General features: G+C 57.0%; 40 protein-coding genes and 1 pseudogene. 15 read left to right on the top strand and 26 right to left on the bottom strand.

What is annotated here, in order from left to right; translation table 11 throughout:
• The coding region (locus YU9_RS0126965; RefSeq protein ID WP_027575595.1) for an IS3 family transposase at positions 1–198 on the top strand (198 nt) is incomplete at its 5' end.
• Positions 199–225: 27 nt separating this feature from the next.
• On the opposite strand, the gene YU9_RS0126960 is transcribed toward YU9_RS0126965, so the two are convergent.
• The 5 genes from YU9_RS0126960 to YU9_RS0126930 form a co-directional block, all read right to left on the bottom strand.
• Positions 226–690 (bottom strand): prolyl oligopeptidase family protein, encoded by a 465-nt coding sequence (locus tag YU9_RS0126960; RefSeq protein WP_027575594.1) that lies wholly within the window; start codon positions 688–690, stop codon positions 226–228.
• Positions 691–1,756: 1,066 nt separating this feature from the next.
• Positions 1,757–1,963, bottom strand: coding sequence for a cold-shock protein (locus tag YU9_RS0126950; protein ID WP_027575593.1), 207 nt, complete (start codon positions 1,961–1,963; stop codon positions 1,757–1,759).
• A gap of 725 nt (positions 1,964–2,688) precedes the next feature.
• On the bottom strand, positions 2,689–4,803 hold the full coding sequence (locus YU9_RS0126945) for a prolyl oligopeptidase family protein (RefSeq protein WP_027575592.1): 2,115 nt from the start codon (positions 4,801–4,803) through the stop codon (positions 2,689–2,691).
• A gap of 1,163 nt (positions 4,804–5,966) precedes the next feature.
• The gene (locus tag YU9_RS42600) at positions 5,967–7,829 is read right to left on the bottom strand and encodes a trehalose-6-phosphate synthase (RefSeq protein WP_198028305.1); all 1,863 of its coding nucleotides are present in this window, start codon (positions 7,827–7,829) and stop codon (positions 5,967–5,969) included.
• A 1,263-nt stretch (positions 7,830–9,092) separates the two neighbouring features.
• The gene (locus tag YU9_RS0126930; protein ID WP_027575591.1) at positions 9,093–9,302 is read right to left on the bottom strand and encodes a helix-turn-helix domain-containing protein; all 210 of its coding nucleotides are present in this window, start codon (positions 9,300–9,302) and stop codon (positions 9,093–9,095) included.
• 596 nt (positions 9,303–9,898) lie between these two features.
• On the opposite strand from YU9_RS0126930, the gene aepX reads away from it, so the two are divergent.
• A complete protein-coding gene (gene aepX, locus YU9_RS0126925) occupies positions 9,899–10,756 on the top strand; it encodes a phosphoenolpyruvate mutase (RefSeq protein ID WP_027575590.1) in 858 nt (285 codons plus the stop codon).
• 312 nt (positions 10,757–11,068) lie between these two features.
• On the top strand, positions 11,069–11,839 hold the full coding sequence (locus YU9_RS0126920; protein ID WP_027575589.1) for a phosphocholine cytidylyltransferase family protein: 771 nt from the start codon (positions 11,069–11,071) through the stop codon (positions 11,837–11,839).
• A 271-nt stretch (positions 11,840–12,110) separates the two neighbouring features.
• Here YU9_RS0126920 and phnF read toward each other — a convergent pair whose 3' ends face one another.
• Positions 12,111–12,911: a phosphonate metabolism transcriptional regulator PhnF gene (gene phnF / locus YU9_RS42595; RefSeq protein WP_051380531.1), complete on the bottom strand. Its 801-nt coding sequence runs from the start codon at positions 12,909–12,911 to the stop codon at positions 12,111–12,113.
• Positions 12,912–12,930: 19 nt separating this feature from the next.
• On the bottom strand, positions 12,931–14,430 hold the full coding sequence (locus YU9_RS0126910; protein WP_027575588.1) for an alkaline phosphatase family protein: 1,500 nt from the start codon (positions 14,428–14,430) through the stop codon (positions 12,931–12,933).
• A gap of 238 nt (positions 14,431–14,668) precedes the next feature.
• Here YU9_RS0126910 and YU9_RS0126905 point away from each other — a divergent pair, with 238 nt between their 5' ends.
• Genes YU9_RS0126905 through YU9_RS42580 form a run of 6 tightly spaced genes read left to right on the top strand, consistent with a single transcriptional unit; the run spans position 14,669 to position 20,757 of the window.
• Complete coding sequence (locus tag YU9_RS0126905) at positions 14,669–16,225, top strand: ABC transporter substrate-binding protein (protein ID WP_027575587.1); 1,557 nt, start codon at positions 14,669–14,671, stop codon at positions 16,223–16,225.
• A 54-nt stretch (positions 16,226–16,279) separates the two neighbouring features.
• Positions 16,280–17,296: an ABC transporter ATP-binding protein gene (locus YU9_RS0126900; RefSeq protein ID WP_051380529.1), complete on the top strand. Its 1,017-nt coding sequence runs from the start codon at positions 16,280–16,282 to the stop codon at positions 17,294–17,296.
• A gap of 1 nt (position 17,297) precedes the next feature.
• A complete protein-coding gene (locus tag YU9_RS42590; protein WP_084299071.1) occupies positions 17,298–18,197 on the top strand; it encodes an ABC transporter ATP-binding protein in 900 nt (299 codons plus the stop codon).
• Between the two features lie 7 nt (positions 18,198–18,204).
• Entirely contained in the window at positions 18,205–19,140 is a 936-nt protein-coding gene (locus tag YU9_RS0126890) for an ABC transporter permease (RefSeq protein ID WP_036018197.1), read from the top strand.
• Positions 19,141–20,046 carry an ABC transporter permease gene (locus YU9_RS42585; protein WP_084299070.1) on the top strand — a complete coding sequence of 302 codons (906 nt, stop codon included), beginning with the start codon at positions 19,141–19,143 and terminating at the stop codon, positions 20,044–20,046.
• A gap of 9 nt (positions 20,047–20,055) precedes the next feature.
• Positions 20,056–20,757, top strand: a complete 702-nt coding sequence (locus YU9_RS42580; RefSeq protein ID WP_084299069.1) for a peptidase C39 family protein — start codon at positions 20,056–20,058, stop codon at positions 20,755–20,757.
• Positions 20,758–21,203: 446 nt separating this feature from the next.
• On the opposite strand, the gene asnB is transcribed toward YU9_RS42580, so the two are convergent.
• The 5 genes from asnB to YU9_RS48155 form a co-directional block, all read right to left on the bottom strand.
• Positions 21,204–23,096 carry an asparagine synthase (glutamine-hydrolyzing) gene (gene asnB, locus YU9_RS0126875; protein WP_027575584.1) on the bottom strand — a complete coding sequence of 631 codons (1,893 nt, stop codon included), beginning with the start codon at positions 23,094–23,096 and terminating at the stop codon, positions 21,204–21,206.
• Positions 23,097–23,307: 211 nt separating this feature from the next.
• Positions 23,308–24,111, bottom strand: a complete 804-nt coding sequence (locus tag YU9_RS0126870; RefSeq protein WP_036018195.1) for a formyltransferase family protein — start codon at positions 24,109–24,111, stop codon at positions 23,308–23,310.
• Positions 24,112–24,143: 32 nt separating this feature from the next.
• Complete coding sequence (locus YU9_RS0126865) at positions 24,144–24,755, bottom strand: CDP-alcohol phosphatidyltransferase family protein (protein WP_027575582.1); 612 nt, start codon at positions 24,753–24,755, stop codon at positions 24,144–24,146.
• Positions 24,756–25,451: 696 nt separating this feature from the next.
• On the bottom strand, positions 25,452–26,606 hold the full coding sequence (locus YU9_RS0126860; RefSeq protein WP_027575581.1) for an MFS transporter: 1,155 nt from the start codon (positions 26,604–26,606) through the stop codon (positions 25,452–25,454).
• 468 nt (positions 26,607–27,074) lie between these two features.
• The gene (locus tag YU9_RS48155; RefSeq protein ID WP_156952140.1) at positions 27,075–28,622 is read right to left on the bottom strand and encodes a hypothetical protein; all 1,548 of its coding nucleotides are present in this window, start codon (positions 28,620–28,622) and stop codon (positions 27,075–27,077) included.
• A 1,334-nt stretch (positions 28,623–29,956) separates the two neighbouring features.
• Here YU9_RS48155 and YU9_RS42570 point away from each other — a divergent pair.
• The 3 genes from YU9_RS42570 (at position 29,957) to YU9_RS0126850 (ending at position 31,727) form a co-directional block, all read left to right on the top strand.
• A complete protein-coding gene (locus YU9_RS42570) occupies positions 29,957–30,190 on the top strand; it encodes a hypothetical protein (protein ID WP_036018193.1) in 234 nt (77 codons plus the stop codon).
• 181 nt (positions 30,191–30,371) lie between these two features.
• Positions 30,372–30,653, top strand: coding sequence for a helix-turn-helix domain-containing protein (locus YU9_RS42565; RefSeq protein ID WP_036018191.1), 282 nt, complete (start codon positions 30,372–30,374; stop codon positions 30,651–30,653).
• A 138-nt stretch (positions 30,654–30,791) separates the two neighbouring features.
• Entirely contained in the window at positions 30,792–31,727 is a 936-nt protein-coding gene (locus tag YU9_RS0126850) for a LysR family transcriptional regulator (RefSeq protein WP_051380525.1), read from the top strand.
• 247 nt (positions 31,728–31,974) lie between these two features.
• Here YU9_RS0126850 and YU9_RS46220 read toward each other — a convergent pair whose 3' ends face one another.
• The 3 genes from YU9_RS46220 to YU9_RS0126840 form a co-directional block, all read right to left on the bottom strand.
• Positions 31,975–32,475, bottom strand: coding sequence for a DUF2285 domain-containing protein (locus YU9_RS46220; RefSeq protein WP_245266536.1), 501 nt, complete (start codon positions 32,473–32,475; stop codon positions 31,975–31,977).
• 85 nt (positions 32,476–32,560) lie between these two features.
• Entirely contained in the window at positions 32,561–32,755 is a 195-nt protein-coding gene (locus YU9_RS50190) for a transcriptional regulator domain-containing protein (protein WP_084299067.1), read from the bottom strand.
• A 166-nt stretch (positions 32,756–32,921) separates the two neighbouring features.
• Positions 32,922–33,194 (bottom strand): DNA -binding domain-containing protein, encoded by a 273-nt coding sequence (locus tag YU9_RS0126840; protein ID WP_027575578.1) that lies wholly within the window; start codon positions 33,192–33,194, stop codon positions 32,922–32,924.
• A 634-nt stretch (positions 33,195–33,828) separates the two neighbouring features.
• Between YU9_RS0126840 and YU9_RS46210 the strand changes: the two genes are divergently transcribed.
• The 3 genes from YU9_RS46210 (at position 33,829) to hisC (ending at position 36,580) form a co-directional block, all read left to right on the top strand.
• Positions 33,829–34,110, top strand: coding sequence for a helix-turn-helix domain-containing protein (locus tag YU9_RS46210; RefSeq protein WP_084299066.1), 282 nt, complete (start codon positions 33,829–33,831; stop codon positions 34,108–34,110).
• Positions 34,111–34,926: 816 nt separating this feature from the next.
• Positions 34,927–35,289 (top strand): hypothetical protein, encoded by a 363-nt coding sequence (locus YU9_RS51160; RefSeq protein WP_084299065.1) that lies wholly within the window; start codon positions 34,927–34,929, stop codon positions 35,287–35,289.
• A gap of 190 nt (positions 35,290–35,479) precedes the next feature.
• The gene (hisC, locus tag YU9_RS0126830; protein WP_027575576.1) at positions 35,480–36,580 is read left to right on the top strand and encodes a histidinol-phosphate transaminase; all 1,101 of its coding nucleotides are present in this window, start codon (positions 35,480–35,482) and stop codon (positions 36,578–36,580) included.
• A 366-nt stretch (positions 36,581–36,946) separates the two neighbouring features.
• On the opposite strand, the gene YU9_RS0126825 is transcribed toward hisC, so the two are convergent.
• From YU9_RS0126825 to YU9_RS42545, 11 genes and pseudogenes are all read right to left on the bottom strand, one after another.
• On the bottom strand, positions 36,947–38,290 hold the full coding sequence (locus tag YU9_RS0126825) for an LLM class flavin-dependent oxidoreductase (protein WP_027575575.1): 1,344 nt from the start codon (positions 38,288–38,290) through the stop codon (positions 36,947–36,949).
• Between the two features lie 709 nt (positions 38,291–38,999).
• Positions 39,000–41,456 (bottom strand): CoA transferase, encoded by a 2,457-nt coding sequence (locus YU9_RS0126820; RefSeq protein ID WP_027575574.1) that lies wholly within the window; start codon positions 41,454–41,456, stop codon positions 39,000–39,002.
• Positions 41,457–41,514: 58 nt separating this feature from the next.
• Positions 41,515–42,318, bottom strand: a complete 804-nt coding sequence (locus YU9_RS0126815; RefSeq protein ID WP_084299064.1) for an SDR family NAD(P)-dependent oxidoreductase — start codon at positions 42,316–42,318, stop codon at positions 41,515–41,517.
• 128 nt (positions 42,319–42,446) lie between these two features.
• Positions 42,447–43,754, bottom strand: a complete 1,308-nt coding sequence (locus tag YU9_RS42555) for an aminotransferase class I/II-fold pyridoxal phosphate-dependent enzyme (protein WP_084299063.1) — start codon at positions 43,752–43,754, stop codon at positions 42,447–42,449.
• 610 nt (positions 43,755–44,364) lie between these two features.
• On the bottom strand, positions 44,365–45,693 hold the full coding sequence (locus YU9_RS0126805) for an aspartate aminotransferase family protein (RefSeq protein ID WP_036018188.1): 1,329 nt from the start codon (positions 45,691–45,693) through the stop codon (positions 44,365–44,367).
• Between the two features lie 254 nt (positions 45,694–45,947).
• A complete protein-coding gene (locus tag YU9_RS0126800; RefSeq protein WP_027575571.1) occupies positions 45,948–46,646 on the bottom strand; it encodes a hypothetical protein in 699 nt (232 codons plus the stop codon).
• A gap of 542 nt (positions 46,647–47,188) precedes the next feature.
• Positions 47,189–48,079, bottom strand: coding sequence for a crotonase/enoyl-CoA hydratase family protein (locus tag YU9_RS0126795; protein ID WP_027575570.1), 891 nt, complete (start codon positions 48,077–48,079; stop codon positions 47,189–47,191).
• Between the two features lie 40 nt (positions 48,080–48,119).
• Positions 48,120–49,382 carry a diaminobutyrate--2-oxoglutarate transaminase gene (ectB, locus tag YU9_RS0126790; RefSeq protein WP_027575569.1) on the bottom strand — a complete coding sequence of 421 codons (1,263 nt, stop codon included), beginning with the start codon at positions 49,380–49,382 and terminating at the stop codon, positions 48,120–48,122.
• A 474-nt stretch (positions 49,383–49,856) separates the two neighbouring features.
• On the bottom strand, positions 49,857–52,316 hold the full coding sequence (locus YU9_RS0126785) for a CaiB/BaiF CoA-transferase family protein (RefSeq protein WP_027575568.1): 2,460 nt from the start codon (positions 52,314–52,316) through the stop codon (positions 49,857–49,859).
• A 1,695-nt stretch (positions 52,317–54,011) separates the two neighbouring features.
• Positions 54,012–54,791 carry an HpcH/HpaI aldolase/citrate lyase family protein gene (locus YU9_RS0126775; RefSeq protein WP_027575566.1) on the bottom strand — a complete coding sequence of 260 codons (780 nt, stop codon included), beginning with the start codon at positions 54,789–54,791 and terminating at the stop codon, positions 54,012–54,014.
• A gap of 2,109 nt (positions 54,792–56,900) precedes the next feature.
• Positions 56,901–57,160: pseudogene (locus tag YU9_RS42545) on the bottom strand (IS5/IS1182 family transposase); the annotation flags it as partial.

Here is a 57,160-nt window from a genome sequence, read left to right as displayed (position 1 = left end):
TGGGACAACGCGGCGATGGAGAGCTTCTTCTCGTCGCTCAAGACCGAACGGACCGCCAACAAGATCTACCGAACCAGAGACGAGGCACGAGCCGACGTGTTCGACTATATCGAAAGATTTTACAACACGATCCGCAGGCACTCGACCATCGGCTATCTCAGCCCGGTTGAGTTCGAGCGCAAGGTGGGATTAGCTTAACCTGGTGTCCATCAAACCGGCAGCAGCTCAGGTCTCCCATCGGGGATCCTGGCCACGGTAGCTCTCAAGCGTAGTGCGCCGCCAGATGCCGCGCACGTGGCTCTCGTCTTGCCAGAAAGTTTCGAGACCTTGCCGTTTCAGCGAAACGGACGGAATCCGATCTTTTGCCTGGAGGATCGTCAGCGCGTCCCGGTAAAAGCGATCGTAGCGAGGATCCGATTGCAGCAAGCCGAGTGTCTTTTCGTTCTCGGCCTGTACCCAGGCCAATGCGCGCGGCCCCTCGACCTCCTCGAGCCAGAGGAACGGATCGTCCACTGGGGCCGCACCAAACTGCCCGTGGAGCAGCGCGACTGTGAGACACATCATCGAGAGCAACGCGACGCGCACAAGGGACTTTTTCATTTGGCTTATCCTCAGACCAGGCACGCAGGCCGAGCCCGCAAGTTCTTGCAAGTGGGCGAACGTAGCGAAATTCGTGTTGGGATCGTGCACGCGCCGTGTCGCGCCGCCCGCAGCTCGATCTGTGCAAGCAGCATGCCGCCGACAAACAGCAGGTTTCCGCCGCATCGTGCCGCATCGCCATGCCAGGCTCCCGACATTGGCTCTGAAGCTGACAATCAGGTGTCCGCCGAGTAACGTTTCGCGGTCACCCTTTGAAGCCGCCGCCGGAGCGCATCAGCAGCGCGATGTTGCGGCGGGGCTGCTTCACGCTTGCGTTCCGACAGAGGGCGTGTGGGCTGTTAGCCGCCTGAGTGTTAGCGGCGTGATCTGCGAGCGAGCATCGTGCGATAAAGAGAGCTCGTTGAGCAGTAGCCAAATCGCCGTCGGGAAAAGGCCGTGTTCATGGCAGATCTGCGAACGCTGATTTGACGATAACGCAACAGGACACTACCAGCTTAGTTTCGTTGAGACGCTGGAAAGCAACGTGAAGCGAGGGCCAAACTTATCTATCTCCTTGCGCAGGGATTTAGGGATGCGCTGCGCTTTTGCGCCTGAGATAAAGGACACGCGTACGCGATCACCCGATATAGTTGACGAACAATTCCATGTAACGGCCCCCCAACCGTGCCGTGTCGGACCAGCCGGGCGCCCTTGAGGCTGACGAGTACTGGCGCGGGCGATCTCGCTCTACATCGGCGAATTCAGATTGAAGCCTTAGTTAAGTGCTGGAGTGGGGATAGGGACTTTCCAGGCTTCCAGCTAGATCGCCGTTCTCATGACCTCCAATCAGCCAATCCTGATAGTTCTGATCGACCGGGATTCGGAGTTTGCATCTTAGCGCGCTTCGGCCCGGCGGCGTGCACTTCGCGGCGCGTTGGTCACGAGCGTAGGGTTCGGGCCGTTCGTGGCGGCTGGAATATCTTGCCACGCCCACACTGCGACCGGGCTCGCAACGCCTGTAACTCTGACGGCAGTGATCGATCGACGGCCTCAACAGACAGCCTCATGGCTGGAAGAGACCGTCGAAAGGCCAAACGCCCGGCGCGCCGTCACAAGGCATCGCCTGACGAGTGCGAGATCACGCTTTGCAGAGAGCGATTTCCGGAGGCGAGGCGGATCAGCCTACCCGGAGATCCTCAGCTGACATCTTACCCGTACGCCCGGCCTTGAGCTGATAACTTACCCGGGCCCCCTCTTCGAGGGTGGTGTAACCGGCTTTTTCGACGGCACTGATGTGCACGAAGACGTCGGGACTTCCGTCCTCAGGCCTGATGAACCCATAACCTTTGGTCGAATTGAACCACTTCACAATACCCATTGCCACGGCGGCATCTCCATAGTGAACCGTTGTGATCTAGCGAACAGTCTCCCGGCCATCAAGAGGGTCGGCAAGAGACGAGTCGCTGCGCTGGCCACGTGCTCGTTTTTATCGCGTGCTCTAGCTGCGGCCTCATTGTGCAAGCGACAAAAGCGGCCTGACGTCGACGACACTTCGCCTCAAGGCTTCAGCCCGGATGACGTTTGACCTTCGCTCCACTCGTCGCTCGCCACCGGCTTACAGAAGACGTGCGGAGCCTCGAACATGCCGCGCTCATCCAGAGCCGGCGGATGCTTTCGACGTTGAACAACAGGGCGGTCGTGAACTCCTTTGCGCAGCGTCGCGCAGGATTATCAATGCGCGCATGCCTGCATTGAAGCTACCTGAAATTCTCTCTCAAGCACGAAGACGCCCGCAGGGCTGTGCTTTGACTGTTCGTCTTCGGATGTCAACCGCACGTCGCGCCCTTCGAACGAGCAGGATCTGCCGAGACAATCGGAAGCGCAATTTGGCAAGTTATCCGCTTGTCTGTGTTTGGGAAGCCGGAAAACCCGCTCGCCAACGGTGGATCCTGTTCAAACCGGTAACTTGCGCATCTGACGAACTTCGTCGCGCCGCCGGCGGCTCTTCAGCCTCTCGCTTTGGGTTCGACGAATTCAGCTGAGCACCGTGAAGACGTTGAGATAACCAATGGTCTGCATTATCTGCTTCGATCAGCCCGTCCACTGAATTTACTCAGAACAAAGCCGCCTCGATGCATAGGTGTATTCAAGAGCCAGTTGACGCGCATATTCCCTGAGGTTGGCGGCGGCGCTGTGCCCCCCGTCAATGTTCTCGTAATAGAAGTAAGGCTGGCCCAGCGCGGCGAGCTTCGCGGCAGCCTTGCGGCCGTGCGCTGGATGCACGCGGTCGTCTTTGGTGGAGGTAAGAATTAAGGGAACGGGATAGGTCTTACCCGCCACTAGCTTCTGGTAGGGCGAGTATCCTTCGATCCAGGCACGCTGCTCGGCAATGGCGGGGTCACCGTACTCGCCGATCCAGGAGGCGCCCGCGCCCAGTTTGGTGTATCGAAGCATGTCAAACAGCGGCACCTGGATGATCGCCGCGTTGAAGAGCTCGGGACGTTGGGTGATTGCGGCGCCAACGAGCAGGCCGCCCTGGCTGCCGCCAATGACACCTAGCCGGCGTGGACTCGTGATCTTGCGGCGGATCAGGTCCTCAGCGACGGCAATGAAATCATCCCATGTGGTCTGCTTCGTTGCCGCCTGGGCCGCTTGATGCCATTGTGGGCCGAACTCGCCGCCCCCGCGCAGGTTCGCAACGACATAGGCATTGCCCTGTTCGAGCCATAACCGCCCCAACGGTCCCAGATAAGAGGGCAAAAGAGAAACCTGGAAACCGCCATAGCCATAGAGAAGCGTCGGGATTGTGCCATCAAACCTTGCGTTCTTGGGCCGCACCAGAAAATAGGGAATTGACGTGCCATCACGCGAAGTGGCTTCGAGCTGCTCCACGACATGGTTGGACGCATCGAACGCAGAGGGTGTCTTCTTCAATTCCTCGAGCCTTTTACTTTCGGCATCAAAATACCAGAGTGAGGTTGGTCTGAGATAGCTCGAGACCGCGAACATCGCTTGGTCCGCTTCATCGGAGCTGGCCGACAGGCTGATATTTGTATGTTCCGGCAGCGGGATCGGCGTCGCCGACCAAGCTCCTTGATCGTACTTATAAGCGAACGCTTTGCTCTGAACGTTCTCAAGGATCGTCATGATCAACAAATTCTTTGTAACGCCTAACCCGCTTAGGGCTTGGCGGGGCCCAGGTTGGAAGACGAGTGAAGCTTTGGCGCGCAGCGAATCCTGTTTCCATTCGGCCAAATCATACGAAATCAGCGATCCGGCGGCGAAGCTGATATCGCCTGGCGGCCTCCAATCTTCATCAAGCCTTACAAGCAGGCGACCACCCACTACACCGACCATTGCGGCCTTCTTCGGCAGATCGAGCTTGACGGGCCCATCGGGGCGGAAGACCACATACTCGGACTCGAAAGAGCTGATTGCGCGGATCGCGCCGGTCGCATGAATATTGCCGTCGCTGTCACGAAGCACGAAGGGGGACGCCCTAACGTCGGTGGGCTCGCCACGAAAGATCTCGCGAGCCTCACTGAGCGGCTGAGCACGTTTGAGCTCTTTCACCACAAAGGGGTAGCCGGCTTGCGTCAAAGTCCCCTCGCCCCAGTCCCGTGCAACAAGGAGTGTGTCACGATCGACCCAGCTGACGTGCTGCTTGCCCTCAGGGAGATAGAAGCCACCCGCACCGAAAGTCTTCGTGTCGCAGTCGAACTCTCGTATGGTCGCGGCATCCTTGCCGCCATCGGAAAGACTAGTCAGGCAGAGGCGCTCTTCAGGCGGAAGGCATCTGCTACCATGAAAGATCCAATTCCTGTTCTCGGCGACCGCCAAGGCATCCACGTCGAGAACGGTTTCCCACTGTGGATCTTTGCTACGATAGCTCTCGAGCGTGGTGCGCCGCCAGACGCCGCGCACCTGGTTCTCGTCTTGCCAAAAATTCTCCAAGCCGCGCCGTTTCAATGAAACATATGCGATCCGATCCTTGGATTGCAGGATGGAGAGCGCCTGTCCGTAGAAGTTCCCATAGCGAGGATCTGACTGAAGCACCCCAAGCGTCTTCTCGTTCTCAGCGCGAGTCCAAACCACTGCGTCTGGCCCTTCGATCTCCTCGAGCCAAAGGAATGGGTCATCAGTCACCGCCGCATCCGTTCGCAGCGCCGTGGAGGCGAAGCAGGCAATCGAAAACAACGTGGCGGAGAGGAGTGATGTCTTCATGGATTTTCTCCGGCTAAGGTCGAGAGGCCACGCTCGCGGGCCGCGGCGCGTCAAGCAGAAGCGGCGGAAAGCACGCAAACGCGTGACATAGCGCGGCTTGCGCTATGTGGCGGGCCGTTCACTGCAAGCTGCGTGCCGGCTAAAGAGTCGCAAGTTACAGCCGTTCCGAGCTGCACGACCCTGTTCGGTTGCCGACGTTGGTTGCCAAGCGGACATCACAGCGTATCGGCGAACCGCCTGCCATACAGCGCCAGCGATTTTGATCTTCAGTGGCAAAAACCTGGGACGCAGCGATGCTGCTTTCCTCCGCACATCAGCTTGTTCCCTTTTCGCTGGCGTCACCGGGCAGACTTGTCGATGGGCATCATACCCACGAAGAGCAGCGCATTGCTCAGCAGCCAGGTCGACATCGGCAAGGGTGGTATGGATGGCGACCTCCGACTCGTTGACTGCAAGCGTTGCCCATTTGGACGAGCTTTTTCCTCGCGAAATCCACTAGTCACGCCGAAAGATCGGCTCGTTGACTGATTGCCGAGAGGATTGCGCTCGATACGAGGAGAGTAAAAGCGCCCTAGAAACAGCCTACGTTGCAACACGTCTTGAGATTGAGCCAACAATCAACAACAGGTACAAGCACCAGATCAGGTTCTTCGGCGCAAAACGGCGAAATGAAGCTGGGCATCAGCCGCAATTGAGGGGGCTACGGTCCAGCTTAAACGATCCTGATCCACCGGCGGAGACCCACGCACGAGCCGTGGTCCTCATCGAAGTCCTATTGCACAAAGAAGATCAAGAGCGAGATTTTCGATCGAGAATGCCCGCTGCTGCCGGATCATCCGGGCTGGTTCAAGGCTAGTGCAACCCTCACTGCGAACTGTTCCGTAACGGTGCTGTTGCGGCCCAGAGCAAGCGCCGCTCCGTGGCGGAACGATCAACGGGCAGCGGCGCGCCGACTGGCGCCGCCACCACTCGCATCAGCGTCGTTTAGAGATAGAACCTGAGTTGACTGTATCGGCCCCTTCTAATCATGGACCACTCGCATGATGTCTTGATTCATGCGGGCCTGCGCCGCCCGCAAGAACCGCGTCAGCGCCAAAGACCTGGATTGCTCCTCCGTCCTGCTACAGAAACCTGTCATCCGCCGTGCTATGCTTTTCGCTCGATCAGTCCTCGCGGGCACCGAGCTCTTGTCCGCGACCACCGTCGCGTGAAGCTGTCGGCGCCGAGAGATCCCAGAGTCTGTCCTGTGTATGCTTCAGCGGGACCGCTAAAGCCTCAAAAGCCGACTTCACGTCCGCATAGGCAGCCTCCTTCAAGGTGGCATCAGCGGGATCGATCTCGTTATAGGCGGTCAGCGCCGCGGCATAATTTTGATACAGGGGCATTTGAGCCTCGTTGGTCCAGCCGAGACCGAGATGGTGGAACTGATCAGCCGGAACGGCGATGCGGCTCTTGTCCAGCTCCCGGAGGTAGTCCGCCGACCAGTCGTGGATCGTATAGGATACAATTTTATCCATCATCGACCGCCAGCGTTTCACACGCTCGTCAAGCGGCATATTGACCGCTTTCGAAATAGCGTCCGCAATTTCTTCGGGATGGTTTGGATCTACCAGCAGGGCCTCGTCCTCGTTGAAGTCTTCAGCCGCCCCAGCAAACTTCGATAATACCAGAACGCCGGGATCCTTCGGATCTTGGGCAGCAACATATTCTTTCGCTACCAGATTCATGCCGTCCCGCAGCGGCGTGACGACACCTACATGTGCCGCGCGGTAAAGACGCGCGAGTGCAGCCTGGCTGAACGGGTCATTCGTGTAGTGGATCGGCCTCCACTCCTCTGTGCCATGCTCGGCATTGACATGGTTGATCGCATTCTCCACGTCCTCCTTGTACTTTCGATACTCGTCGACGTCGGCGCGTGAGGACGGCGCGATCTGCAACAGCGAGATGCTGCCCGGCTCGGCCGCCAAGAGCTGGTTAAACGCTTCGACGCGTTTGTCGATGCCTTTCGTGTAGTCGAGCCGGTCCACGCCGATTGCGAACTTGGCGCCCTCGAAGCTTTGCAATAATGACGAGATTTTTTCTTGCTCTGCGGGCGAGAGCTCCGCCGCAAGATACTCTGCGAATTGCCTGGGATCGATACCGATTGGGAATTTTTGGAGCCGCGTCTGGCCACGCTCCGTGGTCACGACGCCATCATTGCTCTCCAGCCCGAAATAGGTTCGCAAGGAGGCCACGAAATTGTTCAGATCCCGGTTCGTCTGAAAGCCGAGCAGATCGTATTCCAGCATCGACTTCATCAGTTCGCGATAATTGGGTACGCGCTCCATCATGTCGGGCGTCGGCCATGGCGTGTGCAGAAAGAAGCCGGTCGGCCGCTCGATGCCGAGGTTTTGCAGATCGCCCGCGAGCGGGAGCAAATGATAATCATGCACCCAGAATGCGTCCCGATCCCGCAAGTCGAACGCCGCACGCGCGATGAAGTTGTTCATCTGTCGATAGCTGTCGTATCCCTCTTCCGCGCGCGACATCCGGTCGGACAGGGAGTGTAATACCGGCCACAAGATTGAATTCGAATAATCTCGATAGTAGCCGCGATAGTGCGCGGCCGGCAGATCGAGTTCGGCCACATGGCCTTCGCCAGCCTTCACGAGTAGCAGGGGCCGCTCAGTCCCGTCGCCGCGGTTCTCCGAGGAGAACATCCAGACCGCGCCGGAACGTTCGACGACCGGCTCGAGGGCTGCGGCAAGTCCGCTGGTCTGGGGTTTATTGGGGTCGAATGGCGCGCCGCGGTTCGAAATGACGACCAGCTTCATGTCGGGTTGCTGGTTTACCGAGCGATGTTCCGCGTCGGCGGAGGCAACAGCATGGGAAGGATCTGCACCTCCTTCTTGCTCCTGCTCCAACGGTATCTCATCGAGGTGCAGGGCGAAGGCCGCTTGGCCTAAGGTTTCATCATGCTGGGTCGCGCCTGATGTGCTGCTGGAATCCAACCATGCGGTGTCGAGGGTGTCATGGATTCGAACCATCTCGTAACTCCCTTTGGCGATGTTTAAGTTCGATGCAGTCGCAGATCAGCCCCGAGATATCTCCATTACGCCACGATGGCAGGTCCAGCTTTCCGGAAGCTGACCAGTCGAGCAAAATGGTCGGATTGTTCATCCAACCAGGAGCTCAAGGTGGTCGCGGGGGATGAGGCGAGAATTTGTCGGACTAAGGCAAGACGACGGTTGGCTTCATCGCTTAATGAGTCCAAGCAGAGCGTTGCCGTCGTAGCTGGCGACGCACAAGCGGTCTCGAGGCTAGGAAGATTCGGGCAATAGGCTCCTGGCGTGGTCCTCCGTGGCGCGTCAGCGCGCATCCGAATACGAGGTAGAAACCTGAAGAGAAGCTTCTTTCAGCTGCAGCGGCCCACGACCTTGGCGCTATCAGGTTGTGGCCCTGTGCGCCGATACGATCCGCTTCCATGACACATGCCCCTTCATACCGTGAGGACGATACCTCCGATGTGGTCGGGCTTGATGCTCTGCCGGCGGCACAAACAATGCGGCCGGCTCCCCACTATGCGATAACGAACGAAATTGCAGCTCGAATGCTTGACCCGTTTAGCGGGAGCTCCGCGCGAGTCGTACCCACCTCGCGAAGAATGCATATGAGCTGTACATTGTGCACCGATTTGTGGTCACGTTGCGCGCCTCGAATCCTCCTTTCGAAATCATGGATGACGCCCTCTGGTCGTGGTCCAACTCAGTAAAATCGACTTCGGGTCGCCTGCCTTTCCAGAAACACCGGGATCGCCGCCCCCCCGCAAACATATGCAGCTTATGACTCAAATCCGCTAGATCATCGAGAAACGCAGCCTTCGCATTACCGGTCCGCGAAAGGGTAATTCATTCAGCTAGCTACGCTTGTGAGGATCGCCCGCACTTGGTTGAGCGCGCAGAGCGTGTGGTGGAACGTCTACCAGCAGCACGCTTTTCGAACTGCGTTTACGAACTATCACTGCCGTCTTCGTGTACGGGCTAGTCCGTCTACCCCGCCGTTCCGATGAGCACGACTTCAGTACCTAAGCCGCTACGATCACCTCTCTTCAGCTTGCGATACGCATACAGCCGCCGCGTCCCCGGCAGGGGGACGGATCGACCACAACGTACAGGGATCCGACGGCCATCGAGCTTTCAAGAGCGTTATGCGCCGGTGATCTCACCTCGCCTAGTGGTCCACGGCGCCGTCGTGACAATCGAGGACGAAATAGAAGCACGCTCTCTTCGGTGGCAACGGAACTGCGGCCGTTAATCAAGAAGACCCAGACGCCGCGCCTTGACGACACACTGGGTCCGGCTGGTCGTTTCCAGCTTTCGCATCGCATTCTTGATATGAAAGTTGACGGTGTTATCGCTCACGCCCAGGATGACTGCGATCGCCCAGGATGACTTCCCCTCCTCCACCCATCGCAAACACTGTCTCTCCCGTTCCGACAGCACAACCTCTTCATCCGCCATGAATTTCTCCTGGAGCCGAGAGGCCAAGAACGAGATCAGCAAGTGCCATGCCACTCAGTGGCACCCGCAAATTCTCGCGCCAGGACAAGTTCTTGGGAGATTGCCGGTCCGTTCTCGGGAGACTGCCATCGAACTGCAGCCTTCACGACGGGATTGCGACATATGTCTCAACGCAATAGCAGCATTTACGACAATCGTAGCAGTCGATATTTCAACATCTATGTGAGCTGGATATCACCCTTTGACCAGGCGCTCCTCCCGCCAGGGCTGAATGCTCTGTGAAGGGCCGTAGCACGCGGTTCGCGAGCCCAGATCTTTCACTTGCACCAAAGCTTACCTTTCCAGTGTGTCGGCTCGACGCTCATCCGACCATAACGACAGGTTAGCGTTCGGCCCAATCCTGTGGCGATCATGCAAGCTTTTACGCCCCAATAAACTACCAACGCTGGTCATTGATCGACATCACGACAAGACGATATGAACAGTGAAGTTTGCACCAATCGAAGCTCGGCCTCCAGGATTTCTGTATGCAGTATCAGCCACAATCCGTGCTGCCTAACGCAGGTCATCAATGCACTCGTCCGTCGTCTGTCGAAATGCTTCGCGCCCAGGTGTGCTCGAATGATGATCTGTCGTTTCTGATGGAAGCGCATGATGGCCTGTCTGCCACGATCGCCCAGCGCTCGGGATTCAAGGGGCTCTGGGCCTCTGGTTTGTCGATTGCCAGTTCGCTCGGCTATCGCGATGCCAATGAAGCTTCATGGACCCAGCTCGTCCAGAGCGTCGAACGCATAGTGGACTCGACCGAGCTACCTGTGCTCGTTGATGGTGACGGCGGCTTCGGCAATTTCAACAATGCTCGCCTCCTCACACGAAAACTTCATCAGGCTGGCGCGGGGGGCGTTTCGCTTGAGGACAGCTGCTTCCCGAAGATGAACTCGCTCATTGGTGAGCGGCATCCGCTCGCCGATATCGATGAATTCTCCGGTCGCCTGCGGGCCGTGAAGGATACCGTCGCTGAACACCTTGTTCTCGTGGCTAGGATCGAAGCGCTGATCGCTGGACATGGATTGAATGAAGCCATCTTGCGTGCTCATGCCTATGCCGACGCAGGCGCCGATGCAATCTTGATTCACTCGCGAAAAAGTACCGCGCACGAAATGCTTTCGTTTGTCAGCGAGTGGCGGAACCGGCTGCCTGTTGTGATTGTTCCGACGACCTACTATCGAACGCCGGTGTCAACTTTTCGCGATGCGGGGATCTCCACGGTCATCTGGGCCAATCACTCCTTGCGAGCTGCGGCAGCTGCAATGCGGCGCGTCTGCGATAGTATCGCAGCTCAAGAGGGCGTTGCGGGCATTGAATCCCATATCGCCCCGCTCAGCGAGATATTCGGACTTTTGAGGTATGACGAGCTCGCCGCGGCCGAAAAACGATATCTGCAGCCTCGCTAACCTATGGTGACAGGTTTTGTTTTTTAACGTTGCCCTCTTGAAACCCCCCGCGCGATGCGAACACCCCTCGCCTCTCGTCAATCTTGCTTCGGTGTCAACCAACAGGAAGTCGACTTTTTAAGCCTTGTAACGCTCTGACGCGGCGGAACAGCTTTCCCCTGCCAACTTGGTAAGAAGCCCTATCCGCGGATGACGATCATACCGACGTGTTTCAATCTTAGGGCCATCTGACAGGTCTGCGGCGGTCCGCAAGACTGAACAGAGACGTTCGAAACGCTCGCGGATTCATACAAGGGATAGAAAGCGAATGAAATGCCTGTGAATCCTCCCAAGAATGCGGTCATTCTTGCCGCTGGCGTTGGCTCTCGTCTGCGGCCGCTAACGGATCTAACCCCGAAAACCCTTGTGCAAGTTAACGGCACTCCCATCTTGCACAACGCGCTACATAACCTTGGGCGTGTCGGCGTTGAACAGGTGACGATTGTCGTCGGGTATCGCAAAGAGGCGATCCAAGACGCCTGCGGTGGCCGCTTTGGCAGGGTTGACGTCAAATATGTCGAATCCTCCGTTTACGATCGTACTGGCAGCGCCTATTCGCTATGGCTGGCGCGTGACGCTCTGCTTTCCGGAGACTGCTTCCTTTTTGAGGGCGACGTCTTCTTCGAGGAAAATGTATTGCGCCAGCTGCTCATCAGTGAAGCGCCCGACGCGGCTGCTGTCGCTCCCTTCCACGAGCTGATGCAGGGATCAGCGGTCCTGTTGTCCGATCTTGGCTTCATTTCAGAGTTTCGTTTGAAGCAAACAGCGAGAAATCTCATCGCGGGTGACTCGCCTCTTTACAAGACGATGAATCTGTTACGGCTGTCCGCGTCTACTCTGCGGACAGAGGTTATTCCGGCCCTAGACGATATGATCAAGGCCGGAGCTATCCAAGCCTACACCGAGGAGCTACTTTCCTTTCTCGTGGAAACACAAGGCCTGCTGCTTGCTGCTGTGAGATGTGATGATCTCAGGTGGTACGAAATCGACGACGCGGAAGATCTGCGTACCGCCGAGCGCATCTTCGCAAAAGCCGACGTTTGATCTAACCTCGCAGGGGCGAGGTTCACGACGATCGCGGAAGATTTGACGCTGCGCCTCTTCACGACCTGCGCGGCTGCCACTGACACCGGCCGCGTAACGATGCCAAGCCCGCCAGCTTGATGGGGCCGCAACCAACGCGGCTGCCTATTGCCTCAGCAAAACGCGAGCGGCTCGTCCCGGCATGAAGCGTGAAACACACCCCCACAAGCGAGGTGGTAGCGAAATCGTTATTGCGCTCCCAGCCGCTTCGACCGCAGGAATGGGAGGGCACCTAGATCTTGAAGGAGGCAGATGATTTCGATTTACTCGCTCGCGCTTTTCCGGATCGAGGCTTTCCTGCAGGCGGCTGCTCCGCGGAACTAATCTCTTTAAAATCGAATCTGAAGCTGATTCTTGGTGCACACAGTACATTCTCGCCAAATTTGATCGGAATACCGCCGGAGCAGTCAAGGCTCTCTTTGACGAAGACCGGCGCGGAAGTGGACATTCCAAGCAGGCGCGCCTCCTGCGCAGAGGGCAGACGTGCGCTTATCGTCACCCACTGTTGCGAGTAGTCGTCAATTCCGATGCGCCTGAGAGCAGTCGAAATCGAGTTGGCGCCAGAGAATTTGTCCAGCAGTCCGGGAGTGCGTTTCGCCGGAAAGTAGCTATGCGCAATAACGATTGGGATCTCGTCCTGATAGCTCAGTGTGTCGATGCGTAGCACATCTTCACGAGCCTGCAAGTCGAGGTAGCCGGCGAGCCGCTCGTCTGCCTTTATCGTTGCAGCGGACAGGATCTTACGACGTGCCAGGCGGCCTTGCGAGATGAGATTATCGGTCAGCCGGGTTTGCGAGGAGAGCAGATAAGGTGTTGGATGTTCGACAACGAAGGTGCCTCTCCCCTGCTCGACACGTAGCAGTCCCTCCTGCTCAAGTGCCCGAATGGCGTATCTTACGGTGTGCCGGTTGACACCATATGCGAGAGCAAGCTCTACGTCGTTCGGAAGTTTTTCGCCTGGCCGAAATCGGCTCGAGGCAATGGCTTCTTCGATGTTCGACCGAACAAACTCCCAGCGCTTTCCTTGATACATAGGTCAAATGGTCCGTGGTTCAGGCTTTCAATTCGGTCGGATTAGCGTCAGTTTTATCATCCTTCGGGTGCGCGAGCCGGGTTACGGCCGCTCCCTTCAGATAAAGACGTTGTCGGTAAAGCTCCCGGAAGACAGTTGACCGGCGCACTGAAGAGGCAATTGAGATGCTCGCATCTTCGACGTCATACTGACCTCTGTCCTCGCGATCTTGCAAAGCTTCATCGATGATCCGGCCGTGCACAGTCGACGGTAGCGGCAGTCTTAGGCTGGAAAGGATCGTCGGGACCAGATCAACGATACTGGTTGGGGTAGCAACAACTCCGCTTATGAAGGCATGGCCAGCAAGGATGCATAATGAAGACAGCTCATGCGCCGAAAGCCCTCCATGCATGCCAACGCCGATCGGATAGGTCCCATCGTAGTACACGTCATCGGGCGAAGCGCTCCGATTAGCCGCTCCGCAATCGGCGAGAACAAACGACAGATCCGCGCTTCGTTGGTGTTCGGCCATGACCGCGGAAAGCGGGAGGGTGTCGGCGATGAGTGGAGCGCCATCGGGAGCCTTACGTGAGAAAGCCACGCCAAACCATGGCTCCTCGGAAAGGCTGTGATACATCTCTGTCAGAAGATGGCTCTCTCTGTCCCGGGCCCAAATGTTGACAACCCTTTGAGCTGTTATTGCGGCGTCTACGTCGGGCGTGAGTTCGTATCCCACCTTAAATCCCGACCGCTGCAGGTGGTCCAATACGGAGATCTTTTCTCCAATGATGGCGTGTCCGTGATCGGATGCAGCAATAAGCTGAACTCCTTCCCGCGCCCCTTTCTCGCTCCACCAAGCGAAAATACGTCCAAACTGCCGATCGACCTCGTGGAGTACCTCACGCGCCGTGCGATGCTGAAGCCCAAACATGTGATATGTAATGTCCGGCTCCGAAAGCCAGAGCAGGCTGACCTCCGGAAGTGTTTCTTCCTTGAGGAACGAGAAGAATAGATCGACGACGCGCTCGATGGTAGCGCGTGCGGGCCCCTCGTCGGGAGGGAGCATCGGAAAGGTTGGCGCAATCCGGCGAACGGCCGCGTTGTTACTGAACTTTAATGGGTCATGAACCCAATACGCCGGCGCACCTGCCTGCCAACTCCCCCAGCTCGAAAGTCCAAAAGAGCCCTGCGATTGAGATCCGATCGACAGCATCGCACGGCCATGCGCCGCCAAGAATTCGCCGATCGCAGTGGCGGTGAGGACGCCACCGCGTTCGCTGCCCAGCCTCAGAAGGGCTGAGAGCGAAGATCCATCGATGGACCGACCGTTCGCCAGAAAACGGTTGCCGATGATTCCATGGGCCGAGCTATGTCCGCCCGTGGCCAGCGCGGCCGATGAAACGCGCGTCTCACTGGGAAAAGATGAGGTATGGCGGGCAAGTCGAAGGCCGATTTTGGACAGCTCGGCGAGATTGGGCGTAACTGCTTCGTCTAGCTGGTCAGGACGAAGGCCATCCAGCATGACAATGACAAATTTCATTCGGCCACCTTCCAGCTCCGATTCCGAGCCTCAACCTACGGCAGTGGCAGCCTCCTTGTCCAGATACCTAGGCACCTAGGCCTGTCATGATGGTGTCACATGGTGTGAATTATATCTCCGACACGCGAAGCCGCTTCTCACAAAAAGAATGCGATCCGCTCGTCCAGGCGTGAGCACTCGGTACTGCGTCGACCACAAAGGGGCGCCGCATCGATCATATGCAACTAAGGGTTATGTCATGAATAACTCCACCCGACGTGAGGTTCTCAAATTAATCGGTGGGCTGGGTTTGCTCCCATCGACCTCTGTCTTCGCCCAAGACGCTGACCGAATGGCACTGCGGATTGCAATGCAGGATCTGCGCGTCGAGCTCGACCCGCTCCATCCCCGTGCTACGGCGCTCGTGAGCTTCCGGGTGCTCGAGAGTATTTACGACAAGCTCTTTGCAATCGACTTTCAACGGGACGGGCAGATTCGGCCGATGTTGGCTGAAAGCATCGAGGCTCTCGACAGCACCACATATCGCCTGTCTTTGCGGAAAGGGGTTCGATTCCACGATGGTGAAGAGTTAACGGCAGAGGACGTCGCATTTACTTTCGGTGCGGAGCGTATGCTGGCAAAGGACAGTCCGGGTTTTGGCGTTGGCCAGATCAGCTTTCCATCGATGAGCGCGGTGCGGGCAACTGGTCGACATACTGTCGAGTTCAGCACCAAGGCGCCCGATCCTGTTTTTGTCAAACGCCTGACCTCCTATGGAGCCGGCATCGTCTCGAAATCTGCCTATCTAAAGGCGGCGACATTCGATCAATGGGCCAGGGCTCCCATAGCGGCAGGGCCGTACCGGGTCGTTGAGGCCGTCGAAAACCGCTACATACGCCTCGAGGCGCATGACGGGTACTGGGGTGGAAGGCCGCCGCTGAAGGGGATCGAGTTTCGGATGGTGCGGGAGCCGGCGGCACGCGTCGCCGGCCTTCGCGCTGGCGACTTCGACATCATCACAACCCTAGCGCCGGATCAGTTCGATATCCTCGCCGCGGACAATAGATTGGACGTGGTTGGAGGCGACACGATGTCCTTCCGCACGCTGGTCTATGATTCGACCACGAACGAGGTGCTGCGGGATCCGCGCATCAGACGCGCCATGAATCTGGCGATCGACAGGCAGACCATTGTCAATAGTATCTGGCGCAAGCGCATAAGTGTGCCGCCGTCCCATCAACACCCTGCGTACGGCGCTCTCTACAATCCTGACCGGCCAATCCCACGGTACAATCCGGAAGAGGCGAAGCGACTTCTTGCCGAAGCCGGTTATAACGGGGCAGCAATTCCTTTCAAAACGGTCGGCAACTATTACACGGCCGAGCTTATCGAAACTCAAGCCATCGCGGCAATGTGGAGGGCTGTCGGCCTGAACGTCGATATCCAAATGAAAGAGAATTGGGCGCAAGTCGAAGACCGTCTGGGCCGCGGTGTGAACAACTCGTCCGATGGGACATACTACCCCGATCCCACAGCATCGTTCGTCTCGCGCTGGGGGTCTCAGAGCAACTTTCAGAGGGGCAGGTATTGGCGGAACGACAGATTCAATGTGCTGGAGACGACCTTACTGACGGCCCAGGACCCGGCCCAAAGACGAGCCGCTTATCAAGAGATGCTCGACATATTCGACGAGATTGATCCACCAGGAACGGTGCTCCATTCGCTTGGCGAGTTCTTCGGAAAGCGCGCCAACATCAAGTGGGCACCGACACCAACCGGTTTGATGGATTTTCGGCCAGGCGCAATCAACGCCTAGCCGAGAACGCCTTGGGCCAGACGCAGAAGACGTTTCTGCTCGGAAGGTGGAATCATGGACCAAACCGCTTCGGACGCACTTGAAGCACCTTTTGTTCAAGCTTTTGAGCAAGGGAATGCCGGGCGCCAAGCCATCGCGGCTGGCAGCCCGCCGCTTCTCAGCATTACTGGATTGACTGTTGTTGTTGCGGGCCAGCCCGAGACACGCCTCCTGGATGCCGTTCAGTTCGAGTTGCGGAAAGGTGAATTTTTCGCGCTTGTCGGCGAAAGCGGCAGCGGAAAGAGCGTCCTGTGTTCGACCATCATGGGAGTAGCAAGTTCCGAGCTGAAATGTCTCGGCGATATTCACATCGAAGGCAGGCCTCTTGCCGAGATCGATCGGCGCCTGCGTGCAATGATCTACCAACAGCCAAGCCTATATCTTAACCCCGTTCGGAACATCGGATTCCAACTTCGCGAGACCGTCCAGATGATCGGCGGTTTGAGCAAGAAAGAGGCGAGCGAAAGAGCTGCAGATCTACTCTGCGATGTGGGGATCGATGATCCCAAAGAGACGATGAGAAAATATCCGCACGAAATGTCCGGCGGAATGAATCAGCGCGTCATGATTGCAATGGCGCTCGCGATGAAGCCGAAGCTTCTCATCGCAGACGAGCCGACCTCGGCTCTCGATGTCACCACGCAAAAGCAGATTCTTGACTTGCTCGAACGGCTCCGCTCAGACATGGCAATTCTCTTTGTGACCCATGACCTGGGAGTTGCCCTGCAGCGATCGGATCGCATCGGCGTTCTCTACGCCGGCCAGTTGGTCGAAATCGGGCGCGCCGATCTCGTCGCTCGAACTCCCCTGCACCCGTATACGCGAGCGCTATTCTCCGCTGTCCCCCCACTCTCACGGCATCCCCGGCGTCTGCACAGCCCTGCAGGTACCCTCCCCGAACCTACTCAGCGCCAGGCCGGCTGCAATTTCGCATCTCGGTGCTCCGGAACACTGGACATTTGCCGGCACATAGCGCCCGTGTTGCAGGGCACTCCACAACAGGTGGTGGCATGCCACAACTTGGAGCCATGAAATGACCTTGCCAATCGGGCCTGCTCGCGTTCGTACAGCGCCAGCATCACCCGAACCGATCCTCGAGCTGCGCAATGTCGATTTTTGTTACCGGGCTCCTCGCCGATCCGCTGCTGAGGTCCTTGGCGGCTCGAGGCTGCGCAAGATCAACATGAGCATCGGGCGTGGGAAAGCCCATGGACTGATCGGGGAGTCGGGCAGCGGCAAAAGCACAATCGCGAAGCTTCTGCTTGGGCTGACAGCGCCACAAGCGGGTCAGATCCTTTTTGACGGCGAGCTGCTGACGCCGAATCGATTGGCTGCGTTCCGCCTCCGTGTCCAACCTGTGTTTCAGAACCCTCTCGATGCGCTGAACCCAGTCACCCCGATCGGCAAACAGATTGTCGCGCCGCTGCTTGTGAACTTCAGGATGAGGTCTTCCGATTGTCAGGCTCGGCTGGCTGCAGCAATTTCCGCCGTCGGCTTATCGGGCGAGATCCTCGGCAAGTTACCGCATCAGATAAGCGGCGGACAGGCCCAGCGAGTCAATATAGCGCGAGCGCTTATTCTCGATCCCGAGGTTCTGATTTGTGACGAGCCTGTCTCCGCACTCGACATGACTGTTCAAGCTCAGATCCTGAACCTTCTGTCGGATCTGCGTGAGAGCCGGGGCCTATCCCTGCTGTTCATCAGTCACGATATCAGATCCGTCGCCTATCTTTGTTCAGAGATCACGGTCCTGAAGCGCGGAAGCATCGTTGAGAGCGGTTCACGCGATCAGGTACTGCTCGACCCAAAGACAGATTACATGAAGTCCTTGCTCAGGGCGGTGCCCAATTCCGAACTCGGGGTCGAAATGGCATCACGCTCAACACCTTATTCGCAGCCCACAGAGCCTCGGCACGTGCCGGCGCAGAGGTGATAATCGCATGAGGCGTAACGCCCATAAGGTATTTGCGAGCAAGATTGCCCGCGCATTGGTCACGCTGGTTCTGATGGTGACGAGCGTTTTCATTCTTATGCGCTGTGCTGGCGACCCGGTAACCGTCTTACTTGGGCCCGACGCGACCCCGGATATGCGCGCCGCATACTCAGGCGAATTGGGCCTCGATCGCCCCATCCTGGCGCAATACCTGGCCTATCTCCATAACGTCGTCCGAGGAAGCTTAGGCGTCTCATACGTCTATCGACAGGATGCACTCGGTGTCGTCCTCAGCCACCTTCCGTTGACGCTGATACTCACCTGCTGTGCTCTTACCCTGGCGGGGGTCACCGGCATTGCGGGAGGAATAGCTGCCGCAGTGTTTCCGGCGAGCATCGTAGGCCGTGCGAGCACCATCGCGAGCGTCGTGGGCGTGTGCGTTCCCAGCTTCTTCCTGGCGATCGTTCTGATGCTGGTATTCTCAATCCACCTCAATTGGCTGCCGACCGGTGGCGCGGAGAGCTGGCGCAACTTAGTTTTACCGGCAGTAACCATGGCGGCCGCAAGCTCCGCCGTGCTTGCACGGTACACCCGCGTGGCCGTTCGCGAATCGTTGGACAGTCGCTATGTGTTGGCTGCGTTTGCGCGCGGCATTCCGTTCCGGCGAATATTGATCCACCACGTACTGCCCAATGCGGCGGCTCCGATCCTGACCATCCTTGGCCTGCTTATCGGCGGAGCGGTGACTGGTTCGACAGTAGTCGAGACGGTCTTTTCATGGCCGGGTATTGGAAATCTCTTCGTCACATCCGTCGGAAGCAGAGATGTTCCAGTGGTGCAGGCAATTGTTCTGCTTGCTGGCACTGCGATGATCATGACCAACCTGGCCGTCGATCTCGGTTACACCTGGCTCGATCCGCGGTCGAAATCCTCGGAGACATAGATGAGCACCGCCTGGACGCATGAATGGACCCGGAATATCTTTCGTTCTTCGAAAGACCGTCGCGATCTGCGTAAGCCACCCCAAATTGGACTCTATGTTGCCGCGATATGGATTGTCGGATGTCTGTTGATTGCCGCACTGGCCCAGGTGATCTCCCCCTATCATCCAGCACAAATCTCCTTGGATGCACGGCTTTCGCCACCACTGTTCTTCGGCGGCACGCTGGAACATTTGTTGGGCACTGACGAGCTCGGCCGGGACGTGCTGGCACGCTTGATATATTCGATCCAGATCAGCATGCTCATTGCGGTGGGCGGGACCTTCATTAGTACCCTGCTGGGCGTTTCGTTGGGCTTCTTCGCTGCCGAGCTTGGCGGACTGATCGACGAGGGAGTCATGGCACTCGTCGATATGCAGGCTGCCGTGCCGTTCATGATGACCGCACTGCTTGTCATCACGATATTTGGCAATTCGCTGGCACTCTTTGTCTGTCTTGTAGGCTTGCACGGTTGGGAGCGTCACGCCCGCATCGCGAGAGGGCTGGCTCTGACGGCCCGCAATCGGCTCCATGTAACGGCGGCGCGAACTTACAACGCTTCGCGGGTTCATATCTACGCAAGGCATATTCTCCCATCCTGTGCACCTACCATCGTGGTCGGCATGACACTTGGGCTCACCGAGACGGTTCTCCTGGAAAGCACCCTCAGCTTTCTGGGGCTGGGGATACAACCGCCGATGTCGAGCTTAGGCAATATGGTGGGATACGGCAGAGACTATTTGATGACGGCCTGGTGGATCGCCCTCGCGCCCGGGCTCGTCATCGCAGCGACAGCGATTGCTCTCATGACAATCGGCGAGGCGCTGCGCCACTCCGGACCTCGCTCAGCTTCTTACACGTCCATCTGAGGAGACGTCATGTCGCGTCCGGACCTCGAAAGCGCATCGAATCAAACGGTCAGGAACGTTCCTCTGTATCGGCAAAAGAGGAAGTTCACCTGTGGACCATCCTCCCTGATGATGGTCATGTCCGCGCTGGACGAGCGATATCAGCCGAATGAAACAGCTGAGCTCGAGATCTGGCGAGAGGCAACGACCATTCACGGCGGCTGCGGACCAGTTGGTCTGGCATTGGCCCTTAAACGCCGCGGCTTCGCATCCCTTGTTGTCGTAAGCCATGATGGGCTTTTTCTTAAGTCTCGCGCTTCACACGGGAGCGAGATGGAGGTGATGCACATTCTCCAGGAGCGAGATCTCGCCGAAGCGTACCAGCGCGGCATCCCTGTCCATGTTGGAACTTACAGCCTTGATGACCTCTCGAACTGGATGGCGGCAGGGTGGTATCCTATTGTGATGATCAGCATTGAGTTCGAAGGTAAAACCATTACTCATTGGGTGGTGGTGACCAGGACCGACGTCGATTACGTGTTCTTCAATGATCCTCTCAAAGAGTCCGCGGAGGGAGATGTTGCCACGCGCGTCGACCACGCAAGCTTTGCCAGCATGACGGAGTTCGGCCCCAACCGGGAAAAGGCGGTGATCCTTGCGGGTCTTCCAAAGATGGCGAATGTTGTGCTTCCGCTTCCAAAGATTTATGCTAGCCAACAGCCGACACGTTGACCGTTTGTGGTTCCGAACGCTGATGCATTCGGCTGCTGCGAAAGGCCCACATAGTGCGAAGTCAGATAGGTCGCGAATGGTCCCATCGAGCGGGCTACGATCGGCGGGCCGATATACACCGACACCAAAAGCAGCATAAACCAACCTTCCTGAGGCCTGGCCCTGCACTCTTGCACACGTCCGAGAAGCGAACGTTTTTGGTGGGAGCGCGAACCGTCGGGCAGCTATAAAGGGCGAGCGTCCTCCCCTCGCTTTCCAATCCATTTGCGTAGCTCAGCGTAGATTCAGCTTCCCTCAAAACGCATCGTTCGCACTGGATAGCGCATTCGCGCATCAGCCTCGCGTAACATTGTCGGGCTCCCGCGTCTATCGGCCCGAGGTCTTCGCGCAAGCGGCGCCGAATTCCGGTGGCCTTCGGCCCACCGCATTACAAAACGTACGAACCCCTACGAAGATAGTTGACGAAGGAAGACTTCTAGATTGCAAATCAACCAGAGCTGCCTTCCGAATGCATCGTTCGCCGCTTGAGAGCGGCGTTCGTACCATCGCCGGAGAGCACCAACATCGAGATAGTCGGCGATCGCAGGAGATTCTTTGAATATCAAGTCACGAAAGGGCGCCGAGCTCGGGTCCGTCGCCCACTTACCAAGAGGTAACGGAAACCCGAGCTTCTTTCTCGTGATCACACTTGCGGGTAGACGATCTCTGTAAAGGGTGCGCAGCACGGCCTTCGAGACGTCGAGCGTTTCGCTAAATTTCTCAATCGAAGTGAAAGCCGCCTGAAACGGGGCGAAGGCATGCTTCCAACGCAGATGTTCTGAGAACGACATGCGTAGAGCCAATGCAACGATCCGGTGGTCTGTGAATGGCACTCGAGCCTCCACCCCGGCCGCCAGTGTGGTGTTGTCGACCATTTCGAGCAGCGCCGGTAGGTGATGCCGTACAAAGAATTGTCTTATGCGCTCGACCGGAGTAGCGCCGCCTGAATGATAGGCGTGGTTCATCCAATCGATCAGCTCCGCATCGTAAGCGATGTCCTTTCTCCATGCCGATGTCGCCAGTGCCAGCTTCTCTGATTGGGGGAAGTAGGTGTAACGCCCGAGAAAGAACTCGAATTCACTCGCTTGGAACTTGGGAAGGCCGAGATGACGTCGCGCCGGGCGGCCAATGACATCAGGCAAAGCTGTTAGCAACGCCTGTCGACGAACGTCGAAAGACAATCTGAAGATTCGGCTATATCCAAGGAATATCTCGTCGGCACCTTCGCCGGTAAGGAGAACCTTGTGAGAATGGGCGACCGCCCGCGCAAGCAAATACATCGCCGCTTCGTTGTGCATGCCGACTGGATGACTACGTAATGCGGTGAGGCGCTTAACGACATCCAGGCTTGTTGCCCCAGGCAGCCGAACCAGGACGTGGGCGAGCTTGAGGGATTTCGCTACCTCGACCGCATAAGGGCTTTCATCGTAAAGACCGCCGCATACGACCCCGGTGAAGCATGTCGGCTTGTGTGACGAGTGCCTTGAAAGCTCGAAGGCCAAAATACTGGAGTCGAGCCCTCCCGAAAGCAGCGCCGCGACTGGAGTGTGGGGCAGCAAATGTTCCTCCACGGCACTGCCGATCAACGTTTCGAGAGAACTGCAATCATCACCATTATCGAGGCGAGCAGGATCCCACCAACGTGTGAGCTCGTGCGATTGAGCGGTGATTTTCAACCAGGTTCCAGGTGGCAGTTTTCGAATATCTGCAAATAACGTCCTCTCGCCGAAGACGGCACGGTAGGAGAGGAAGCTTGATAATCCAACCGGATCGAGCTTAGATCGGACGCTTGGCCACTGCAGGATGGCTGACGCCTGTGAGGCAAAGACAAAGCCATTATCTGCTTGGGCATAGTATAGCGGCTTGATTCCGAGCCGATCTCTGACAAGGAACGCTGTCCCCGTGTTTTGATCGTAGATTGCGAAAGCAAACATTCCCCGCAGACGTTCGACGCTATCAATCCCCCAACAGGCAAATGCCTTGCAAAGTACCTCCGTATCCGACTCTGTGCGAAATCGGTACCCGCGCCGGAGCAAGTCCTGCCTTAAGTGACGGTAATTGTAGATCTCCCCATTGTAGGTGACGGTTAGGCCGAGCTCCTCATCGAGGAACGGTTGATTTGACCTGGGATCCGGATCAATGATCGCGAGCCTTCGATGGGCAAAGGCAAAGGAAGAGGTCACGCAACTGCCACTCGCGTCGGGCCCCCGATGGGCCAACGTCTGAGCGCAACGCGCGAGGTTCCGCTCGGTCACTGACTTATCAGTAATCCGTCCGATAAATCCGCAAATCCCACACACAGCTAGCCTCCTCCGCGCGCTAAGCTGGGACTGCGGGAGGCGTCGGCTCGCCGGCACCGCTCCGTAGGCTGGATACTACAAAAACACCCTCCGGAGCTTAGAGCCCGTTTCAGTCGATGAGCGGCAATTCGCGAGCACACCTCGGCCGTCGCGGACGTCCTCGATAAGCGCGGTCTCATATTTCGAGCTCGCTGCCGCGCTGCGCGCCAGGTCACGCCTTACCGCCGGCGGTAGAATCCCGAAGGAGCGTCCGAACCTCATTAGTCATGACTCGTTCGACGAGCCACTTGGGAGGCTCAATGCGTGGTGGAAGATATAGAGCGCGGTAGAGCCGATCGAGTTCTTCGGCGCTGCGTGGAACGTCTGACGAATCCAAAAGTGCGGTCATCTTGCGCATGGGATAGAAGCAAGCCTTGCGCCTCTCTTGAGCGATCAACTCGTCTTGTGAACGAGAGGTAGCCGATCCGTCCAACAAACGCAGCCACACCTGGCAGAAGAGCGCGTAGCCGTAAAGTTGCGCTCTGGTGTCTAAAGAGAGGGCCGTCTCTGAAGGCAGCACAGGGAACTGCAATTCGCCGATAATATCGCCCCTATCGACCCGCTCTGAGAGATAGTGGACAGTCACCCCAAAGCTCCTCTCGCCATTGAGTATGGCATGCGTCCGCGCAAAACTGCCGCGATATTCAGGGAGCGGGCCTGGATGAAGATTGATGCCTCCTCCATCAAAACGTGCGAGGATATGGGCCGGAAAAATCTTGTTCCACATGACGCTTACGAGAAACGTTCCGAGAGGAGGAACATCATCTATCGACTCGAAAAATGGTATTCCAAAGCGGTCTGCGACTTGCCAAAGCTCCTCACTGGTCTCGTGCCGCCACCATGTTTTCTGGTACCGGGAAGCGCCGAGAACGCCCGCAATGTGGTCTTTGCCGCAGGTCTCGATGACAAACAGAAGACAGCGGCTCGCAAGCCCCCTGGTTCCGGCAAATACCACACGGTTCGTTAAGCTCGACATTTCTCCACCTTATGACGTTCTAAGCCACCCGATTAGGTGCCCGCCCTACTCGTGATCAGCAGTCCGGCGGACGCAGCGATCGCCGCGCCGATCGTTAGCACATGGACAAGAGTGCCTGAGGCTTTGATCTTGAACGGGGCGATGTGGAGCAACGATAGCGGTACAAAGACCGCAGGAAGAACGACACCTAACTCAAGCGGCGCAATAGTGTGGTCAAGCAGCAAGATCGCCGCGAGAACGGGCAGAGCGTAAGAGAGAGGTAGACCAGTCGAATAACCGCGATCGTCCAGTCCGAAATAGTCAAAATATGCCAGGCGAAGCGCGCCGATCAATAACAAGAACGCTGTGAACACGGCAGATGCTGGAGAATCGATGAAAGATGCGATGATAATTGCCGGGATGACTGATCCAAAAATAAGGTCAGAGAACGCATCGAGAGCTTTACCAATGGCTTTGGTTGCCATCGTTCGGTGCTTGGTGCTCCGGGCAATTTCGCCGTCCACGTCATCAGCGACGATCGCCCAGAGTCCGAGCGCTATTCCCGCCTCGTAGTGTCCTCTCACGACGAACCCTATCGCTGCACCGGAACAAAGAATCCCCAGGGCAGTAACGGCATTTGCGCGGTCAGATAGGTATGTGATCATCGAGCCTCGATTTTATTGTTTTCTGCCGACGGCGATCGAAAATCACTGCCCTTGCGGCCGCTTGCCAACCGCAACTACTGCTTAGATTGGGCGAGATACGACGTCCGCAAACTACCAATTCTAGTAGGCGCGCTTCAGCGGTCGGCAAGCTAAGGTCGTGCCCCGTCCCCTCATGCGAAGTTAAGATGATATGGATTTGGAGCTTGTCATCGGCTAACTTGTAAGGGGCCTCTTCCTATGGACGCTGCTATCCAACCGCTCCATAGGACCGCCACGGTGAAGGGCGCTTGCTCACGTGCCCCAGCCAAACAAGCGAAATGCCGGGGCAGGCCCGGGTGAATGGCGGTATCGGTCACGTCCGCCAAGTCGAACGTACGGAAAACTCCCGACATGCCGCTCGGCCTGCCGTGCGCCTGATCATTAGCGTTCGACTCGGCGGCGCCCGCAGGGCGAGAGCCGAGGCGCCCCGTTCGGCGCCCCAGTTGGCTCGCCCAGTTCATTGCGAACCCGCGTCTTGCACATCAGCTCTGCCATAATACGCACTAACCTTGACTTCGGCGTGATGAGCTAAACCTAGACGGTCAGGAACTCGCGACTTTCCATCGAAGATGATACGCCGCGCGAGATTGATTCAAAACTGCTGACCATCCGATCACGTCGGGCGCGCCCCCAAAACTGAGGCGGGAGCTCACTTCTTCAACGGCCTGGCTCCCGTTTTGACCGGACGCTCACAAATGCGAACGAAAGCGTGCTTCCTGTTGCGCAGACGGCTAGAGATGCCAATGCAACCACGATGCCATAGTGGTTTTGGATAACACTGAAGAAGAAGGGCGCAAAAGACGCCGCCGACAATCGGAAACCCGTGATCAACCCGAGCCGCCTTCCATACCCGTCCTGCCCGAACACTGAGAGCGGCAAGCTTCCACGACAGATGCTGTTTAGGCCCGAGCTAAACCCGAGCAGAGCAATGAAGATTGAAATTCCGAGGAGAGAGTGAGACGTCAATGTAATGATAAATGTAGCCGCCGAGAGCATAACACATGAGAGAATGGTGAGCTGAATTGGGGATATTCTCTCGGTAAACGAACTTGCAAATAGCCGTACTGCGACCTGTGACGGTCCGAAGAGCGCTGAAACCCACGCCCCCTCCATGTCTAAACCGATCGACGAAAGGATTGGGATCATCTGGCCAAGAAACGCTGAGAAAACAAATGTCGTTAGCGAAAATCCGACCGTTATTAGGACAAGATCACTCAGCTTGGAAGAGGACGGGCCTTGCTGGCCACAGACCTTGTTCTGATCTCTACGCTTCACGGAGGACCTGCCAAGAGCCAATTGGATTAATGGGAGGGCAAGAAGAACATTGCAGCCTCCATAGATCCAACAGAGTTGTCTCCAGGATATCAAAGTGAGCGACAACGAAGTTAGCGGCCAAAACAATGTTGACGACAACCCGACGATCAACGTCAATAGAGCAATTTGCTGTTTTGCATGAATCGCATCTCGCTGTACCAAGAACACGAATGCAGCCTCATAAAAAAGAAAGGCCGACGCAAGTTGCATACCGAATAGCGCGACTGTGAAAACGACCGCATTCCAAGAAATTGCTGCTAATCCCAAGCTAGCGCCTCCCGCCAATGAGGCGACTCTCATAGTTTTGCCTGCGCCGTATCGGTCCATGAGGCGGCCGGCAACCAGGGACATCTGCGCACTCGCAAACAAAGCAAAGGAGAAACAAGCGAATATCCACTCCTCTGTGACGGCGAGGTCACGGGACGCCTCCTTTGCAATGCCAGCCACGCAATAATAAAGTGTGCCGTAGCTGATGATTTCTGCACCGCCCAGTGCCACAACAACGAATCGATCATCCTTCCTGATGGGTAGTGATCTTCTCGGCTCGGTTCTCGTGCCTGGAGGTCGCATATGGCCTAGTGCCTCACCTGCTACGGATCACCTGCGAAACATGGGATCCGTTCGCCCCGATTTCCGTCCGATCATTTTTTGTCTAGACATGGTGATGATATGGACTACGCGGCAGGCCAACTTCCGATCACCCTCTTAAAGAGGCCCGGGTTATTTCTGGCGCCTCGGCGACACACCTGCCTGGGAGACTTCGGTGTAACTGTGGTCTGCACCATCCAAATCTATCAAACGGTCAGGCCGCACTCGCATTTCCGGGCGCATTAGTCAAAGACGCACTAATCAGCTTGGCCACATTGAAAGTATGCGAGAAGAATTGCTGTCGAAGATGATCCCATTCTCTGTATCTGCAGCCTCTGTATCTGCAGTTTAGTTGGATCTGCGTCTGATGACCGCTTCTTAGCGACTTGCACCTTTATCTCCAACGGTGTGATTTGTTTGGGTCCGCTTAGCGCGCCAACCCGCTTGTCCGAATTGCCGCTTAAAGGTCAGGCCGCTGTACTTGGCTGCGGACGCACCCAAGCGAACGACGCCTGTCAGGCTGCCCTCGCGAAGAGTCCCTTCGAACTCGTAGTCCAAGCCCAAGGGATCGCCCGGCAAATGTGAAAACAGCTTCAACTGCGGTCCAACTATCTTGCCGCGGCAGTTACTCGAAATTTCGGTGCCGATGTGCGTGCCCCAAATATTTTGACCATCCTGTAGCAGGTCGAACGCATGTACTGCACTACCGTGAAGAAAGTCGATAAAGACCTGCCATGCTCCTGCCAGCTCCTCGAAGTCCTCCTGTGGTGGTGCGGCTGGCGCTAAAGGACGTTCTGCAAGGGCATGAATGATTGAACGGCCGACGATCTTGGCTTCGACTTTGGTCAGATTGGTCGGATCGACTACGATCCGTTGCGAGCGCTGCCAACAGTCGCGCAACACAATGCGTGGGCGCGCGCTGGCAAGTTTTTCGGCGATCACCTCGGCGTCTATTGGGAATGTTTTGATCGACCAAGAAACCGCTATTCGTGGATTGCAGAAAACGACATCTGGTTCTATCTCTTCGACAGCGAGGCCAGGGACGCTCAAAAATTCGCGCTTCAGTATCGAAATACAGTGGCGCCATCGTTCCATCGCACGAGCCGCCCCTCCCATCACCCATTGTTCCAACGCGACGTAAGCGCCAATGATCTCGTCTTTGCCGACCTTCATTGACCTACCAAACGATTGGCCAGGAGGTCCGTTCAGGTACGCCGCTCTGCATAATCTTTCCGAGCCCAGTAAGAAGCCGGTAGACTGCGGTCCACTGATATACTTCCCACCTGAATGAATGAGAAGATCAGCCCCGTTGCGGAGCCAAACGTTGGGAAATTTTGGGGCTTCTCCGGCCGCGTCTACAATCAGCGGAATTCCGAGTTGCCCTGCGCGCAGAGCGATTTCTTCAAAGGGCAACACCGACTTTGGAATATCTGAAGCAACAACGCATATCGCTGCTACATCTTCAATTGGAAGCTGGTCCAAGTCTGAGGCACGGCTGATAGGAAGCACCAGACAACCGACTGCTCGAATTGCATGCTCGTAAGCCATCCGTTGATCAGCAGCGACAACGACCACCTTCTCGCCGCGTAACGGGAGCTTCAGCATCTTCTCTGGATCGTTACCCGCTACGCAAGCAGCAACAGCCTGGCTTACTGCTGCTGCACTTCCAGCAGTGACGAGCCCCCATTCGGCACCGGTGAGCGCAGCCAATTTTCGTCCAATCGCTTCCGCCAGTTCATTCAGAATGACAAAGCCCCGAGCAGAGGCTTCCATTGCGGCGAGCACAGATGGTGTTGGATTGCATCCGCCATAGGAGCTACGCACGCCGGTGCAATTAATGATCGGTTCAACGCCAAGATCGCGGAACACTTGGCCTGCGGCGGGTCCGTCGTGCGGCGCACCATCGCAATCAATATCCAAGCTCATGCAGGCACCTCCTGTAAGGCTTTAGGGAAGAGCCGAAGCGGATCGCATTGCTGACCGCAAGCAACCAAGACAAGCGCGAGCGCGCACAAACGCTGGGCCCTACTAGGCCAGTACTCGCCGTCCAAAGAAAGCGGCTGGAGCCGGTCTTCAAAATCTTCTTCCCGAGGCCGACAAGGACTCGCACATAGTGTCAGAGGTCATGAACTCTGCCACGCCCATCATCCAATAGCATGCGATTTGGCGGAGGCCTGTCATGCCGCTTTCCCTCCGCCGTGCCACCCTGACGGCAACCCGAAACATGAGGTCCAGCCGGCAACTCCTGCCGCGCCGCAGGGAAAAGGATCAAAACTCGTGCCACTTTGCTGATTACGCCGGGCGCCTCTTTTATTGCCTTCTAGTCGGTTCGGCTGTGCGAACACGGTTGAACACCTGTGTCGCGAACCCAACAAGCCCGACAAAGCGTATCGTTCCTCTTACCGTTACCGAGACTTTTGCCATTCTAAGGATCTGAGCGTGAGTGCGTCATGAAGCGTATCCGGCGTTGACGATGTAGTTGACGCATTCCTGGGGCGTGAAGCAGTCCAGCAAGGCACCGATGCGCTTCCTGGTTGCATTTGCGGTTCGCCCGGCGGCCTTTCGGAGCAGGGTCTTGAGCTTGGCGGAGACCGCTCGATTGGATTGAGGTCGGGGCTGTAGGGCGGCAGGAAGAACAGCTATGCGCCTGCGGCGCGAATGGCGCGCCGCACGAGATTTCCTTGTGGCTGCCGAGCTTGTTGATCATGACAATGTCGCCGGGCCTGAGGGATGGCACCAACACCTGTTCGAGTCGGCCAGGAATCTTTCGCCGTTGATCGGCCCGTCGATCACACAGGCAGCGCTGATGCGGTCGTGGCGCAGCGCTACCAGGAACGTCAATATCCGCCAGCGCACGCGAAGTGCCTTGGCGACCAGCCGCTCACTGGGGCGCGTACGACCGTGGCCGAGCGCATGTTGGTCTTGGCCCAAGTGGTGAGTAGGCCGAGGCCCTTAAGCATCGATCGGCAACGGCAGAGCCAAGGTCCTCAGGCATACTCAGTATACTCCGGATTCTTTGTTGACCCCAGAACTGGTAGCAGAACTCGGTTCAGCTTTGACGTATTCTGTAGGCGAAGTCGATGGCTGGCGACCAGAGCCAAGACTTATGGGCGGCCGGCAGTGAAACCGATGTTTGACGCCACCAGTGTCTTGAGAGCATGCAAGATAGCGTCACAATTTCGATCCAAGAGCTGGAAGCCGGGCGATGGATTGTTAGCATCTCGACTGGTGAACCTGAACCGCCAGGTCACGGATGAGACATGATGACTCAGCCCTTCGAGCCTCCGTCGCGTGGCTCGCCACCGCCGATTGTTTTTGTTGGCAGGAACCGACGCGGTAACTGGGTCGCCCGCGAACAAAGGGGCTCCTTTGGCGGCCTTTTTGTCAACCGCGCCCAAGCTTTGAAATACGCTTTTGTCGAGAACGGCCGCCATCCAGAGAGCATAATCGAGGTGACGCGTGAGATCGAACTCGATTTTCGGACCGGTCCATGAACTACATGCAAAGAGCGTAGGCCGATGCTTTGGCCTCCTGCCCCCATGACCGGAATCCCATCACTCATGTCGTGATAGCCTCGTGCGATGATCAGATTTCAAGCTGTGGCGTTATCCGATGATTTTTTTATGTTGGTTATAGCCAGTGGTTTGATGACCATCGAAATGGCTGCCTTCGCGCATGAGAGCTCGTGCGCTTGTGGCTTACAATGTGCGCCGGATCCGCGTCGAGCGCGGTATTCCGCAAGAGCAATTGGCCTACGATGCAGGTGTTGATCGCTCCTATATGAGCGGACTTGAGCGCCAACAGGCGAACCCGACAGTCGATCTTCTCGACCGTCTTGCCGAGACGCTCGGCGTTACTGTCTCCGAGCTGTTTGTTCGGCCATCCAAAGGTGCGCCGCCGCCCGCCACCTTACCTAAAGGTCGCAAGCCCAAGGCGGCACGCCGCAAAAGGACCTAGTCCCCCTGACAGGACCGAGCCGTGGCGCCGATCTTGTGCGGTACTGGAGCAAGTATGAAAGCGCTCCCACGCGGATTTTGTGCGCAGCCAAGCCTTGATACGCGGCAATCCCGCTATGAACATCGAATATTGTGATGGATGTTCAATCCAGCGCCGGAGCAGACAGTGGCGGCTCAAGACGATGAAGTTCCTCTAAACGCCATCCGCGCTTTTGTGATCGTCGCACGCGAAGGCAGCGTCACGCGCGCCGCCAGCAGCTTGGGAACGACTCAGAGCTCGGTCAGCCGCTATTTGTCCGTGCTGCGGGACTATCTCGGTGCGGACCTCATCGAGCGGCGCGGCCGACGCAGTCATTTGACCGAGTTCGGAAGACTATTTGCTAACGCAGTCTCTGAACCGCTCGAGACAGTCGGCTTCACCGCCAAGAGAATGCGGCGGCGGGCGGCCGCGGGCGCCAATCGGATTGTCGTTCGCACATCACTATCGACTTTTGCTTCCTCGCTTCTGATCCCAAATCTGCAAGCGTTCTCTGCTGAAGCGGGCGGTGTTATCGTGGACGTCGTCAGCTCGCTGTCGCCGCCGACATCTTCGGATGACTACGACATATTGATTACACGCGACCTTTCCGTCATCGAACCTGCCGATAGTTGGGAGATCTACAATGAGGAGCTGGTATGCGTGGGGCCGCCAAATCTAGTCGCGGGCAGAGAGCTCTCGATCGTTCGATCAACGCCGATACTGAACATCACATCTCGTCCCGACATCCTGCCGACATGGCTGAGAGCGATGAACCTGTCCTCAAACGACATACGAGCAGGCGCGCGCTATGATCACAACTATCTTGCTCTGCCGGCAGTCATGACAGGAAAATGCCTTCTTGTCGCACCAGAAATCATCGTCAGTGATCTGGTGCGAGGGGGCGCTTTGCAAATCATTCCCGGCTCACGCGCTCCAAGTGGCATGCAATATCGCGCCTATGCGGTGGATCGCAGCGAGCATCCCGAGATCGCTCGTTCTTTTTGCCGATGGGTTGCTCGTCTTTGCAAGAAGGCGACGCTAGCTCAGGCTAGCTGAAACGCCTCTCCAGGTCTCCTCGATGACTCTGCGCCAGATCGCTGTACCACCCCCATTCATGTCGAGAGCCGTCAACCAGAAAGACAATCCGAACAAGGGCTAAGATTACCTCTCGGTTGCATTCATCCCGACGACAAGGGACAGAGTGAGAGATCGGAACGCAAAGATCTCCTCCTATCCGCGATCGTGCCATGTCAGAAGAATTTGGCTGCGCAGAACGGAGGTATGCCATTGATCGCCCGAGAGCTCATGAGCTGTCATTCCTGCGTCGGCCCTTGTGGAGCAATGCACGGCAGCGAAGGCGCATGAGGCGCCGCCCCAGCTTAACCAGTCGAATGGTTCGGCTGCGGAGGTCGTTTGTTTTCCAGCCCCGCTCGGCAATACGATGGCTTCCAAACAGACCTTGCGCGATTTGGCGATAGTTATTTCCTTCCTGCCATCCATCCAGTGCGCGCAGCGTCAGGATAAGGCGACGCCGCTTCAAAGCCGGCAAATCAAGAGGAGGCGTTCCGAGCGGCCGATGTTCAAGGGCGAGCCAAAATCGACGTGCGGCCTGCAAGCGAAGCTCGAAATCCGCGTCGAGCGGCAGATCGAGCACGACAACTGACCCGCTCGCCGGAATGCTCTTCAGCCAAAGGCGATGCTTCGCGCCTCCGAGCGGCACGATGGCATGCCAGCCATCCGGCGCGCGACGAACGTCGCTGCCCGGCAGATTGCCGAAATCGATCTGGTAGCTTTTGGGCGCCACGCGGTTGGCCGCCCGCACACGCAGTACGGTCGACAGTACTTCGGGTGCCCAGAAGACTGCTTGCTTGTCGAATGCCTTTTGCGGATCAGCTGGAAAACGAGAGCCCCCACTTCCGTCGCAACTGCTCCGTGGTTGCGCTGGATCGTTGGCGGCGAGACAAGCGCCTATAATCCTCCTGGTAATCGGGATCTCGGCGCAGCCACTCCCAGGCCACGTCGGCAGCTTCTGCCTTCTTGAGGTTGCTGTATGCTTCCTCAGATCTCCAGTCAGTACCCGGCATTGTCGCAACTTCCCCGCAAGATTTCACACGCGAGGAAGTGCATCCCATGATTGTGGCGCTTTCCGGCTGCGTACGTACCGCGTACCGGCCCTGCACGCACTTAATCGATGGAATGATCGTTTTTTGCGATTGCTAGAAATTCCCCCGATCCTGAGAGCGGCGGTATTCATTGCTTTGGCCAACCGCCACGCAGCAGATCACGATAGCCGTGGCCTGCTAGCCACTTGGCCCGCGTCAGATGACTTTCGAAGGTGCGTCGCGCACGATCCGGTTCAACGGTCGGGTCAAGCCCAAGCACAACGCGCGCGATTTCGCACCAATCTGCTTTGTCAGCGTCGGCATCGAGAAGTCGCATGTAGGTGACGGCGTGCTCCTTGTCATACGACGTGAGCTCGTGCGCGCTGGGAGCCAATTCTGCGATCTTCGGGTCGGCCGGCACTGACTGAAACTCCTACCGAACTGAAACTTCTATCGAAATCCGAGCAACGATAACGAACTTAGGGTCATTTTGGTACCGCTCGAATCGTCGCGGCCCCTTGGCTTTTTGATCGTTACCCTAACCGCGAACGCATCTGGAACGGCTCCATTCTGTGCACTTGCTCTTTGATCGGCGCTGAATCTGCCTGCAGTCCATACGGTGGCTGATCGCAGACTGGCCACACAGCTGAGGCTGTCCTTGCCTCTTCACCCTACGGGCAACGGAGTGGAGGCCAGTCGTTTACCCGCCGGCTGGTGAAGGCCGCAGCCCAAAAGGGCAGCCAAGTGGAAACAATTCGTTCACTTTTCGAACTCCCGCTGAACGGTTGTCCTATTGGGTCGCGGCGCCGGCAAAAAGCCTCAGGAACCTCTGGGTTCATTTTGCTGTCCCGCCAGCAGCGAACTGTCGCGCCGCGAGGTCGCTTGTGATGGGCCAATGGCATTGAGAAGACGAACTCCAGGACATTTGCGCCTTAGGGTGATCTGCTGCGTTAAAGCAAAAGTCCGCAGACTGCCAACTGCTTGTGTCGCAGCTTATCGTAATAGTCCGCCTATAACCAGTGGTTTCATAGTCGTCAGAATGGCTGGCTTTGCGCATGAACGCTCGTGCGCTTGTGGCCTGGAATGTGCGCCGGATCCGTGTCGATCGCGGCATTCCGCAAGAGCGATTGGCTTATGATGCCGGGATCGACCGCTCGTATTTGGGCGGCATTGAGCAGCAGAAAGAGAACCCGAGCATTGATCTCCTGGACCGTATCGCCATGACCTTGGGTATTCACTTGTCCGAATTGTTCGCTGAGCCGGCCAGGGGTGCGGCGCCTCCCAAACCAATGTCCAGAGGACGCAAGCCAGCCCACCCGTGTCGGAACAGGAGGTAAATATCGAGAGAGCCATGTTTATCGCGAACGACAGGGGCATGCGGGCCGGAGCGGCTCACGTGCCCCCTTCCGAATCTACGGCGGCTATTCCGACCTCCGGCTGCAAAACAGCGCTGAGCGCGATCTTTGCCCAAGTAAGCCAGAGCATCTTCGAGATGAGCGCTTACGCCGCTCGCGTAAATCGATTGACGGGCCGCTTGCGCCCAAGGCTTTCTCTAAGAGTGCGTCCGGAGCTTGCCGACCTAAATTTGCCGCGTCGGCGCAATTCTGGAACAACGAACCCCGTGAACTCCTTGAGCCCGCTCGGAGCAATCTCCGGAATTACATGGAATCCATCGGCCGCATATTGAACGCACGACACTAAGTCGTGCTCTCCCGAACGACTGAAGCATCATCGTCACGAAACTCTCGATAACAAAGAATTCAAAAAGAGATGGAAACCGATACAAGTCGAGACGGCAATTTCTATGACGTTCCCGCTATCGCTGAATAGCTTGACCAAAGGTCGGGTAAAACTCACAACGGCCGCGGAATACACAACAGTCATCGATAGCATGAGCTTTGCGGCCTTGAACAACCGAAACCCAGAACAGCTTGAGAGCCCATAAAAACGCTGGTGATAGGCAGTGCGCCGACGCGAGCAATCGCACAGCTATTCCCATGGCCGCGATGCAATCGTCCCCGAACGGCGCAGCAGCCCCGTAAGAGCATGGAGGTATTGGCAGATAAAATGCCGGTCTTGGTCGCTGGCGCTCCTCCCGCATCTGACGGAAATGTCGCGGTCTCCATAACGGAATCATCGAGAACTTTCGGGAGTTGCGCGCTCAACTTGAGCAGAATGGCGCCAGATTTGCTTCCGACACGGACATTGAGGTCGAGAGAGGGGTCCTGAGCGATGAGGCAGCTCGGAAAATGGCGCTGCCAACCCGCTCGATAGTTCAAGCTCGCGCGAGCCGGCCGGCGGGCACGCCGACAGGACTTGATTCGCACGTAGCGTCAAATTGTAGGTTCGAGAAACAAGCCGCCACGGCCTTTGGAAAAGCCGGCGCAGGCCAGTGCCTCACCGGGGAGCATCGCATGACGCTGTCACCTATGTACCGACTTCTAGGCCAAGGCTCGCGGCTTCGGTCTGGAAGGATTGGCTTGGCAACTCCGCACCGCTGCACGCCGTCGAGCTGAGATCGACAAAAGCGCTCGCAACGTCGCGCACCACCGACCAGGGCCTACGAGCAATGGGATGTACTTTAACCGCCGACTTTCGGCTCGCGCACCGCCAACGCTCCAGACTGCGCCTCGCCTCCGCGAAACGGATTGGAACGTCTTCACTCTCGGCGGCAACAGCCGTCTGCGCATCAAGGGGGAAACCGACATGATCGATGCAAAGCTGCAAAGTGTGCTCTCTTCTCTTGCGCAGCCGGCTAAAGAGCTAGGCGCTCAATCGCCTGGACGGCGGGCGCCAGATGCACGTTACGTGAAGCTAAACACCAATGAGAACCCATTTCCACTACCAACAATGGTATGGCGAAGTGCGATCTCGGCGCTCGAACGTCAGTATTTGTATCCGGAAGACGACAACATCGGCTTGAGAGAAGCCGCCGCTGATGCCTACGGCCTCTCAAAGGACCATGTGATCGCCGGCAACGGCTCGTCGGAGCTTCTCGCCCTGATCTACAGGGCCTTCCTCGCACCGGGCGACAGCGTCGCAATGATGTCTCCTGGATTCTCGTTCAATCGCAAGCTTGCTCTGTTGCAGAGCGCCAAGCTCCTCGAAGTATCGTGGATCGACTCGCGCTCGATTCCGATTGACCAATTGCTGTTCGGTCCGGCAAAGGACGCCAAGTTCATCTTGCTGGCCAATCCCAATAACCCAACCGGGACGTTCGTCTCTATCGCCGATATCGAACGCCTCGTTGCACAGTCTGATCGCTTAATCGTGCTGGACGAAGCCTATGTCGACTTCGCACCGGATAACGGGCTGAGGCTCGTCCGCCGCTATCCCAACCTTCTGCTCCTGAGGACTTTGTCGAAGAGCTACGCGGCCGCGGGCATCCGGGTCGGCTTCGGCCTTGGTCATCCAGAGATTATTGGACGGCTGCGAAACATCCAGAACGTCTTCAACATGAACATCATAGGGCAAGCGGTCGGAATCAGCATCCTTTCACATCGCGCGGCCTACGAGGAGAATCATAGGCATATCAAGCACGAAAGAGAACGAGTTGCGGCGCAACTGCGTCAATTCGGATTCGGTGTAGCGCCTTCTCATACCAATTTCTTGCTGGCGCGGGTGCCGAATGGACAGGACGGCAGGTGGTGGCATGCCGCGCTGGAGAGAGAGGGCATACTCGTTGCTGTCTTTGCAGATGACGGTCTTGGCGACTGCATTCGCATCAGCATCGGCACGAAGGAGCAAATGGACTCGTTCTTGACAGCGGTTGCCGCGATCTCAGAGCGTATGAAAAGAGATGGATAGGCAACCGCACGCCGATGTGCGCTCATTTCCCTATACCGCCAATGGAACGAGGGGGCCGCGACATCCATCGTGCCAACGCAGGCATCCCATGCAGCTGAGGGCCAAGCGGTCGCCAAATGATCGCTTCCCCTGCGAACCGTACGGAGCCGAAGCGTCACCACGATGTCGCGCGATGGCGAGTACCGAGAGAGGACCAGACCCGACGGTCACAAGGAGCAAGCGAGCCGAAGCGAACTCACCTAGCCCCTTCGAAATTGCAGCGCCTGACTCCGCCTCCTGGTCCAGCCGAGATGTTTCGTCAGCGCTGTTCTGCTTGAAGAAATGCCGGAGCGGCCTGCAACAAGGCGGAGCATCTTCGAATTAAGCTTACGCCGCTCGCGTAAACCTGTTGAGGGGCCGCTTGAGCCCGAGGTTCTCTCGAAGAGTCTGTCCGGAGCTGGCGGATCTGAATCTGCCCCGTCGACGTAATTCAGGAACGACGAGCTCCGTGAACTCCTTGAGCCCGCTCGGAACAATCGCGGGAATTACATTGAACCCATCCGCCGCATATTCATTGAAAGCGTCAATCATGACCTCTGCCACCTCATCTGGCGTACCGACCACCATCAGATGCCCACGGGAATCCGATATCGAGCGAATCAGCTGCCTCCAGGTCATTTTCTGACGAGCAGCTAGTTCAAGGAGCACCTTCTGGCGGCTCTGAATGAAATTGGTGCGCGGGAGAGTCGTCGGAACCAAAGAATCGAGATCGATCGAACGCAGGTCGGTGACAAACCCTAACCACCGATCTGCTGTCTCAGTCAAAACCTCGGTGTCTGTGTAGGATTGCAACTTTTTGAGCTTGTCTGAGGCTTCCTGCTTGGTTCGCCCAACAATTGGGACGATGCCCGGCATCACCAGCACCTGATCGTCCTGACGTCCAAGCTGCCGAGCCTTCTCCTTTAGATTTGCGTAATAGTGCTTACCGCTTTCGATCGATGGCTGAGCCGTGAACACAACTTCCGCAAATTCCGCAGCGAACCTGACCCCGGCGTCGGATGAACCGGCCTGCACCAATACCGGATATCCCTGGGGCGGCCGTGCAATATTCAGCGGTCCTCTTACCGAAAAATAGGTTCCCCGGTGATCGAGGAGGTGCAGCTTCGCCGTGTCGACGAAGATCCCACTTTTCTTGTCACGAATGAAAGCGTCATCTTCCCATGTATCCCAAAGCCCCTTCATGACGGCTACGAACTCTCTAGCTCGCTCATACCGTGCGTCATGCTCTGGAATGTCTTCATCACCAAAGTTCGCCCCCTCGAACTTGTTTCCGGAGGTAACGATATTCCAAGCCGCACGACCGTGCGAGAGGTGGTCAAGGGAAGCCATCATACGCGCGAGGTGATAAGGCTGGTGATACGTCGTAGTCGCCGTTGCAACAAAGCCGATATTTTGTATTTTTGACGAAAGAGCCGACAACAGCGTGATTGGCTCAAACGTATCATTTCGGCCCGCACGCGCGATGTTTGCATTATCACGTTCGACGACACTTGGGCTATCCGGAAGAAATACGAAGTGAAATGCTGCGCCTTCAGCAAGTGCCGCAAGGTGCGCATAATGATCGATATCGACTCCGCCAGTCTCCGGCACGCTCGGATCGCGCCAAGCTCCCTCGATATATCCCGCCTGTAAGACGTATAGTCCGAGCGCCATTTTACCATCACGCGCCATGCTGTACTCCTTCTTCAAAAATACTCGTGTTCGAGCGACCGACAAAATTGTTGAGAACCGCTCTTATGGCTAGAATACAGGCGAAGCCGTTCCCTTAGAGCACTTGGGGCATCATTTGCCACGCCCGATGATGGAATCCGCAAGGAACAGGGCTGCGAGTCGTCGCACGCGTTCCTTCAATCCGCGTCAGCGTCCGCAACAGGATTACTGACGTTCCATACCGGGACTCCCGTGTTCAGCGACGCTCGAACCATTAGGTGACATACTCAGCTATCGCGATCAACGACGAGCGCAGGTAGTTGACTTACATGCAACACGCATCTGCTTCTGAGTATGCCGCCACTTCTAGGAGATTCAAATTGGCCATCTGAAACAGCGCCAATCGTGTGAAGACGGATTGATAAACGCACTTTCAAGGAGCTGTGCGACATCAGTGCTATTCAGTCTAAGCCGGCCGGATAACCAAGCCGGCACTATGAAGACCCGTGGATTGTGGGATGGCGGCGCTGCGCTCTCGCTTTGATCCCGCATTGAACCACGACGCGCTATATGATCGCAATGCGGAGCAAAGACCTACAGCGTGAGAATAGAGGGTCCTCTACCGACTCGAGCCGACGTGTTGCTACTTCTGCGCAATCAATAGTCGATTGCGGATGCCGCGAGCGTTGACACCTAGATGTGGCCTCGCAAAATCGAAGGCTCTTGGAGATCACCATCCTTGTCTTAGCTCCCGCTCCGAGAGCATTTTGCTGCCGATGATGCCCTTGCTAGCGAGGTCTGCGATTTCGAGCTCTTCGAGCCCAAGCAAGTCTGCCAGGATCTCTCTGTTATGTTCCCCCAGAGTAGGCGCCGCTCGGCGGATTGGGGCGGGGCGTGCGCCTTCGCGGATGGGAATTGACGGCTGCAAGTGCGGTCCTATGAATGCGCGTTCGACCTCTTGAAAAAATGCACGCGACCTTAGGTGCGGATCTTGGAGCAGGTCGACTGGCGGGCGGACAACTCCGGCCGCGACTCTTGCACCCTGCAGCTCAGCCATCGCATGATCGGCATCACGCCCGCGTGTCCAGCGTTCGATTTCGTTCTCGATTTTATCTTCAATCAAGCGGCGGCGTTTTTCGGACCTCAGCGATGAGTCGGCAGCCCATTCTGCTCGTCCGATGAGCGTCGCAAGTCGTTGCCACATGTTGGCGTCGGTGACCGCTAGCATAATCCAGTTGTCCTCGCCGGCACACCGGAAGCAGCCGTGCGGGACGAACTGCGGATGCCGGTTACCATATCTTTCCGACGCACCAGAAAGGGAGTGGACAATGATCCAAGGAGCTGTGAACGGCATCATGCATTCTACCTGCGCGAGATCAATAAACTGCCCCTGCCCAGTCTCGCGGGCGTGAATCAGTGCAACAAGAATTGCGGCGCAACCATTCAGACCGCCTATGGCATCGCCAAACGCGACGTGGCTCATCACGGGCGGCCCGCTGCTAGTCCCTACCACGCTCGGTAGCCCTGACCCATGCTCCAGGGTAGAGCCGTAGGCCCGGCAGCCCCGATGAACACTGTTCGTGCCAAAGGCTGACATCGACATCACCACGAGGCGCGGGTTGAGCATCCTGAGGACCTCGTAACCGAGCCCAAGCTTTGGGAGCACGTCCACGGAGTAATTGTCAACCACGATGTCGGCATGCGCTATGAGGCGCTTCGCAACGGAAAGGCCTTCGGGCCTGGTCAGATCAAGCGTGATACCACGTTTGTTGCGATTCATAATGCAGAAGCGGAGTGTCTTTTCGTACCTCTGGCCGTGCACGTAGTTCTCTCGCCGATCGACGCCGCGCCACCAGTCCGGATACTGAATAGCCTCGATCTTGATAACATCCGCTCCGAGATCACCCAGAGTTCGCGTGCAGAATGGACCTGCCCAGCCCATCGAAAAGTCAATGACGCGAACTCCCTTCAGTGGCTGTTCGGCAGGACGGGTACCGCCGGACGGCAGGGACGAACGTCGCCTCCTCGAGTCAATTCGTTCCTTGGTGAAAACCTGGAGCCCGCCAATTGCCGGAACCTTCCCGCCCCGGCGGGGCGGCGTCAACGTCAAGCGTTGCATCGAACCTGGCGTCAGGGCTCTCTCTCCGCCGATCAGGAGGGGTACGATTGCGCCACGCTCAATCTTCTCTTGATCCTCGAGAAGATCGGATAGCTCCGGTACGGGTACAATTGGGATCTTGCGCTGTATTGCCTCGGCAAACCACTGCCGCGCAGTCCGTGACTTAAGCTTCGGGACGAATAGTCGTTCGATTTGCTCGGTATGCTTCAGACGATCAGCGCCGAGTACCAGAGCTGGATCATCACGCAGCTGAGGCAGATCGAGCATCTCGCAGAACGCATGCCATTGCTTTGGCGTGATTGTTGTGACGCCCAGCCAGCCCTTTTTAGTTTCATAGATGCCGGCCGGAAAGTTTGGCCAGAACCGATTGACGCCCATACGATGCATCGCCTCACCGCGCTCAATTGTCTCGAACAGCTGATACTCGCTGAGCGAGATACATGCCTCGTATATGCTGAGCGAATGTGACCGGCCTACTCTGCTCCCCAGTCGCGCAATGAGCGAGGAGGCCACGGCGATAAATCCCCAGAGGCCAGCTAGAATGCCGGTCTGAAAATCTGGCGCGTGCAGAGGCGGACCTTCGATCGGCCCAACCAGCTTGACGAGCCCGGCAAGGGCACGCACGACAGAATCGCTCGCGGCGAACTCACGATAGGGCCCCTCTCGGCTGAACCAGGCCGCTTCGAGGTAGATCAGACCTGAGTGCCGTTGACGAATTGGGGCGACATCAATGGACGGGCACTCCGCGCAATCGATATCGCGCCCATCGACCAGAATGTCGCAATCTTCAACCAAGCGCGTCAGTCGCTCGATCGCCTCGGGATCAGCAGGATCGATGATAATGCTCGACTTATTGAAATTCAGGAACGCGAACCAGGCGCTCTGGCCACCTGGGGTCAACGGAGCGCTGGAGCGAAGTGGATCGGCAGCTGGTGGTTCAACCTTCGAAACGTCGGCACCAAAGTCGGCAAATAGCCGCGCACAATAGCTCGTTGCAGCCGAGCTACCAATCTCAAGGACTCGTAGCTGCGAGAGTGCCTGGCCGGAAGGTTCGGTTTCTTTTACCATAAGTACCACCATCGGCCCGCCTGGGCCTCCAGAAGGACGACCTGTTGAGATTCCTCAGTTAGCCGCCGAATTCGCCGCCCGTAATATCAATCGTCGCTCCGGTAATGAAACCCGCTTTCGGCGAGGCCAAAAAGGCGGCGAGGTCTGCTACCTCTTCAGCCGTTCCGAAACGACCGATTGGAATACGGCTGAGGGCGGAGCGATTGACGGCGGCCTCTGCGGGTCCAGTGAGGTCACTAAGAATCCGTCCCGGAGCAATACAGTTGACGGTAACTCCGTGTGGAGCGAGATCCCGCGCAGCAGCCCGGGTTAAACCGATCAATCCCGCTTTCGATGCAGCGTAATGCGGACCGGCGATTAGCGGCACGGCACGGCCGGCGAGCGACCCGATATTGACGATACGTCCGTAGCCGTTTGCAATCATCGATGGCGCTAGGAGACGTATGAGGGTGAACGGGCCGCTGAGATTGACATCTATAACGCGCGCCCACTCCTCTCGCGCTATCTGCGAAAGCCAAGGCAACTTATCGTCTACACGCTTTGGCGAGATCCCCGCGTTGTTCACCAAAACTGCAATTTCACCCCATCGATTGCGGATCTGGTCAACAAATCGGTCCACCTCATTTGTGTGAGTGATGTCGAGCACCCCCGCAAGGAGCCGATCTTCTGGACCACTAAGACTCACCAGCGCACGCTGTAAATGGTTCGCCTGTGTCGCCACAAAGGCTACTCGATAGCCATCGGCCAAGAACCGGCGTACGATCGCAAGTCCGATCCCGCGTGCTCCTCCCGTGACGAGTACAGCGGAGGGATCACCTTTGCTCGCAATCGGTCTTCCTGTTGGCGTCGTTCCGCCGATCATAGCAGTGTTCTCGGAGGTGCTTGGGGAGCCGCTGGTCTTTCAAAGGCAAACGAAGTGCCCAACGGCAAACGCTGAGCTTCGGATGTTCTCCAGTTGCTGGTGTTCCAGCTCCAGATTAGGAATCACTCTTACTCCGCCACAGGCGCTGAGGCTTTGTCGGGCTCAATAATGGCCTCAGGCACCTTCTCTAGGAGGCACTCACACAGCCGTTTTATGTCGTCAACCTCATGATCGGCTGTAATGCACACCCGAACGCCTGCCTTTCGTTGTGCAACGGTCGGAAAAAAGATCACGGAGGTATAAAAGCCCGCGTCGAGGAGCTCTCGGGCCAGTGCAATCGCCTTCGCTTCCGATCCTGTGGGAACCATTCTGATCGGAAGTGAATTGCCTTTCTCGGGGGTCTCGACGCGACAATCAAAGACCTGGATACGTTGTGACAGCCGCATCTGCCGTTCAGCAAGCTCTGCAGATCGGTGAATCTTGCAAGAGCCAAGCGCGGCGCCAACCGCTGCCAAATTGGGGGCTACCGAGAATGCATACGGAATAGCGTATCGCCGAAACAGAGCTTCCTGCTCGGCCGTTCCCAACATCAACATGCCGCCTGATGCGCCGAAGCCCTTGGCTAGCGAGGCTGCTATAATCGTACGGTCACCTAGGACTTCGGGGAATTGAGTGCGTGCAAACCCTTCGCCTTGGCGCCCAAACAGCGAAATCCCATGAGCATCGTCGATATAAAGAAAGAGCCCGTAACGCTCCTGGAGCTCACGAAGCTCCTTTATCGGCGCGTTTCCTCCCATCGAATAGACGCCGTCGCACACATAGGCAACTACTCTCTGTTCGCGACATAAGCGTTCTAGTGCGTCAATATCATTATGCTCAATCGTTTCCACTCTCGTCTCATCGGCAACGACCGGCTTATGATATGCGAGTGACAAATGCGCGATGCGATCGAAGACGACAATCGGCTTCTCGCCGTTCGTCAGAAGGCCAGAAGCAAGAATGGGCATCGCCCCCAGATTGGCAAGCATGACCGTTGAAAACGCGATAACCCGCGCGCTGAACATTTCCGACAGCGCTGCCTCGAGCTCGGCCAGAAGATCGAAATTCAGCCGTGTTCTTGCGCATGACCAGTGTAGCGATCCATGCGCCTCGATGGCCTTGATCGCGGCGGCCACGATTGTCGGATGGTTATCCAGTCCCAAATACGAACACCGCACGTAATCAATGACCTGGCGCCGATCGTTGAGTGGACCGAGGCCTAACGCAAAGGCGCGTCCAATTGTCGAACGTCCGTGTACAGCCATGAGACCAGCACTGTGAGCCGCATCGAAATATGACCGGCTCTTGTTGATCACATATGCGGTGTTGCGAAAGCGCTCACTCGGACGACCATGATCGGAGGCGTCGCGCTGGTATCCCATTACGTTCTCTTCCATGTTGGAATCACGGACTACTCGATGCAGTCGTTGCCCGTTTACCTAGCTTGGGTAACCGCCTGATCGGCTCATACATTCGCACAATTGAACTACCATCAGCTTGTTCGCCCTGACAGCTACTAGATCAAATGGGGCGGTACATTACGACGAGCACAACGATAGAGAATGCGCTCCCCTCGGCTCCTCAATGCTGCTCCGTCTGGTATCCGCCTTCGATGACGATCTGCGGATCAGCCTTCGGTCGGCCTCGCTCCCAAACACGGTCTTTTGTGAACAAGAGTTTGGCACGCCAGATCCATCCAACCCTGCCATCACCCCCGAAAAAGAGCAGGTCCGCAATCGTAAGCCGACGCTATTCCACTGCTGACAAGCGCATGCGTCGTCTGCAATCCCTGTCCTTTGGACTTATGCCCGAACCGACCGCTAACCGCGATCGACGCGATGACACAAACCTGCGTTAACCGGCTTATACAGGCCCTTTCTGGAGCGCGAGCGACCGAGCCTCGGCTCACTTACTCACCTGTACAGCCGCAATCGCGATCACAGCGAAAGCGAGACCGTCAATCAGCATCAAATCGCCGCTGGTGAGGGCGTTGTCACGTTCGGACCACTATCCGATCCAGCGCGCTCGATGGTTGTCGAGAAAGCCGGCGAAGACTTGGACGACGAATTCCGCGTCAGCGCGATTCATGGGCGTTGAGATCGAGGCGGCACCTCCATAAGGCAGAATGATGCTGTTCTTTGCAAAGAAGTTCACGAGCTGCTTCATCAGTTTCGAGGCGTTCGGCGCTTGATAAGCTTCACGATTGTCATTTGGTGATTGGGACATCGGATGAACGCGAAAGAGTGAAGCAGCTCCCGTGACGCAGAACGGCGCAGCACTTTTTGAGATGGCTCGCGCAATCCCATTCCGGACAACGTTCCCAAGGTCTTCAAGGTGTGCGAGGGCCGCGCAGTCCAAATGCCGCATCGCCGCAAGCCCGGCCGTTATGGACAGAGGATTGGCGGAAAATGTACCGCCTTGGGGGAGCAGTGGCCGACCGGCCGAGGCATCAAATACTTCCATCACCTCCTGCCGACCGCCGATTGCTCCAATCGGCAGGCCGCCACCGATGATCTTCCCCATCGTGATGAGGTCAGGAACGAGACCATAAAGGGCCGACGCTCCCTCGAAGCTCTGCCTAAGATTCAGCACCTCGTCAGCAATTACAAGGACGCCGTTCATACGAGCTGTCTCTTGGACTGCCGCAATGAAGCCCGGCTTTGGTGGAATTAGCCCCGCGCGACTCGGCATCGGATCTATGATGACAGCGGCAAGATGCCTCCCGTGCAAGGACAACAATCGGCGCGCGGCATCAGCATCATTAAACCGCATGACAATGACTTCATCTAGCACGCTCGCGGGCATTCCACGATAAGACGGCGTCGACCTTGGACTGCTCGGACTCCCCCAATTGTCCGGCGTCGCTGCAAGACTTACCTCGGCCCAGTCGTAAGCGCCATGATACGCCCCCTCGAACTTTGCGATCTTCGAACGACCTGTGAAAGCCCGAGCGGCCTTTATCGCAAATAGCACGGCTTCAGTGCCGGTATTGACGAAGCGAACACGCTCGACGCGAGGAATACGTTCGCAAAGCAGTTCTGCGAGGGCGATCTCACTCTCTGTCGGAGATGCGAAGCAGGTTCCCAAACGCAGCTGGCGGGTCAACGCCTCCACCACGGGTCCAAACGCGTGTCCGTGAATCAGCGTCGTAAAATTTGCATTCAGGTCTAGAAACCGATTGCCATCCACGTCGATAAGATAGCTGCCCGTCCCCCGCTCGATATATCGAGGAACCGGGCTCCGCTCGATACTTGCTCGCGACGTTCCATCAGGGAATACCAATTGCGCGCGCGCAAACCTCTCCTTAGATCCTTGCCCAACCATTGAAGCTCCCATCACACCGGCTCCGAGCCCTGTCGTGCTATGCTTTGTTTGATCATTGGCGCAGATTATCCCCCGTCGCTAACCGTCCTTGATGTTGGCGCGATTGCCTGTGAGCCTGTTATCTCTAAAAGCCCATATTCTTTTTGCGACATTGGACCTGCGCTCAACCGATCGTCGCACTTTGGTCACAGACCGGCCGGCTGAAGGTTGGCTAGTGGCCTGCCCTTCGGCATTGGCAGTTGGCCAGCGATCTCGCGGAGGCGCGCTCATTTCACTTTTTTATCAGGATGATCGACAAGTCGTTGGAGTTCCTCCGAGGTCAACCAAACAAGCAAATCGTCGTCCACGATATTCTCGTCAACGAGATGCAGCACCGATCCACCTTCCTCGTAGTGCACATGTCCGTATTGCGCCAGGACACCTTTGGACAGCAGCCAACGCTCTGCAAGTCCGACCACGAAATCCGGATTCCACATCGCGAACGAAATACCACGCAAAACTGCAGCCATGATCTCGGGCATGCCCTGCCCTCTGAAGTCTTTGCGCAGCCAAAAATCCCCGTGATAAGCGACCTTTCCAGTAATCTTCCTAGCCGTTGGTGCGGTGCACCTGCAGCGATCTTGAGGATGCGCATGTATTGCGGGATCGGCATAGAACGCCCTCAAAGACTCAAGATTGTGTGCAAAGTTGCTATGCGGCAAATTATACAGCCGCGCAGCCTCCACAAGCGCCACATCGTTATGCTTGTCGAGACCTATCATCCAGTAGCCCTCGCCCGGCGTTATCGGAGATCGATCTGGCCGGAAATTGGGGTATGTCGGCTTCTTGGTCGGAAGAGCACTGGTAATTGCGACATACTTATCAAAATCGAATCCGATCGAAAGCTTGATGCCTTTCTGAGCGGCCAGATCATCATATATCCGAATGAAGCGTGAGACGTTCAGCAGATTGACTACGCTTTTCATGGCTGCGCTTGTCCTGTCCTGTTGAGCCATACCAGTGGCTACACGGAACCGTCAGCGTACAGCGTCGGCCATAAATCGAGCCACTACCTACTTCGGTTGGGGACGATGGATTCCGTTTTTGCGGCTGCGAGCCCACTATCTTGAACAAGCATGCGATTTTCTTTTCTCAGGCGATCGGGTTAACCTGAGATGTATGCCTCCCAACCATGCGGAAAGGCCATACGACACCATACACATTCACGATGTCGCGAAGAGCAGCGGGCATGCTCAGCTCGATAGAATGATCCGCAACGGATCCGCGCGCGATAGAGCCCGTGGGTAAGCGATCGCGCCGGTCGCTGTACAAAAAGCCAGACTTGTAGCTTCTTATAATACCGGAAGCTGGCCGCTCGAGAGGCGTCTGCCGGTCCTGGCTTACAAGCACGCAGCGGCGATCCAAGTGGCCACTTAGGCGGATCGGAAGGGTACGACTCCAATCGACAGCCGCTGCGTATTTAGGCAAAATCGGTACCCAGCATACGGCTTGCGCTTGCGAGCAAAGCTCACTTGTACTCCCGCTCCGTCCACCACGGAAAATAATCCGGCAGATCGGCCGGAACCCTGTCTTTGAATACGGCAGGCCGCTTTTCCAGGAAAGCTACCACCCCCTCCTTGGCATCAGCGGAACGACCGCGCGCATACATGCCGCGGCTTTCAATCTTGTGGGCTTCCATGGGATCGTCGGCCCCTAGCATGCGCCACATCATCTGCCGGATCAATGTAACCGACACAGGTGCTGTCTTCTCCACGATCTGAACGGCTAGCGCACGCGCTGCTGGCAATAGTTCGTCCGGCCGCACGATCCTGTTGATCAGGCGACCGGCGAGCGCCTCCTCTGCAGTAAATATCCGGCCGCTCAAGGACCATTCCAACGCCTGGGCGATGCCGACCACGCGGGGGAGGAACCAGCTTGAGGCGCCCTCTGGCACGAGCCCGCGCTGCGAGAACACGAAGCCAAAACGCGCGGCATGAGAGGCGATCCGAATATCCATTGGAAGTTGCATCGTCGCACCCATGCCGACGGCCGGTCCATTAACAGCAGCGATTACAGGCTTGAGTGACCTAAATATCCGGATTGCAATCTTGCCCCCAGCGTCGCTGACCATGGGATCGCTGTAGTCCACCTTCCCATCGGTCAACCGCTTCACTGGCCCGCGCCGCACGTCCCGATCAAATGTATCGCCGCCCAACGAGAGGTCGGCGCCAGCGCAAAAGGCACGGCCCGCGCCGGTAACAATGACTGCAAGGACGTCATTATCCTTGTCGGCGCAATCGAACGCATCGACGATTTCTCGCTCCATAACAGCGGTACAGGCGTTCAGCTTGTCTGGTCGATTCAGCGTGATCGTGAGGATTTTCTTGTCAATCTCATATTTGATCGTCTCGTAGCCCATGGCATTCCTTAACCGCTAGACACGCCTTCTTTGCGTGCGGTCACGAAGACCTGATCCGCTTCAGCGCCTGATTCAACGCCTGCTCGAATATTTGAAGACCGTGATCGAGCGTCTCGCGATCGATAGTAAGTGCAGGCAGGAACTTCACGACCTGATCGATAGGTCCGCATCGTTCGACGATCAGTCCCCTCTCGAAGGCAGCGCGTGTCGTCGCTGCTGCAATGCCTGACATTTGGCAGTCAAATCCGAACGCCATGCCGCGGCCCCGAACCGCAAAACTGTTTCCGTGCTTGACTGCGATGCTCTCAAGCCGGCGCCGCATAAATTCTCCTAGCCGCAGCACCTCTTGCGCGAACGTCTCGTCCCGCCAGTAGAGATCTATCGCTGCCCTTGCGGACACAAGCGCAAGGTTATTTCCTCGAAAGGTGCCAGTGTGCTCTCCCGGCTGCCATGCATCGAACTCTTTTTTAATCAGCACCATTGAAAGTGGCAGGCCGTATCCGCTTAGGGATTTCGACAAGACAACAAGATCTGGCGACAGATCAGCGAACTCGAAGCTAAAGAAGTGACCCGTCCGGCCACAACCCATCTGGACATCATCAACTATAAACAGAGCGCCAGCACTCTTCGCTACGGCTTGAATTGACTGCAACCATTCTCTGCTGGCGACATTGATGCCGCCTTCGCCTTGGACTGTTTCGACAATGATGGCAGCCGGGCAATCGGTGCCGCTGCTCTCATCGGCCAGCACTTTTTTCAGATAGTCCGCTGTATCGACGCTTGGTCCAAGATAGCCGTCATAAGGCATGAACGTTGCACCCGATAACGCAACGCCGGTGGCCGTTCGATAAGCGCGATTCCCGCTCGCGGCCATGGCCCCCAGGCTCATCCCGTGATATCCATTCGTAAATGAGATAATGTTTTGACGTCCTGTGACCTTGCGCGCGAGCTTGATTGCGGCCTCGACCGCGTTGGCGCCCGTCGGCCCCGTAAACTGGAAGCAGTACTCCAAATTGCGCCTAGCGAGTATGACAGTGTTAAAGGTCTCCATAAACTCGAGCTTCGCGGGAGTTGCCATGTCAAGGCCATGGACAACGGCGTCTGATTCCAGATAGTCGGCAATGGCAGCTTTAATCTCGTGATTGTTGTGGCCGTAGTTCAGCGCTCCGGCTCCGGAGAGAAAGTCAACGACGTTTCGACCATCCTCCGTTAGCATGATGGAGCCACGCGCTCGGCTAAAGATGGCTGGAAACGAGCGAGAATAAGAGCGTACGTTTGATTCCAGCGCATCCAACGCTTGCATGCTACGCGATGCGTTCATCGCTCTAGCCATGTTTCACCTCTACCGAAAGCGATTGATCAGCGAAATAACAGATCGTCTCGGGTGCAGACACGCTTTTTCTTGCTCTTCCCGACAGCTCAATTACCTGAGATACAGGAGCAGCGAAGCTACCAAAACTGGTGGTGATCTCCGCTCCGGGATGACCATGCGCAGGGTGCGTCCTCTACTGAGATGCTCCCAGAGCACTAGCCTTGAGCAACATTGAGGATGACCACAATTGACGCGCCAGGTGTCAGCCGCGGTCGGATAGAAGTGAGAGGCCGGTTTGCAGCGCGATGTAAGGACGCTCCCCTGCTTATTGCCCACTATCTTGGAGCGACAAGTTTGAAACTCGCCCCAGGTTTCTGGCAAGTCCCGATAGATGCCTCTAAGCGGGCAGAGACCTGAAGTTGTTCAAGCTCGCGTCATCGTGGAGCAAAGCGAACTAGAATGCGATCAGTTCGGGTATACGTTCTTTTCGGTCTCGAGCTCCGCCTCGGGCAACAGGGCCGTGCCGATAATTTGATCTTTCGCCAATTGCGTGATCTCGTCATCGGAGAGCCCAAGAAGGTCAGATAATATCTCCCTATTATGTTGTCCGAGCGTCGGGGCCGCTGTACGGACCAGACGAGGGTTTCCGTTATCACGAATCGGCATTGACGGCTGGGGATGGACGCCAATGAAGGGGCGTTCGAGTTCCTGCAGAAAGGCACGCGAGCGGAGATGCCGATCTTGTAGCAGGTCAATCGGCAAGCGGGCTACACCGGATGCAATCCTTGCCGCTTGCAGCTCGGCCATGGCGTCATCCTCATTGCGACTGACGGTCCAAGCTTCGACGTATCTTTCGATCTCATCCTCAATGGCTCGACGAGCCGCGGCAGGCCTCAGCGATGAGTCCATCGCCCAGTCTGTCCGACCGACGAGCGTGGCAAGCCTCTGCCACATGTGATCGTCGGTGGCTGCGACTATGATCCATTTGTCTTCGCCCGCACACCGAAAACACCCATGCGGAACGTATTCCGGATGTCGATTAGTAGAGCCGGGCGGTGGTGCGACTTCATGCGGCAAACCGCTGATCGACTGAACGGTGATCCATGGTGCTGCGAATGGCATCAGACATTCGGTTTGTGCGAGATCGATGAACTGGCCTTGACCGGTCCTACGAGCATGAACCAATGCAGTCAGGACCGCTGCGCAGCCATTCAGCCCTCCGACGGGATCTCCAAGCGCGATGTGAGTCATAACCGGAAGCCCATCGGCGGTGCGGATCACACCGGGAAGCCCCGAAGCCTGCTCGAGCGTTGAGCCGTAGGCTCGGCATTCGCGATGAATGCTGTTCGTCCCAAACGCCGACATCGACATCATGACTAGCCGGGGGTTGAGAGCCCTTAGCACGTTGTAACCTAGTCCGAGCCTCGAGAGGACATCGACTGAGAAATTGTCAACTGCGATGTCGGCCCCTGCCAACAAACGTTTTGCAAGAGCAAGCCCCTGCGGGCGCTTCAGGTCGAGTGTAATTCCGCGCTTGTTTCGGTTGACCATGCAGAAGCATGGTGCCTTTTCGTACATTTTGTCGGTTACGTAGCCTGGACGCCGGTCAATCCCGCGCCACCAATCCGGATATTGGATGGCCTCGATCTTGATCACATCTGCTCCGAGATCGGCCAGTGTGCGCGTACATAGAGGGCCGGCCCAGCCCATCGTAAAATCGATGACTCGAATCCCGTACAAAGATCCTCGATCAGCACCTATGCCGACAGCTGAATCAGATTTTTTAGGCGCGTCTGTTCGGCAGCCTGCGAACACCTGCTGCTCGCCCGCAGCCGGTACTTTGCCGCCCTGCAGTGGCGGGGTCGATGTCAGTCGCAGCACTGAGCCGACGGTCAGTCCTCCTTCTTCACCCATCCGGATGGGCACGATTGCGCCGCGAGCCAATCGCTCCGGGTCTTGTAGTAGATCGGATATCTCCGGCACCGGTACGATCGGGATCTTGCGTGTCAACCCTTCCGCAAACCATTCAAGTGCAGTCCGCGCTTTCAGCTTTGGTATAAACTGTCCTTCGATCCGGTCGGCATTCTGCAAACGACCTTCGTTGAAGGTCAGCGCCGGATCGTCACGCAGTTCTGGCAAACCCAGCATGTCGCAGAATGCCCGCCATTGCTCTGGCTTGGCGGTCGTTACGCCGACCCAGCCGCATTTTGTCAGGTATATGCCTGTCGGAAAGTTAGGCCAAAAGCGGTTGATTCCAATCCGGCGCATGACATCGCCCTGTGCAAACGACTCGAACATCAGATATTCGGTCAAAGCCAGATTCGATTCAAAGATGCTGACCGACCAAGATCTTCCGCCGCCGCCGCGCATTTGCGCCACCACCGAGCTAGTTGCGGCTATAAACGCCCACAGACCCGCAAGAATGCCCGCCTGGAAATCTGGAGCGTGCAATGGCGGCCCTTCGGCTGGTCCGGCCAACTTCACAAGACCCGCTAATGCTCTCACCGTAGAATCAGTTGCGGCAAATTTTGCATAAGGTCCCTGGGCGCCGAACCAGCTCGCCTCAACGTGAATCAGCCCCGGTCGGCGCTGCCGGATAGCCACAATATCGATGGATGGGCAATCAGCCGGATCAACGTCACGACCATCGATGAGAATGTCGCAATCCTCGATCAATGACGTGAGCTGCGGGATCGAGTTCGGCTCGGACGAATCGATAACGTTACTTGATTTATTAAAGTTCAGGAATGCGAACCACGCACTCTGGCCGCTCGGCGTGAGTGGTGCGGTGCGGCGAAGCTGGTCGCCAGTAGGAGGCTCGACCTTCTGCACATCGGCGCCGAAATCTGCAAATAGCCGCGCGCAATAGCTGGTCGCGGCCGAGCTACCGATCTCCACGATTCGCAGATGCGACAACACTCCCATCAAGAACCCCACTTTCGGACCCGCCCTCATGCGCCTAACCGCGCGGCGCGTCTTGATGCGTATCCGCCAGTACTTTTATTTAGCTGCCGCTGCGCATATTGTGAGTAACGCGAGGTTGCCAGTTAGCCCTGCTGCCAGAACGATCATGATGGCCCGAGCAGCTTCCGGGTATAACGGACGTTCTCAATCTGAAACCCGACGGTTACTACGACGACATTACCGCTCGCATAGATCTCTGCCGTCCTTCTACGAGCGACGATCGTCGCGTCTGAGCGATCAGTTAGAACCGCCATCTTCTCAGGCGGCACCTACGCATCCGCCGGAAGGGCTCTTCTGCATGATGTTTTCCTCTGCTCAATCGTTCGCCTCCTTCAGAAGGAATAAACCACCGGCTCTCTGAAGGCACCTACAAGGTTGGAGAGTACACAAAGAGCCTGGCGTTGCTTCTCCATTTCGTTGCTGATCGAAGCCGCGTCGGCGCGTTGGTATGCGCAAATTCGCCTTGCTGAGTGGGACTTCTGTCGCTGTCCAGCTTAGGAATGACAGGCGTACCACAGCGCAAATGGAGAAGAAGACAAGGACACGATGCTTCTGGACGATGGTGGAGAGAGGAATCTTCGCCCAAGCTGCCAAAGCGATCAAGTACCCAATCGCACCATGCACCGAGGCCATGCAGTCAGCGCTCGATTCCAGAAGAACGCACGCCTCGGCGTCCGACCAGCAGCGGAGCATCGAATTGGCATGATGGAGACCTCCGGGAGACAGATTTCCGCAACCACTCTCCAGAACAAGTGCTGACGACCTGCTCGAAGGCTGTTTTGGATCGTCAAGTTGCAGCCCAACTGCCGCGGCTGCGCGACCACAATGGATGGCGGTCCGTCGAGCAATACAAACAGTCAAGCGAACATGACAGCACTCGCCAAGCGCTGCGTGATTAACCGAGACCGTCGCGAAGTGGAAGCAACGCGAGACTCGCGCCGATCGTCCGATTGGGCCCAAGAAAGCCAAGTCGAGAGTCCCTTCCGTCGAGGAGAAGGCGATCATCGTCGCTTTGCGGCGGCATGCGCTGCTACCACTCGAACGCTGCCTCTATGCCCTGCAGCCGACCATTCCGCATCTCATGCGGATCCTTCGACTTCCAGCGCCTAGCGCCGGTTGAAGGCGGCAGGCCCTTCGAAGAAAGGGCTCAAAACTCCCCCGTGTGCTATTTCCACGTCGACATCGCGGAGCTTCAGACCGCCTAAGGCAAGCCCTACCTCTACGTCGCAGTTGATCGCACCATCAAGTTCGCCTGCGCGCGACTGATGAAGACCACGGAAAGGACCTCAGCCTCGGCCTAAGTCGAAGCCCTTGATCGTTGGCACGATCAAGGAAGCGACTACCCAACACCACCACTACGATCGACACGACAGCATGAAGCTTACGTTGCCCACTTCATCACCGCCTACTTACACCCGGCGCTGAAGACTCAAGGGTCTCAAGCCAATGCTGTTGGCGTTCCTCTTGCGTCCGAGGGGCACAACGTCATGGTAAACTCGGGCTCCGTGGCTATGATGCACCAGAAAGGCTCGGCCCCGACTGGCTGGGACGGTCAGCGCATTTTATCGCCAGCGGTTACGCTGCCGCGGCGCGGTTGGTACATGCCAGCCCTCAAGTCGGTTATTCCCACGAGCTCAACACAGAAAAAAGCCTCTCCTATGCCTTCCCGCTGATCATTTTCCGAGTCTGGTTCACCTGCAGTTTTGCATAGGTCGACATTAGTCCGGCTTCGTCGGATAGTGTCACCAGTTTAAAACCCATGTTAATCGCGCGCGCCGCGCCTTCGGCGCCGCTGCAATGGATACCTGGATTAAGCTTGCGGTTGTTGCACTCCTTCACGACCTTCTCGTAGATTAGGAGGATCTCGGGCTCGGTGTAGTCGACCTTTGGACCGAGCCCGTAAGACAAGCCGAGATCGGTGGGTCCGATATATACGCCATCGATGCCCTGAACATCGAGAATTGCTTCCATATTCTCGACCGAGGTTTTGGTCTCCACCATCGGCAATATCACGATCTCCTCATTGGCCATCTTCTGATAGGTGCCTGCCGTGCGATACATGCCAGCACGGATTGGTCCATTGGACCGGGTGCCAGCCGGCGGATATTTCGCGTATGACACGAGGTTTCTAGCCTCCTGAGCAGTGTTCACCATCGGGCAGATCAAGCCGTAGGCGCCGCCATCAAGTGCCTTGCCGATGATACCCGGCTCATTCCAAGGCACACGAACCATTGGCGTGACGGGATGGCTTTGCATAGCCTGGAAGCACTCTACCATGGAGATATAATCCTGCACGCCATGCTGCATGTCGACGGTGACGCTGTCGAATCCGCATTGCGCGACTACCTCGGCTGCAAAGCCAGACGGTATCGAGAGCCAGGCATTCACTACAGCGTCGCCCGCGCTCCAGATTTGCTTTACTTTATTGACTGACATGGACTCTCTTCCCTTTCATTTCGCTGTTCCACCGTGAAGAAAGTGCGGAGATCGGGAAACCTGGGATGTCTATAGAGCGACAGTATTCCACGCTTTCCGGTTTGCGGTGAGTGCCGCCAAACCGAGGAGTTCGGAGACCGAAATTGAGACACCGAATCACGACAACAATGTCATCGGCCATTTCTGGGACTCCTTTCGGCTGGACAACTTCTGATCTTCAAGACTCGTGCCAACTGCAATAGCTTCGGATGCAAGACTATCTCTCAAGTGCCTGTCGCAGGTTCGGTCAGTGTGTGTGTCTGACCTCGAAGCCCTTAACGCCATAAAGTGCTTAGCATGCGAGTGATAGCAAACGCATCTCGCGAACACGAGATTTAAAGGATGCGCAAGATCAATGGTTCAGAGAGATCGAAGCGGCGCCGACAGCCACTGCAACGTGCGTTGGCCATTATGCGTAAAGAATGTGCGATGCACTACAATCGTGTGAGAAATTGCGACGCGCTCGTTTGCGCGACGACTGCTCCCCTGGCGACCATCTCAGGAATCAGATTCAGTATGCGTTGGAGCGATAAGGCTTACCGCCTCCTTCTGCGCCAAGTCTTCTCTGAGCATCGTTGCTGGCGACCCAGCAACTATTGAGGATTGACGCAGTCTTCGGTCGCGTTCGAGCCGTATGCAGTTGGCGCATACGTCTGGAATGAATCCTCACATTGCTGGCTTGAATAGCTCATTCTCCTGCGTCGTCATTATCGCGCAACGCGTTCCGTTCGAAATCGTGAACGCGACGCTTCTCATCAGCTTCACCGAATTCTACAGGTTGGCGATACAAATAGCGATCATGGGCCTCGTTGATCCAGGTTCGCAATCCCGTCATCGAGGACGCTTTCAAGCTCGAAGAGCGACGCTTTCGGCCAGATGACGCGATCGGGCGACTCAGCGGAAGCATAACTCACCTGCTAGGTCGGCGTCCGGCTTCGAATGAGCTAAACCAGCTGTAGTGTCGTGCGGCCGCTCCCAACTCAGATAGACCAAAATAGAAGAACGGTCCGATGATAGCGGGCAGTTTCACAGGGCCACAATAAAGCGGTCATTGTCATGCTCGCACACTGACATTGACGGCCTAGACGCCGACATGCAGTGTGCCAAATAGCTCGTCATTGCTGCCGTTGATACGTCTACGGGCACGGCTGTCCTCGAGCATTTGATCCCCGAGTGCCTGACGTTGCCAAAGAGATGGGCGAGAGTTTATGCGGCGTTGTCTTCGGGCCATCTAAGCTACCTCGCAGGTCTTTCGAATGATAAAGCGCGATCCTAGTAGGTTCGCTCTTTGCCCTGCTCAGATATATGACTGGCGTTCAAGCTAGGTATTCTCGGCACATGACATCACAAACACCACCATCTCTTGGAATCCTGCAACTCGAACGCGGAGTACCGCCCGGTACGGCGTCGCCTACGCCCCTGCCCGGCTCTATGCTGAATTCGCTTACGTTCGACTTCCCGATCATCTCCGAGACTGTCCCTGGAGCCTGGGTGGAGAATGTCGTTCGAGGCGATCCGACGCTTGAGCCCGCCTACATCGCGGCCGCGCGCCGGCTAGTCGAAAGAGGTGCCGTTGCGATCAGTTCGGCCTGCGGCTTTTCGATTCGGCATCAGCCAGCAGTTGCCGCATCGGTGAATGTACCGGTAATTATGTCTAGCCTCATCCTGCTGCCTGGGCTACTTCGTCAGTTGGCCCCGCAGGCCAAGATCGCTGTCCTGACCTATGACTCCACCCATTGTGATGAGCGTCTGCTCGGGCTCGATGAACAGTCCGAGCGAGCGAGGGTCGTGATCGGTGGGATCGAGGGCGGCAAATACTGGCGGGACGAACTAAAGCGTCCGGCGCCCCCGATCGATATCGACGCGATGGAGAGGGATGTGACTGCTTGTGTCGCGCGGCTTCGCTCATTACAACCACAAATCGGGGCCCTCCTGTTCGAATGCGCGGGCTTCCCCATTATCGCTCCGACAATACGGCGTGTCGCCAAGCTGCCAGTTTACGACATCACGAGCCTTTGTCGAATGACCATGGCTTCCATCGCCTCAGACGGTTCTTACGTTACTCGTCCGTTAAGAAGCCGGATTGAGCTTGGGTGGACAGGCGAGCGTTCGCGATAGGCAGCCCCAGGAACAGGCACAAGAGTTCTCTGAGCCAGGCGAGGATGCGGCGGAAGTTGTGGCCCACTGCTGAGAGCACGACGTTAGCGGCGTCGCCGGCGCGGCCCTTGAGGTAGCAGCGGCCGAGGTGACCTTCGGCCTTCAGGTGTCCGATGGGCTCGATCGCGGAGCGGCGTCGCAGCTCGCGCTTGATGGTACCGAACACGCCGCGG

The sequence above is a fragment of the Bradyrhizobium sp. WSM1743 genome, from assembly GCF_000473065.1.
Classification (GTDB): Bacteria; Pseudomonadota; Alphaproteobacteria; order Rhizobiales; family Xanthobacteraceae; genus Bradyrhizobium.
The sequence above is the reverse complement of the archived record's forward strand: the minus strand, read 5'-3'. Positions and strand labels throughout refer to the sequence as shown.

What these genes read in the sequence shown, in the direction of transcription:
- YU9_RS0126945 (WP_027575592.1), bottom strand. Translation starts at nt 4,803, where the DNA reads ATGAAGACATCACTCCTCTCCGCCACGTTGTTTTCGATTGCCTGCTTC.
- YU9_RS42600 (WP_198028305.1), bottom strand. Translation starts at nt 7,829, where the DNA reads ATGGTTCGAATCCATGACACCCTCGACACCGCATGGTTGGATTCCAGC.
- YU9_RS0126930 (WP_027575591.1), bottom strand. Translation starts at nt 9,302, where the DNA reads ATGGCGGATGAAGAGGTTGTGCTGTCGGAACGGGAGAGACAGTGTTTG.
- aepX (WP_027575590.1), top strand. Translation starts at nt 9,899, where the DNA reads ATGCTTCGCGCCCAGGTGTGCTCGAATGATGATCTGTCGTTTCTGATG.
- YU9_RS0126920 (WP_027575589.1), top strand. Translation starts at nt 11,069, where the DNA reads ATGCCTGTGAATCCTCCCAAGAATGCGGTCATTCTTGCCGCTGGCGTT.
- phnF (WP_051380531.1), bottom strand. Translation starts at nt 12,911, where the DNA reads ATGTATCAAGGAAAGCGCTGGGAGTTTGTTCGGTCGAACATCGAAGAA.
- YU9_RS0126910 (WP_027575588.1), bottom strand. Translation starts at nt 14,430, where the DNA reads ATGAAATTTGTCATTGTCATGCTGGATGGCCTTCGTCCTGACCAGCTA.
- YU9_RS0126905 (WP_027575587.1), top strand. Translation starts at nt 14,669, where the DNA reads ATGAATAACTCCACCCGACGTGAGGTTCTCAAATTAATCGGTGGGCTG.
- YU9_RS0126900 (WP_051380529.1), top strand. Translation starts at nt 16,280, where the DNA reads ATGGACCAAACCGCTTCGGACGCACTTGAAGCACCTTTTGTTCAAGCT.
- YU9_RS42590 (WP_084299071.1), top strand. Translation starts at nt 17,298, where the DNA reads ATGACCTTGCCAATCGGGCCTGCTCGCGTTCGTACAGCGCCAGCATCA.
- YU9_RS0126890 (WP_036018197.1), top strand. Translation starts at nt 18,205, where the DNA reads ATGAGGCGTAACGCCCATAAGGTATTTGCGAGCAAGATTGCCCGCGCA.
- YU9_RS42585 (WP_084299070.1), top strand. Translation starts at nt 19,141, where the DNA reads ATGAGCACCGCCTGGACGCATGAATGGACCCGGAATATCTTTCGTTCT.
- YU9_RS42580 (WP_084299069.1), top strand. Translation starts at nt 20,056, where the DNA reads ATGTCGCGTCCGGACCTCGAAAGCGCATCGAATCAAACGGTCAGGAAC.
- YU9_RS0126870 (WP_036018195.1), bottom strand. Translation starts at nt 24,111, where the DNA reads ATGTCGAGCTTAACGAACCGTGTGGTATTTGCCGGAACCAGGGGGCTT.
- YU9_RS0126865 (WP_027575582.1), bottom strand. Translation starts at nt 24,755, where the DNA reads ATGATCACATACCTATCTGACCGCGCAAATGCCGTTACTGCCCTGGGG.
- YU9_RS48155 (WP_156952140.1), bottom strand. Translation starts at nt 28,622, where the DNA reads ATGAGCTTGGATATTGATTGCGATGGTGCGCCGCACGACGGACCCGCC.
- YU9_RS42570 (WP_036018193.1), top strand. Translation starts at nt 29,957, where the DNA reads ATGATGACTCAGCCCTTCGAGCCTCCGTCGCGTGGCTCGCCACCGCCG.
- YU9_RS42565 (WP_036018191.1), top strand. Translation starts at nt 30,372, where the DNA reads ATGAGAGCTCGTGCGCTTGTGGCTTACAATGTGCGCCGGATCCGCGTC.
- YU9_RS0126850 (WP_051380525.1), top strand. Translation starts at nt 30,792, where the DNA reads ATGTTCAATCCAGCGCCGGAGCAGACAGTGGCGGCTCAAGACGATGAA.
- YU9_RS50190 (WP_084299067.1), bottom strand. Translation starts at nt 32,755, where the DNA reads ATGCCGGGTACTGACTGGAGATCTGAGGAAGCATACAGCAACCTCAAG.
- YU9_RS46210 (WP_084299066.1), top strand. Translation starts at nt 33,829, where the DNA reads ATGAACGCTCGTGCGCTTGTGGCCTGGAATGTGCGCCGGATCCGTGTC.
- hisC (WP_027575576.1), top strand. Translation starts at nt 35,480, where the DNA reads ATGATCGATGCAAAGCTGCAAAGTGTGCTCTCTTCTCTTGCGCAGCCG.
- YU9_RS0126825 (WP_027575575.1), bottom strand. Translation starts at nt 38,290, where the DNA reads ATGGCGCGTGATGGTAAAATGGCGCTCGGACTATACGTCTTACAGGCG.
- YU9_RS0126820 (WP_027575574.1), bottom strand. Translation starts at nt 41,456, where the DNA reads ATGGTAAAAGAAACCGAACCTTCCGGCCAGGCACTCTCGCAGCTACGA.
- YU9_RS0126815 (WP_084299064.1), bottom strand. Translation starts at nt 42,318, where the DNA reads ATGATCGGCGGAACGACGCCAACAGGAAGACCGATTGCGAGCAAAGGT.
- YU9_RS42555 (WP_084299063.1), bottom strand. Translation starts at nt 43,754, where the DNA reads ATGGAAGAGAACGTAATGGGATACCAGCGCGACGCCTCCGATCATGGT.
- YU9_RS0126805 (WP_036018188.1), bottom strand. Translation starts at nt 45,693, where the DNA reads ATGGGAGCTTCAATGGTTGGGCAAGGATCTAAGGAGAGGTTTGCGCGC.
- YU9_RS0126800 (WP_027575571.1), bottom strand. Translation starts at nt 46,646, where the DNA reads ATGAAAAGCGTAGTCAATCTGCTGAACGTCTCACGCTTCATTCGGATA.
- YU9_RS0126795 (WP_027575570.1), bottom strand. Translation starts at nt 48,079, where the DNA reads ATGGGCTACGAGACGATCAAATATGAGATTGACAAGAAAATCCTCACG.
- ectB (WP_027575569.1), bottom strand. Translation starts at nt 49,382, where the DNA reads ATGCAAGCGTTGGATGCGCTGGAATCAAACGTACGCTCTTATTCTCGC.
- YU9_RS0126785 (WP_027575568.1), bottom strand. Translation starts at nt 52,316, where the DNA reads ATGGGAGTGTTGTCGCATCTGCGAATCGTGGAGATCGGTAGCTCGGCC.
- YU9_RS0126775 (WP_027575566.1), bottom strand. Translation starts at nt 54,791, where the DNA reads ATGTCAGTCAATAAAGTAAAGCAAATCTGGAGCGCGGGCGACGCTGTA.